Here is a 55,583-nt window from a genome sequence, read left to right as displayed (position 1 = left end):
GAAGTCACGCAGGGAGGTCGGGGTGATCTCCACCCCCAGGTTGCGCGCGACCTCCTCGGCAAGCTGTGGGTATGCCCGGCCCGAGAAGAACATCAGGTTCTTCTGGCCCATGGTCTGGATCCCGCTCATGCGACTTGCTCCTCCTGGCCCCGGGGAAACCGAGTGATACGCGGAACTGCCCGCGCCTTGAACCGTTATGACCCTGCTTCGAGGGCCCGCTGGGCCGCCTCGGCCGACTTGGTGCCGGACCTGCGGCGGATCACCCAGCCCTCGACGTTCCGCTGGCGACCGCGTGCCACGGCCATCGCGCCGGGGGGGACGTCGTTGACGATCACCGAACCGGCGGCCGTGTAGGCGCCGTCGCCGATCGTCAGCGGTGCGACGAGCATGGTGTCGCTGCCGACTCGGGCGTGGTCGCCCACGGTCGTGTGGTGCTTGTCGACGCCGTCGTAGTTGACGAAGACGGTCGCGGCGCCGATGTTGGCGCCCTCGCCGATCGTCGCGTCGCCGACGTAGCTCAGGTGGGGCACCTTGGATCCGGTGCCGATGACGGCGTTCTTGGTCTCGACGTACGTGCCGATCTTGCCCTTCGCCCCGAGCCTGGTGCCGGGGCGCAGGTAGGCGAACGGGCCCACCGACGCGCCCGCGCCGATCTCGGCCGAGTCGCAGACCGCGTTGCGGACCACGGCGTCCGCGCCGACGACGGTGTCGGTCAAGGTGCTGGCCGGACCCACTTCCGCGCCCGTGCCCACGGACGTCGCACCGTGAAGCTGGGTGCCCGGATGGACGACGGCGTCCGCTTCCAGAGTGACATCGGCGTCGATCCAGGTCGAGGCCGGGTCGACGATCGTCACACCGTTGATCATGTGCTGGTGGACGATCCGGTCGTTCAGGACCCGGCGCGCGAACGCGAGCTGGGCCTTGTTGTTGACGCCCTCGACCTCGACGTGGTCGGCGGCGACGTGGGCGCCGACGCGGTGGCCCTCCTCGCGGAGGATCGACAGCACGTCGGTCAGGTATTCCTCGCCCTGGGCGTTGGCGGTCGAGACGCGCTTGACGGCATCTGCCAGGAGGGCACCGTCAAAGGCGTAGACGCCGGAGTTCATCTCGTCGATCGCCAGCTGCTCGGGCGTGGCGTCCTTGTGTTCCACGATCGCCAGCACGGCGCCGTCGTCGCCGCGGACGATGCGGCCGTAACCGGTCGGGTCGGGCACGTGGGCGGTCAGCACGGTGACCGCGTTGCCGTCGGCCGAGTGCCTCTCCAGCAGCCCGGCCAGAGTCGATCCGCGCAGGAGGGGCGTGTCGCCGTACACGACAAGGACCGTTCCCTCGATCACGCCGACGTTCTCGAGCACGATCCGGACGGCGTGGCCGGTGCCGTTCTGCTGTTCCTGGACGACCGCCGTCACATCCTCGAAAGAGGACAGATGCCCCTCGACCTGCTCACGGGCGTGCCCCACCACCACGATCAGGCGGGCGGGTTCGAGCTCCTGTGCCGCGTGGACCATGTGGCCGACGAGCGTGCGGCCGCAGACCTCGTGGAGGACCTTCGGGGTGGCGGATCTCATCCGGGTGCCCTCGCCTGCGGCGAGGACGATGACGGCTGCGGGGCGCGGCGCACTCACTGTGGGAGCTCCCTGGATCCGCGAACGAAACGGTCAGCTGACGGACGCCGCACGGTCACCCGCGAGACAACGTGAGCTTACCTGAGACGCTAATTGGTTCCGGCGCCTGGACTCGAACCAGGACAAACCAACTCCAAAGGTTGGCGGGCTGCCAATTACCCAACGCCGGATCGCCACCCAGCTTACCGGGCACACCCCGGGAAAGGATGCCGGTTGGGACTCACATCCGGAACGCGCCACGCCATAGCAGACCAGCCGCTTCTCCTGCAAGACAGTTTCGCGCCATGAGATGGCCGTCCCGCATACACCTTCTCCCCATTCTCGACTTAGGACTTCCTAACTTACGATGGCGTAGGTTACGGTGGCGTAACCGGACCACTTACCACGGATCGTGAGGTAGTCGATGACCGTTGTCTCAGAGCGCCCCGGCAGCCCCCAGCAGCCCAAACCCGACATGGACCCAGAGCGGAAGACCGGCCCCGAGATCATCAGCTTCGGCATCGTGGTCGGCGCGCCTCTGGTCGCGCTCGCCATCGCGGTGCCGGCCGCGTGGGCCTGGGGTTGGCTCGGCTGGGTGGACGTCGCCATCGCGTTCGTCTTCTACATGTTCACCGGCCTGGGGGTGACGGTCGGTCTGCACCGCTATTTCACCCACGGCTCGTTCAAGGCCAAGCGGCCGTTGAAGATCGCGTTGGGCATCGCGGGCAGCATGTCGCTGGAGATGTCGGTCCTCGACTGGACGGCCACCCACCGCAAGCACCACAAGTTCTCCGACAAGGAGGGCGACCCGCACTCGCCGTGGCGCTTCGGCACCTCTTTCTGGGCGGTCACCAAGGGTCTCCTGTACGCCCACATGGGCTGGCTCTTCGAGGCCGAGCGGGCCAACCGCGAGAAGTACGCGCCCGACCTGGTCAAGGACCCGGACATCGTGAAGTTCCACAAGATGTTCCCGGTGCTGGCGATCACCTCGATGGTGCTGCCGGCGATCCTGGGCGGACTGATCACCTGGTCGTGGCAGGGCGCCGCCACCGCGTTCTTCTGGGGCACGCTCGTGCGCATCGGCCTGCTGCACCACGTCACCTGGGCGATCAACTCGATCTGCCACGTGTTCGGTGACGAGGCCTTCGAGTCGCGCGACAAGTCGCGCAACGTCTGGTGGCTGGCGCTGCCCTCGTTCGGCGAGTCGTGGCACAACCTGCACCACTCCGACCCCACCTGCGCGCGGCACGGCGTGTTGAAGGGTCAGATCGACCTGAGCGCCGGTCTCATCAAGATCTTCGAGCGCTTCGGCTGGGCCTATGACGTGCGCTGGCCCAACCCCGAACGGCTGGCGGCGAAGCGCATTGCTTGAACCAACCGCCATTATGGTCCCGTGACCGAATCCAGAACCCGCAGGCGAATGACGGGCGCGGAACGGCGCGAGCAGCTGATCCAGATCGGTCGCGCCCTCTTCGCCGAGAAGGGCTTCGACGGCACTTCGGTGGAGGAGATAGCCGCCCACGCCAGCGTGTCGAAGCCCGTGGTGTACGAACACTTCGGCGGCAAAGAAGGCATCTACGCCGTGGTCATCGACCGCGAGATGCAGCGCCTGCTGACCCTCGTCACCCAGGCGCTGTCGGCGACCCACGCGAGGGTGAAACTGGAGCGGGCCGCGCTGGCACTGCTCCAGTACATCGAGGAGAGCAGTGAGGGCTTCCGGATCCTGGTCCGCGACTCCCACGCCGCCTCCGGCACCGGCACCTTCGCCAGCCTGATCAGCGACATCGCCAGCCAGGTCGAAGACGTCCTGGCCGACGAGTTCGCCGGCCGGGGCTACGACCCCAAGCTCGCCCCCATGTACGCCCAGATGCTCGTCGGCATGGTCGCCCTGACCGGCCAGTGGTGGCTCGACGTCCGGCGGCCCAGCCGCGAGGCGGTCGCCGCCCACCTGGTGAACCTGTGCTGGAACGGTCTGAGCGACCTCGACCCGGTGCCCGGCCTGACCAACTCGTCGAGGGGGCTGGTGCTGGCACCACCGATGCCTCCCGAGCCTCGTACCGACCCCAGAGAGCTCAGCCGTCAGCGCAAGGAGCAGGAGAAACTCCGGCGCGAGGCCGAGAAGCAGCGCGAGCGCGACGCCAAGGAGGCGGAGAAGCTCCGGCGCGAGCAGGAGAAGGTCCGAGCGCGTGAGGCGAGAGAGAACGAGAAGCTCGCGCGAGAATCTGGAGCCTAACGATTTCGTTGCGGGACAGTTAACACGTCGTTCAACAAACTCGGGCATATTCAGGACATGTCCGCCGAAATTACCGCGTCCGTCCCCCCGGAGGAGCTCCCCCTCCCTCTCGACAGATACCTCAACCGAGAGGAGAGCTGGCTCCAGTTCAACGAACGTGTGCTCGAACTCGCCGAAGACCCCAAGCTCCCGCTGCTCGAACGCGTGAGGTTCCTGGCGATCTTCGCGAGTAACCTGGACGAGTTCTTCATGGTGCGGGTCGCGGGCCTGAAACGGCGGATGGCCACCGGACTCCTGCTGCGGGCGCAGAGCGGCCTGAAGCCCAGCGAGGAGCTGGAGCGGATCAACGGGATCGCCAACGTCCTCGTGCAGCGCCACTCCGCGCTGTTCCACAAGACGATCGTTCCCGAACTGGTGGCCGAGGGCATCGAGATCGTCCGCTGGGCCGACCTCGGGCGCGACGAACGCACTGTGATGCGGAAGCTGTTCCGCGAGCGGATCCGGCCGGTGCTGACCCCCCTCGCGGTGGACCCCTCCCACCCGTTTCCCAATATTTCAGGGCTGTCGCTGAACCTGGCGGTCACGGTCCGCAACCCGGTCAACGGCAACACGGTCTTCGCCCGGGTGAAGGTGCCCCCGCAGCTCCCCCGGTTCGTGAAACTGGCCCACGACCGGTTCGTCCCTCTTGAGGACGTCATCGCGGCCCACCTCGGCACGCTCTTCAAAGGCATGGAGATCGTCCAGAACCACGTCTTCCGGGTCACCCGCAACGAGGACCTCGACGTCGACGAGGACGTCACCGAGAACCTCATGCAGGCGCTGGAGCGCGAACTGCGCCGCCGCCGCTTCGGCTCGCCGGTGCGCATCGAGGTCGAGGACACGATCTCGCCCGAGGTGCTGGAACTGCTGGTCGAAGAGCTGGGCGTGGCCGACCACGAGATCTACCGGGTGCCGGGACCGCTCGACCTGACGGGCCTGCACGCCATCGCCGACCTCGGCCCGACCCACAACCGGGGCGAGCTCAGCTACCGGCCCTTCGTGCCGTCCGAGGTGATCCACGCCGACGACGACATCTTCGCGATGCTCCGCGAGAAGGACATCCTGCTGCACCACCCCTACGACAGCTTCTCCACCAGCGTCGGCCGGTTCATCGAGCAGGCGGCGGCCGACCCGGCGGTGCTGGCGATCAAGCAGACGCTCTACCGGACCTCCGGCAACTCCCCGATCGTCGACTCGCTGATCGACGCCGCCGAGGCGGGCAAGCAGGTCGTGGTCGTGGTCGAGATCAAGGCCAGGTTCGACGAGCACGCCAACATCTCGTGGGCCAGGAAACTGGAGAAGGCCGGCTGCCACGTCGTCTACGGCGTGCTCGGCCTGAAGACCCACTGCAAGCTGGCCCTGGTCGTGCGCCAGGAGTCCAACGGCGAACTGCGCCGCTACTGCCACATCGGCACCGGCAACTACAACCCCAAGACCGCCCGCATGTACGAGGACTTCGGCCTGCTCACCGCCGACCCCCTCGTCGGCGAGGACGTCACCGACCTGTTCATGCACCTCACCGGCTACTCCAACCACTCGGCCTACCGGCGGCTGCTGGTGGCCCCCCACTCCCTGCGGCACGGCCTGCTGGCCCGCATCGACCGGGAGATCGCCCACCACAAGGCGGGCCGCGCGGCCAGGATCCGGATCAAGACCAACTCGCTGGTCGACGAGCCGGTGATCGACGCCCTCTACCGAGCGTCACAGGCGGGCGTGCCCATCGACCTGTGGGTTCGCGGCATCTGCACACTCATGCCAGGAGTCCCGGGTTTGTCCGAGACCATCAGGGTCAGAAGTCTTCTGGGACGGTTTCTGGAGCACTCCCGCATCTACGAGTTCGGCGGCGGACGACGACCGGAGATGTGGATCGGCAGCGCCGACCTCATGCGACGCAACCTCGACCGAAGGGTGGAGGCCCTGGTGAAGGTGACCAGTGCGCAGCACCGGTCCTACATCGCCGACCTGCTCGACCGCGCGTTCTCCGACGGGACGGACACATGGTGGCTCACCTCAGATGGCCGTTGGCTTCGCCAAAGTGGCGGCGCCGACCTTCAGCAGCACCTCATCGGCACCCGGCGCTGGCGAACCGTGGACGACGGAAAATGACCGATGTGATCCACGCCGCCGGCGCCGTGATCTGGCGCGGCGACGAGGCCTCCCCCGAGGTCGCGCTCGTGCACCGGCCCAAGTACGACGACTGGTCGTTCCCCAAGGGCAAGCTCAAGTCGGGTGAACACGTCATCGCCGGGGCGCTGCGCGAGGTCGAGGAGGAGACCGGCCTGTCGGTCGTCCTGGGGCGCTCGCTGCCGCCCGTCCACTATCTGAAGGACGGCCGGCTCAAGCGGGTCGACTACTGGGCCGCGCGGGTCGTCTCGGAGAACGAGCTCACCGCCGTCGACGAGGTCGACCAGGTGGTCTGGATGCCGCTGGCGGAGGCCCGCGCGCGGCTGACCTACGAGTGGGACGCGGGCCTGCTCCGCGCCCTGACGGCGGCCCCGCTGGTCACGGTGCCGCTGATCCTGGTGCGCCACGGCCTGGCGGGCAGCCGCTCCGACTGGAAGGGCCACGACGACCGGCGTCCCCTCGACTCCGAGGGGACGGCCCAGGCCGAGGCGGTCGCGCGGGCGCTCGCGGCGTACGCGCCGCAGACCCTGGTCAGCTCACCCAGCAGAAGGTGCACCCAGACGCTCAAGCCCTACGCCACCGCCGCGGGCCTGTCGATCCGCAAGGAGAAACTGCTCTCCGAACCCGGCTACGACGCGAAGGACACCCTCCGGCTGGTCCGCAAACTGACCGAGCCGACGGCGGTGTGCAGCCACGGCAAGGTCCTGCCCGACCTGCTCACCGCCCTGTGCGACGGGCGCGTCGGCGACACCCACCTGAGGAAGGGCGGGTTCGCCGTGCTCCACCACGCCGGCGGCGAACTGGTCAGCGTCGACCGTTACGCCACCTAGTTCAGCTTGGCCCACAACTTCGGGAACTTGGCGCGGGCCCGGTCGGCGGCGGCCCGCTCCAGCCCGGCCAGCACGCCGTAGGTGAAGGTGTCCTCGCCGGCCTCGCGGGCCTTGGCGGCCTCCTTCTCCAGCGTCTCCTGGGCGACCACGCCGTCCTGGTAGAGGCCCAGCGCCTCCTGCACCGCCTCCGCGCGGGCGGCCTCGTCGCCGAAACCGGCGGCCTCCGCCGTGTAGCGGGCCCGCTTGGCGGCCTTGCGCACGTCGTGCATGGCGATCTCGCGCTCGTGCGGATCCTCCATGTTCTGCGCCGCCTCGTGCCTCTTCCCGACGCGGAGCCAGTCCTTGTTCACGATCTTGGCCAGCTCGGGCCCGGCCTCGCGGGTGGCCTTGCCGGTGAAGGAGAAGGGCGTGTCGAGGGCGTCGAGCAGCGCGAAGTAGCGTTCGCCGTTCATCGCCTCGCGGACGCGCTCGTACCCCGCCTCCTCCTGGTGCTTGAGGTCGTCGAGCAGCCGGGCGCGGACCGGGCCGACGATCAGGTGGGCGTCGAGGCCGTCGAGTTCCTTGCCGAAGCGGGCCTGGATGACCTCCAGGTCACGCACCTCGCCGAGCACCTCGCCGAGCCAGCGCAGCTCCTCCTGGAGCGTTTCAGTCTCGGTGACGATCGAGGAGAACGACTTGAAGGCGCTGCGCATCCGCCGGCACGCCACCCGCGCCTTGTGCACGGCGTCCTCTTCCGCCCGCCGCACCCGGCCGTCCTGGGCGATCAGTGCGTCGACCTGCTGCCGCAGGTAGGCGAAAACCGCGGCGCCGACCGTCCCCTCGGCAGGCGACTTCGGAAGTTTCGGTACGGCTTCGCCCAAGAGGCGGCCGAGTTTGTTCGCGGAGCCGCCCGTGGCCGCCCCCGCCTTGATGACGCGCTTGCCCACGCGCTTCAGCAGCGCCTCGTCGCCCTTGACGAGCTCGACCTCGACCTCCCGCCACCGCTCGACGCGGTTGGTCTCGCCGAAGACCGTGCCCTTGACGCGGTCGTCGGCGACCTCGGCGAGCACCTGCTCCTCGGCGTCGAGCAGCCGGGTGACCGACCGCTTCGTGTCGAGTTCGGCGACGGGGACCAGCGCGTGGCCCCGGGTGTAGACGAGCACCTGCTCGGCCAGCGCGGGCGGGACGATCTTGGCGCTGCGGGTGAGCGGGAGGGCGATCTCCTGGCGGACGCCCGCGGACTTGGGCAGTTTCAGGTGCCAGCCGGAGTCGTCGCCGCCGCGGCGCCGCCGCAGAGTGATGCCCCGCGCGGCGAGCCGCAGATCGGGAGTGTCAAAGTAGATGGCCACGAGCTGGTGGGACTTGGGCCCACTGGTCGCCGCGATGCCTTTGACGCCGAGAAGATCGGGCACCACGAACTCGTCTTGGACATCGAACTTGTCCTCGATCTCGATCGCCACTAGCACCTCCAGGTAAACGTGACACTGCCGAATTGCGGCCATGATGCCACCTGAAGGTGAACAAATCGCCTATCGAGACACGGGCTGGAGAAGTTCTAGGCGATTCCCCACCGGATCATGTAGATAGCACCGCAGGTATCCGGGCAGCAGCCGGTCGATCTCGGCCTCGGGAAAACGGGCGAGAATCTCGTCGAGATCGCGCACCAGCAGCCCGGGATGCGCCTTCTTCGCGGGCCGGAAGTCCTCCTCGACCCCGAGGTGAAGCTCGGCCTCCCCGCTACGGAACCACGCCCCGCCACGCCTGGCCAATTCCGGCGGCTTGGCCACTTCGATCATGCCGAGGCGCCCGCAATAGAAGGCGCGCAATTCGTCTTCACGTCCGGGCGGGGTCGCGAGCTGCACGTGATGAATGCCACTGATCATTTGTGCGCCACCGTGAATATGCGGCGGAAGGGGAATGGGGTGCCGAAGTCACGCCTGGGATAGGCCTCGCCGAGCACCCTCCCGGCGTCGGCCAGGAACCGCTCGCGCCGCTCCGGGCCGAGCCGCGTGAGCATGGGCCGCAGCGCGGTTCCGCTCACCCAGCGGAGCACCGCGTCGTCGCCGGGCAGGACGTGTACATAGGTGGTCTCCCAGGCGTCGACGGTCAGGCCCGCGCCCGACAGCAGCTCCAGATACTCCTCGGCGGAGTCGACCGGGTCACGCCAGGCGAGATCGGCCAGCTCGGGAGCCCATTCGGCGCTCTGGCAGAGCTCGCGGATGACCTGGTGGCTGGGTGCGGTGAAGTTCCCCGGCACCTGGAAGGCCAGCCAGCCGCCCGGGTTCAGCTCCCCCGCCCAGCGGGTCAGCAGCTCGCGGTGCTCGGGCACCCACTGGAGCAGCGCGTTCGACACGATCACGTCGACCGGCGCGGCGGGCCGCCAGTCACGCACGTCGGCCACCTCGAACGTGGCCCCTTCGGGCGCCTTCGCGATCATCTCCGGCGAGGAGTCAACCCCGTGCACCTCGGCCCCGGGCCACCGCCCGGCCAGCGACACGGTCAGCTCCCCGGTCCCACACCCCAGATCGACGACATGGCCGGGATTCTCGGCCCCGATCCGGCCGGTGAGCTCGTAAAACGGCCGCGACCGCTCATCGGCGTAACGGCCGTAGATCGCGGGATCCCACACGCTTTTCATGGCCGCGCCTCCGGCACGGCGGTCCTCGCGCTCATATCCGACGCCTTCCCTCCTACGCTCTGGTCGCTGCGCTCCCGGCGCTCCGTCAGTCCAGGCATCGGCGCGCTGCGGCATTCTCTCGATATAGAGATACTTGATATCAAGAGAGATGTCTTGACGTCAAGAAAAGCTAGACTCGTCATCCATGAGCCCAGCCGAGGATGAAGTCGACCGGCTTGTCGCGGCCTGGCGGCAGGAGCGCCCCGACCTCGATGTGACGCCTCTTCAGGTGCTGAGCCGCGTGTCGCGGCTGAGCCGGCATCTGGAGCGGGCCAGGCGGGCGGCCTTCGCCGAACACGGGCTCGAGCCCTGGGAGTTCGACGTCCTCACCGCGCTGCGTCGCGCGGGCGCCCCTTATGTGATGAGTCCGGGCGCGCTGCTGCGGGCCACTCTGGTGACGTCGGGCACGATGACCAACCGCATCGACCGGCTGACCGCCGCCGGGCTCGTCACCCGCAACCCCGACCCGGACGACCGGCGCGGCGTGCTGGTCAGGCTGACCACCAAGGGTCTCGACCGGGTCGACGCCGCTTTCGCCGACCTGCTCAGGCGGGAACAGGAGCTGCTCGCGGCCCTCGGAAGGCAGCAGCAGCAAGACCTGTCAGGGCTCCTACGGACGCTTCTGGTGCCGTTCGACACGTCCGACTCCGCGTAGGCGTGACGGACTAAGACGGAGTTGACCCTTCATCTGGTTCCCCTGAGGCGGGTGTGATTTAGGTCACACCCCTCAGCTGGATCGATCCATGGGGTGACTGATCGACATACCCCTCGATCAGCGGAAATAACGGAATCTTCACAGGAATCCCACAGGTTGACAGCAACTATCGACATCCCAGCCGCCTCAGGCAGTTGGTCTTTTTGCTTTCACACCCCCAATCCGTCTTATAGCTTTCTGATCGTTCCTTTACTGACGCATGGGGCGCAAGTGACGTCCCACGACAGACCTGGGGAGATCCACCATGAAGCGCACGCTCATTCTGGGCGGTCTGAGCGCGGGGCTGCTTGCCTCCGCGGTCGTGGCCGCTCCGGCTCAGGCTGCTGGCGACGTCGCCTCCGACAGCCTGGCCAACACCAACATCGCCGCCCAGCAGGTCGCGCAGTTCTGGCTGGGCGAGGACAAGGCCAACCTGATCGGCGCCACCCCCTACGACGTCGAGACGCAGGTCGTCGGCAAGCACGTGTCGACCGGTGGGCCCACCGCCGACACGAAGCCCGGCATCGTGCCCGCGATCGGTGACGAGAAGAAGGTCGCCAGCACCTCGAAGAACGTCAACCTGCCCAAGACCTCGGGCAAGGTGTTCTTCCTCGGCGCTGACGGTCAGCCGCACTGGTGCACCGGCACCTCGCTCCAGAGCAGCTACAAGAACCTTGTCGCCACCGCTGGACACTGTGTCTACGACACGGCGTCCAACAAGGCCACCCTCGACAAGTGGGTCTTCATCCCCGGTTACTACCAGGGCAAGACCCCGTGGGGCATCTACGTCGGCAAGCAGGCCTTCACGCACTACGACTTCGACGTCTACGAGGACGGCGACCGTAACTACGCGTTCGTGAACGTGTACAACGGTGTCCTCCCCGTCGCGGGCGAGAACCGCGACAAGGACTGGGTGTACGGCAAGTACGAGACCAAGGCTCTTGCCGAGGCGGCCAAGAAGGCGCTGGAGGACAAGAAGGAGACCGGGTCCTCGAACCTGTTCATCATCGAGGACGAGGACTGGGACCACGTCACCGCTGGCCCTGAGGGCAAGAAGGTCGACAACGTCTCCTGGAACGAGTTCAAGAAGTTCCAGTCCTATAACGTCAAGGCCGACGCGCCTGCGCACACCTTCAAGCCCGGCACCGGTGTGACCGACAAGTTCATCAGCCGGGACGAGTTCCGTGAGGCTCCCGGCACCCAGAACGACGGCGACCAGTACTGGCTGCCCGGCGGGAAGACCTTCGTCTTCTCGTACAAGCCTTTCGGCAGCCGCGAGTTCAAGTACGTCAAGCGCACCTTCTGGCTGAACTACGACGTCGACTTCAAGCTCGTCGGCAAGGTTCTGAGCATCAGCCTCAAGGACGTCGGTCGCCTCGGTGACAACGTCGGTGGCCAGGGTCTGGCGTACAACCAGAAGGTCGGCCAGAACGTCTACGTGTTCGGCTACCCGAGCGGCAAGCACCCGGACGGCAACCACGCCTACACCGGCCACACCCTGAAGTGGACCTACGGCAAGACGTTCGCGGCGAAGGCCGCCGACATCAAGGCCGAAGAGATCATCGGGGTCAAGTCGTCCTTCACGGGCGAGGGCTCGCTGGGCTCGTCGTGGCTGTCGCAGTACAAGAGCGCCCGTCGCCTCGGCTACCTCAACGGCGTGACCATCGGTGTCGCTGACACCGACGGCAACAAGCGCTACGACACCTCGGTTTCCCCGTACTTCGACGGTGAGACCTTCGGCGTCTACAAGGTGGCGGCGGCCCTCTGGTCCGGGAAGATCGTCTAATCTTCCGCCTCGCAATGCCGAGATGACTCGGTTGGTGCCCCAAGTCATCTGAAGCAAAAAGGAAAGAGCCCGGTCGGCCAACCGGGCTCTTCTCCTTTTCAGGGACTTTTCAGCCGCGCTATTCGGCGACGCGCTCCGCCAGCTCCATCCACTCCATCTCGGTGGCCTCCTTCTGCGCCCCGAGGTCGCGGAGTTCGGCGTCGAGCTTGCCCAGCTTCTCGAAGTCGCTGGCCGCCTCGGCCATCTGGGCATGGACCTTCGCCTCACGCTCGGACAGCTTGTCGAGCTGACGCTCCAGCCGGCTCAGCTCCTTCTGGAGCTCCCGGAGCTCCTTCTGGGAGACCTTCTTCTCGGCCGCGGGGGTCTCGGCCACCACCGGTTCTGCACTGGCGGCACGGGCCGACAGGGCGTTCCCGGAGGCGCGGCGCTCCAGGTATTCGTCGACCCCGCCGGGCAGCATCGACAACCGGCCGTCGCCCAGCAGGGCGACCGTGCGGTCGGAGACGCGCTCCAGGAAGTAACGGTCGTGGCTGACCACGACGAGAGTGCCGGGCCAGCCGTCGAGCAGGTCTTCGAGCTCGGTCAGCGTCTCGATGTCGAGGTCGTTGGTGGGCTCGTCGAGCAGCAGGACGTTGGGTTCGTCCATGATCAGGCGCAGGAGCTGGAGCCGCCGCCGCTCGCCACCGGACAGGTCGCCGACGACCTTCCACTGCGCGTCGCCCTTGAAGCCGAGGCGTTCGAGCAGCTGGGAGGCGGTCCATTCCTTCTTGCCGACGGTGATGTACTTGCGCACCTCTTCGACCGTCTCCAGCACGCGCCGGGTCGGGTCGAGCTCGGCGAGCTCCTGCGACAGGTGGGCCAGCTTGACCGTGCGGCCCTGGACGAGCCTGCCCTCGTCGGGCACGACCGAGCCCGAGAGCAGGCGCAGCACGGTCGACTTGCCCGAGCCGTTGACGCCGATCAGGCCGATGCGGTCGCCGGGGCCGAACTGCCAGGTGCAGTGGTCGAGCACGAGCGGGCCCGCCCCGGGGCCACCGGCGTGGAGGGTGACGTTCTCCAGGTCGTACACCGTCTTGCCGAGGCGCGCGGTCGCGAACCTGAGCAGTTCGACGGTCTCCCGGGCCGGGGGCACGTCGGCGATCAGCGCCTCGGCGGCGTTGATGCGGAACTTGGGCTTGGAGGTCCGGGCGGGCGGGCCGCGCCGCAGCCAGGCGATCTCCTTGCGCATCAGGTTCTGCCGCCGCTCCTCGGAGACCTGGGCGATGCGCGCCCGCTCGGCCTTGGCGAGGACGAAGGCGGCGTAACCGCCCTCGTAGCGTTCGACGGACTCGTCGACGACCTCCCAGGTGCGGGTGGAGACGGCGTCGAGGAACCAGCGGTCGTGGGTGACGACGAGGAGCGCCGACTTGCGCCCGGACAGATGCCCGGCGAGCCAGGCGATCGCCTCGATGTCGAGGTGGTTGGTGGGCTCGTCGAGCACGATCAGATCGTGTTCGCCGATGAGCAGCTTCGCCAGGGCGGTGCGGCGGCGCTCGCCGCCGGACAGGGTGCCCGCGAGGGCCGACAGGTCGAGGTCGCCGAGCAGGTTGGCGAGGATCTCGCGCACCTGCGCGTCGCCCGCCCACTCGTGTTCGGCGCGGTGGCCGAGCACGATGTCGCGGATCGACGTGTCGGGATCGAAGAGGTCGCGCTGGGCGAGCACCCCGACGCGCAGGCCGCGCGTGTGGGTGACCCGGCCGGTGTCGGGCGTCAGCTCACCGGCGATGATCGAGACGAGGGTGGTCTTACCGCCACCGTTGCGCCCGACGACACCGATGCGCTCGCCCGCTTCGACCCCGAGCGACACCCCTTTGAGCAGCGGCTTGGGGCCGAAGGCATGGGAGACGGATTCAAGATTGACCAGATTCATCGCCTCCCAAGCCTATCTAGACGATCGCGGCCCCCGGGACCGGTCCGTGGGCGATGACGGCCTCGCGGCAGCCGGTGAGCGCGACCGCGATCTCCCGCGCGTGGCCGGCGTCTTCCGCCAGGAACGCGCAGGTCGGCCCCGAGCCCGACACGAGCGCGCCGAGCGCGCCGAGTTCGCGGCCTTCGTCGAGGGTGCGGTGGAGGGAGCGGCGCAGCATGATGGCGGCGGGCTGGAGGTCGTTGACGAGCGCGGGGCCGAGCGCCCCGGCGTCGCCGTGGGCCAGCGCCTTGGCGAGGGGCTCGCTCAGCGTCGGCCAGGCGACCTGTTCGCCCGTGGCCTCCCTGATGCGGTCGCACTCGCCGTAGACCTGCGGCGTCGACAGGCCGCCGTCGGCTAGCGCGAACACCCAGTGGAAGGTGCCCGACGTCTCGACCGGGGCTAGGACCTCACCCTTGCCGGTGCCGACGGCGGTGCCGCCGAGCAGCGCGAACGGCACGTCGCTGCCGAGCGTGCCGCCGATCTCCATCAGCTCTTCGAGCGTCTTGCCGAGGTTCCACAGGGCGTTGCAGGCCACCAGCGCGGCGGCGGCGTCGGCGCTGCCCCCGGCCATGCCCCCGGCGACCGGGATGTTCTTGGCGATCTCCAGCCGGACGCCCCGGCCCGGCGCGAGCGCGCGGGCGGCCCTGGCGGCCAGGTTGTCGTCGCCGAGCGGCACGTCGGCGTGGTCGCAGACCACCTCGACCCGGTCGGACTCCGACGCGGTGACCTCGTCGAACAACGAGACGGCGTGGAAGACGTTGACGAGGTCGTGGAACCCGTCGTCGCGGATCGGGCCGACGGAGAGCTGAAGGTTGACCTTGGCGGGCACCCGGACGGTAATCACGTGACGGGAGCCTAGTGGCGGTGTTCGGCGATCCGCGCGAAGTCGGCCACGTCGAGCTGCTCGCCGCGCGCCTTCGGGTCGACCCCCGCCTTGACGAGCGCCTCTTCGGCCGCCGCGGGCGACCCGGCCCAGCCCGCCAGGGCGGCCCGCAGCGTCTTGCGCCGCTGGGCGAACGCGGCGTCGATGGCCGCGAACACGTCTTCCCTGGACGCGGTGGTGGCCGGAGGATCACGGCGTACGAGAGAGACGAGGCCCGAGTCGACGTTGGGCGCGGGCCAGAACACGTTGCGCCCGACCGGGCCCGCGCGGCGCACATCGGCGTACCACGCCGCCTTGACCGAGGGGATGCCGTAGACGCGCGACCCGGGCCGGGCGGCCAGCCGGTCGGCGACCTCCGACTGGACCATGACCAGGCCCCGGCGCAGCTCGGGCAGGATCTGCAGCAGGTGCAGCACGACCGGGACCGACACGTTGTAGGGCAGGTTGGCCACCAGCGCGGTCGGCTTCGACGGCAGGTCGCCGGGGGTGATGCGCAGGGCGTCTCCCAGGATCACCCGCAGCCGGTCGGAGAACTCGGGCAGCATGATCGTGACCGTCTCGGGGAGCTGCCTGGCCAGCACCGGGTCGATCTCGACCGCGACGACCTCGGCGACCTCCGACAGCAGCGCCAGCGTCAGCGACCCCAGCCCGGGGCCGACCTCGATGACGACGTCGTCTTCCCGGAGCTCGGCGACCCGCACGATCTTGCGGACGGTGCCGCCGTCGATCACGAAGTTCTGCCCGAGCTTCTTGGTGGGCCGGATGTTCAGTTTCTCCGCAAGCGTGCGCACCTCGACGGGCCCGAGCAGACTCATGCAACCAGTGTCGGGCATCCGAACGCGTCGATTTACCTGTTCGCGGCCGAGGTGGGCAATCCATGCTGGCGATAGCCCCGAAGAGTTCACGAACCCTCACAGATACGCGCAGGCCGTAGGAGAGCCCTCAGATGCAACCGACCGGCGCCACGCCGCTCCGCCCCGACGATCCCCCCAAGATCGGCACATACCGGCTTCTGGGCCGCCTGGGCGAGGGCGGCATGGGCACGGTCTACCTGGCGACCACGGGCGAACGGCTGGTGGCCCTGAAGGTGGTCCGCTCGGCTTTGGCCGACGACGCCTTCGCGGCCCGCTTCCACGGCGAGGTCGAGAACGCGCGCAAGGTCGCGTCGTTCTGCACCGCGCAGGTCCTCGACAACGGCAACACCGCCGACGGGCGGCCGTACATGGTGACCGAATACATCGCCGGTACGCCCCTGAACAGGCAGATCGCCGACTCCGGCCCGCTGGAGCCGGGACCGCTCCACGGTGTGGCGCTGGGCGTGGCGGCGGCGCTGGCGGCGATCCACGTGGCCGGTCTGGTGCACCGCGACCTGAAGCCGGCGAACGTGATCCTGTCGCTGTCGGGCCCCCGGGTGATCGACTTCGGCATCGCCCGCGCTCTGGACGCCTCCCACGACTTCACCCAGGCCGGGGAGCTCCTGGGGAGTCCCGGCTGGTGGGCGCCGGAGCAGGTGCGCGGCGAGCCGGTCACCCCGTGGACCGACATCTTCGCCTGGGGCTGCCTGGTCGCCTACGCCGGCACCGCCCGCCACCCTTATGGCCAGGGCAACATGATGACCCTGGCGGCCCGCGTCCTGAACGGCCGCCCCGACCTGGGCTCCCTGCCCTCGCCCCTGAACGAGCTGGTCAAGCAGGCCACCGACCCCGACCCGACCCGCCGCCCCACGGCCCAGGACCTCCTCATCGCCCTGGTCGGCGGCGCCCTCCCCGTAGTCTCGGCCCGCGCCCCGGAAACGCCTCGCGAAGAGGCCCTGATGCCGGTCGACGAACTCAACCGCACCCTCCAGGAGACCTTCCCCACCGACCCCCCACCACCAGAGCAGCCACCGACCCCGGAACGCTCCGCGACCCCCGAGGACGAGCCCGCCGAGGCGGCCCCCACCGACCAAGCCCCGGAGGTCGACGAGAGCGCCGACGCCACCACCACGTTCCCCACCGTCGACGAACCCGTCAGTCGCAACGCCGGGAGCGACAGCGAGCAGTCCGCCACCACCACCACCTTCGCCATCACCAACCCGGGAACGACATCCAGCGACCCCGCCACCTCGAACGAAAGCGCCGATCGCACTACCGCTGACCAGGGCATCGACTCCCCCGAACCGGCGAACGACACCGCTGTCCTCGCCGCCGTCGACCAGGACCCGGACTCCGGCGAGCCGGTCGGCCGCACCGCTTCGGGCAAGGGAGCCGACACCGGCAATCCAGTCGATCGCACCATCAGCTTCGCCGCATCAGACAAGCAGGCCGACACGGGCGAACCCGCCAACCGCACCGCTGGCTTCACCCCCTCGGGCAAGCAGGCCCACACCGGCGAGCCCGCTGACCGCACCGCCGCCTTCGCCGCCGTCGGGAAAGAGGCCGATTCCGGTGAGAAGACCTTCTCCGCTGACTCGGATGCGGCACCCGACGACGTGCCGGGCGCCGGTGACGACGCGCTGGTCAGGCAGCCGCGGTCGCGGTCCGACCGCTGGCTGATCGCGGCCGTGGTCGTGTTCGCCGCGTTCGTGGTCAGTGTCGGTGTGCTCATCGTGTCCGGGGACAACGCGCCGCGTACCGCGGTGCAGATCGCGGCTCAGCAGGCCGCCGAGGGCGACGTCGCCAAGCGGGTCACGGTCGGCGCCGGGTTCGGGGTCGACCTGGTCGTCACGCGGGACCCGCAGTGCGGGCTCCAGGACTTCGAGGGCGTCACCGCACCTCAGGGCGCCTTCTGCGTCATCCCGTGGAGCATGGTCAACACCGGCGGCGAGCTCGCCGCGATCGCCGCCGCGCCCGTGCTGCTCGACGACTCGGGCGCCTCCTACCAGCCCCACCGGCTGTCCACCCCGCTGCCGAGCGGCCTGCGGCCCGGTGGGCGCTCCGACGGCCTGCTCGTGTTCGATCTCCCCGACGACCGCAGCCCCGCCCGGCTCCAGTTCGGCGGCGGCCTGGAGGTAGCTCTGTGACCCGGCTGCTCGCCGTTCTCCTGCTCGGCGCCGCACTTCCCCTTTCCGGTACGGCCTCCGCCACCCCCTGCCCCGCCACGACCCACGCCGTGGGCGACCCCTTCGCCGAGACCGTCACCTTCGGCGGCCGGACCCTCAGAGCCCCGGGCGACGACACGAACACCGGCTTCGGCTGGGCCGTGACCACCGCCCACGTCGACGGCGACTCCTGCCTCGACGTGATCGTCGGCGCCCCCTACGCGGGCGACGACGACCACGGTGAGGTGTACGTGTTCGGCACCGGCGGCGTCCAGACCGTGACCGCAGTGGACCCGCAGAAGGACGCCCATTTCGGCTGGTCACTGGCGGCGGCGGAGGTCCCGGGCGGGGTCGCCCTGGCCGTCGGCGAACCCCACGCCGACGGCGCGCTGACCGACACCGGCGCCGTCCACCTCTTCACGCCACGAGGACGGGCGAGGCTCGACCAGGAGTCCGAGGGCATGATCGGCAACGGCGAGATCGGCGACATGTGGGGCTGGTCGCTGGCCTTCCACGGCGACCCGGCCCGCCCGGACCTCGCGGTCGGCGTCCCCTACGAGGACAATGACGGCACCGGCCTCCAGGTGGCCAGCGGCATCGTCGACGCCGGCACGGTGGTCGTGATCGAGGACGTGCTGTCAGGGGCGCCGTACACGACCAGGAAGTGGGACCTCGGCCAGGCCACGACCGCGGTGGCGGAGGAATCGGGCAACCGCTTCGGCTGGTCCCTCGCGACGACCCGGATCGGCGGCGTCTCCTACCTCGCCGCGGGCGCCCCTCTGGCCGGGCCGCAGGACGCCGGCATGGTCCAGCTCTGGGCCGACCTCACCCCGACGAAGACGATCACCGTCCCCGGCACGACCGGGCTGGGCTGGTCGGTGGCCTTCACCGGCGACGGCAGACTCGCCATGGGCCACCCTTACACGAAGGGGGCGACGGGCGGCGTACACACGACAACGGTCGATGGAACCGTCGCCGCGCTCCCGGTCCCACCCCAACCGGGCCAGCGCTACGGCTGGTCACTGGCCGCCGACGGCCCCGCGGGCCTCCTCATCGGCGCCCCCGACCGCGACGGGGTGGGCGCGGTCTTCACCGCGGCGGCCACAAAAGCTCCGGCCCAGTCGATCGACTACGGCCATGCCATCAAATAGGCGGAACTATCGGGTGAGGTTGAGCAATCCCGGCTGCTCTCGGCACCAACGACCACGATCGACAGACCGCACATCGAGTCCGCCCGGCAGAGCCCAGTCAGGCGCGTTCCCAGGGCGGTCGCGCCCGGGCCAAGCACCGGCCAGGCAAGATGCCTAGAGCAGGTCGCCGCACTTCGGCCAGGCGCGTTTCCAGTCGCCCGCCAGGCGCTGGAAGAGCAGTTGCGCGCGGTAGGTCTGCTCGGCCTTCGGCCAGTCGGTCGGGCGTTTCTCGCCGCCGACGGCGCGCCACATGGTCAGGCCGAAGCGGTAGAGGCCGCCCGGTGCCTTGTCGACGTCGCCGCCCGACTCGCAGCGGGCCAGCGCGTCCCAGTTCAGTGCCGCCACGTCGGCCGAGATCGGGATCGTGTGGGGCGGCAGGCCGGGCTTCACCCGAATGACCGTGTCTTCGGGCGGGAAGGTCGACAGGCCGGGCGAGACCCGGTCGCCCTCGCCCAGTTCGATGTTCGCTTCTTCCAGCACCTCGGCGACGGTCCGGCCGACGGTCGTCGTGGCGATGCGCATGCTGCCGGCCACGATCGTCACGTTGCGCTGGGTGCGGACGCTGAGTTCGAAGCCCTCGACCGGGATCTGCTTGAGCCGGTTGGTCGACAGCTGCAGCTTGCTCGGGTTCATCTTGAGCTCTTCGAGAGCGTCCTGGACGTTCAGAGCCACCGTCATATGGGTGCTCTCGGTACCGTCGAGGTTCAACGTCAGCGGGCGGGCGTGGCGGACCACGATCGTCATGCCGTCGTCGATGTCGGTCGGCGGCGGCGGGGACACCATGTCGCGCCCGTCGTAGGGCACCCCGGCGCTTTCCAGCGCTCCGCGCACGTCGGTCGCGAACGACCGGTGGGTGGTCAGCTTCCCGTCGACGTCGAGGGTGATCCCGCGCGCGAGCCCCAGGCCCGTCACCACTCCGACCGACACCCCCAGCGCGGCGGCGCAGAGCACCGCCAGCCACGGACCGACGAAAGCCATCAAACGGGACGGCGCCTCAGCGGGTTTCTCGACCGGGTGTTCCCAGCCCGACAATTGGCCGCCCGTCTGCGCGGGACTCTCCAATGTCGGGGAATACACGGATGCGTCCTTCCGGAAGCGCCATGGTCAACTCACACCGTACCGTGACATTGCATTACCAATCACCGAAAACGCGCGGACCGTTCGCGTTAATGATCTCGGCCAGCGCCTCGGGCGCCATGTCCTTCACTTCGGCCAGGCAGCGCAGCGTCAGCGGGATCAGATAGGGCGCGTTGGGCTTGCCCCGGTGGGGGGTCGGCGGCAGATAGGGCGCGTCGGTCTCGACCAGGATCAGCGACGGCGGCGCGACCTTCGCGGCTTCGCGCAGGTAGGCGGCGTTCTTGTAGGTGACGGGGCCGGAGAACGACATGTAGTAACCGGCCTCGACGCAGCGCTTGGCCATGTCGGCGTCGCCCGAGTAGCTGTGGAAGACGACCACGTCGGGGGCGCCCTCGGAGGCGAGGACGTCGAGAACCGCGTCGTGGGCGTCGCGGTCGTGGATGACCAGCGCCTTGCCGGTGCGCTTGGCGATCTCGATGTGCGCCCGGAACGAAGCCTGTTGATCTTCGACAGAGGCCCAGTCGCGGAAGAAGTCGAGCCCGGTCTCTCCGACGGCCCGTACATGATCCAAACGGGCCAGGGCCTCGATCTGGCCGAGCACCTCGGGCGTCGCCGCGTGGGCCTCGTTGGGGTGGATCGCCACGCCCGCGAAGACACTCTCGTGGTCGCGGGCGATCTCGGCGCCCCACTCGGAACTGCGCAGGTCGTAGCCGATCGTGACCAGGCGGGTCACCCCGACCGACCGGGCCTCGTCGACGATGCGATCCACGCTCGCCCCGGCCGCCTCGGCGGCCAGGGCGACGGGGTCACCCGACGACGCCTTGCGCTCCCCGACCATGATGTCGAGGTGGCAGTGGCTGTCGAACACCTCGGCGCCGAGCGCCTCGGGCAGCAGAACGGACATCACTTGTCTTCCAGCCGAGCCAGTTCCTCATCGACGATCTTCGGGTCGAGCTTGGCGAACAGCGGCTTCGGCGGCGCCAGCGGGGTGCCCGCCTGGATGGGCTTGTGCTCCCAGCGCGCGGAGTCGTTGTAGTCGCCGGTGATCACCGGGTAGGACCGGCCGCCCTGCTCGTCGACCTCGCGGATCTCCGGCATGCCCGTCCAGACCCCCTGGCCGCCGAGCATCTCGTGGATCTTGTTGGACGACGTGGGCAGGAACGGCGTGAGCAGCGTCTTGGCGTCGTCGACCACCTGGAGCGCGACGTGCAGGATCGTGCCCTGGCGCACGTCGTCGTCCTTGATCTTCCAGGGCTCCTGCTCGGCGAGGTAGCGGTTGGCGTCGCGGACGACGTCGAACGCCTCGGTCACCGCGTTCTTGAACCGCGACCGCCCCAGCTCGGCGCCGACCGCCGGGAAGGCCGACTTCGACCGCTCAAGAAGGGCCCGGTCGGCGTCGGTCAGGTCGACCGCGTCGGGGACCCGGCCGAAGTTCTTCGAGGCCATCGAGATCGACCGGTTGACCAGGTTGCCCCAGGCCGCGACCAGCTCGCCGTTGTTCCGGTTGAGGAACTCCGACCAGGTGAAGTCGGTGTCCTGGTTCTCCGGCCCGGCGACCGAGATGTAGTAGCGCAGCGCGTCGGCGGAGTAGCGCTCAAGGAAGTCGCGTACGTAGATCACGACCGACCGCGAGGAGGAGAACTTGCGCCCCTCCATGGTCAGGAACTCACTCGACACCACCTCGGACGGCAGGTCGAGCCGCCCCAGCGACCCGGCGGAGCCGTCGCGGGCACCCTCTCCGTTGTAGCCGAGCAGCATCGCCGGCCAGATCTCGGAGTGGAAGACGATGTTGTCCTTGCCCATGAAGTAGTAACCACGGGCGTCGGGGTTCTGCCACCAGGCGCGCCACGCGTCGGGGTCGCCCGACCGGCGGGCCCACTCGATCGAGGCGCTCAGATAGCCGATGACCGCGTCGAACCAGACGTAGAGGCGCTTGTCGTTGCGGTCGCTCCACCCGTCGAGCGGGATCGGCACACCCCAGTCGAGGTCACGGCTGATCGCCCGGGGCTGCAGGTCGCCCAGCAGGTTGAGCGAGAACTTCAGCACGTTGGGCCGCCACTCGCCCTGCTTGCCCTGCAGCCAGGTGCCGAGCGCGTCGGCGAAGGCCGGGAGGTCGAGCATGAAGTGCTCGGTCTCGATGAACTTCGGCGTCTCGCCGTTGATCTTCGACTTGGGGTTGATCAGCTCGATCGGGTCGAGCTGGTTGCCGCAGTTGTCGCACTGGTCGCCCCGCGCGCCGTCGTAACCGCAGATGGGGCAGGTGCCCTCGATGTAGCGGTCGGGAAGAGTGCGCCCCGTCGACGGGGAGACCGCGCCCATCGTGGTCTTCGGGAAGATGTAGCCGTTCTTGTGCAGCCCGAGGAAGATCTCCTGGGCGACGGCGTAGTGGTTGAGCGTGGTCGTGCGGGTGAACAGGTCGTAGGAGAGACCGAGGGCCGTCAGGTCTTCGGCGATGACCCGGTTGTAACGGTCGGCGAGCTCCCGGGCGGTGACGCCCTCCTTGTCGGCCTGGACCTGGATCGGCGTGCCGTGCTCGTCGGTGCCGGAGACCATCAGCACCTTGTTGCCCGCCATCCGCTGGTAGCGGCTGAAGACGTCGGACGGCACGCCGAACCCGGAGACGTGCCCGATGTGGCGTGGCCCGTTGGCGTAGGGCCACGCGACGGCGGTCAAGATGTGCTGAGACATGCCTCAAGCCTAGAGGCATCCGACTACAACGTCGGCTGCTTATTGACCGCCTCGGCCGCTTCCTCGGCGGCGGAGGCCGCGATGTCGGCAGGGGTCTCGCGGGAGCGGCGGATGCCCAGGATCGAGATGAACAGCGAGGCGAAGATCGTCTGGAAGCTCATGATGAAGGCGGTCGCCGACGGGACGACCAGGCGCAGTGACTCGGCCGGGATCAGCGGGCCGAAGCCCCGGTCGCCCCAGTGGGCCAGTGAGGCCACCAGGCCGACCAGACCGGCGACGGCCAGCAGGCCGCCGATGATCAGGCCGCGCTCCAGGGTCACGATGTCGATCAGCTTCTTGATGCGCGGCGACTCTGGCAGGAAGCCCTCTTCTGCCGCGTACACCTTCGTGAACAGGGCGAACAGCACCGCTTGGAAGCCGATCACCACCATCGCCGACGCTCCCACGAGGGTGTCGACGTCGAAGGCGAGCTGGCCGATGTGGACGGCGCCGAACGTCAGAGCCGTACCGGCGACCAGACCGAAGATCATCAGGGCCAGGCCGGGGATGAAGAACAGCCAGCGAGGGCTGTAGAGGAGCAGGAAGCGCAGGTGGCGCCAGCCGTCGCGCCAAGAGCGCAGGTGCGGCGGGCGGGAGCGGCCGTCGGGGGCCAGGGTCGTCGGGACCTCGCGCACGTCGAGGCCCTGGAGGGTGGCCTTGACGACCATCTCGGAGGCGAACTCCATGCCGCCGGTCTGGAGGCCCAGCCGCAGGATCGAGTCGCGACGGAACCCGCGCAGGCCGCAGTGGAAGTCCTGGATCGCGCTCGGGAAGAACAGGCGGCCCACGAACGACAGCACCGGGTTGCCCAGGTAGCGGTGGAGCGGGGGCATCGCGCCGGGGGCGATGCCGCCCCGGAAGCGGTTGCCCATCACCAGTTCGCCGCCCTTGCGGAGCTCCTCGACGAAGGGCATGAGGTTGGTGAAGTCGTAGGAGTCGTCGGCGTCGCCCATGATCACGTATTTGCCGCGCGCGGCGCGGATGCCGCCGATCAGGGCGTTGCCGTAGCCCTTCTGGTCGATGTGGACCACTCGGGCGCCCGCGTCACGGGCCAATTGCTGCGAGCCGTCGGTGCTGCCGTTGTCGGCGATCACCACTTCGCCGTCGATCCCGTTTTCGTGCATGCAGGCCAGGGCCTTGCGGACGCACACCTCCACGGTCTCCGCCTCGTTGAGGCACGGCATGACCACTGTCAGTTCCACGTTCGTTACCCCTGCCGTTTACACCTGTGATCGCCGGTCATGAATCAGACCATGATGCCGTCTGCCCCATGGGGGGCGGGTCAAGTCCCGAAAACCCCTGGCATTCTGTAACCATGGTCGCGGTCGCGGAACCCGCCGTCACAGGCGCCCCCCAGGTCACCTGGAAGGAGCGTCTCGTCGTCACGCTGCGCAATCATCGCTGGTTCGCCGCCGCGCTCGCGGCCGGCGCGCTCCTGCGGCTCGTCACGATGCTCGGCTTCGGCCCGGCGATGTGGTTCAACGACTCCTACGACTACGTGTCGGTCGCGCTCCACCCGAGGCCCCATCCGATCAGACCGGATGGCTATGCCTTCTGGCTGCTGCTGCTCCGACCTTTTCACAGCTTCACCTTGGTTGTCTTCACGCAACACCTGATGGGCCTGGCAACGGCCGGGTTGATCTATGCGCTGCTGGTCAAAAGGTTCGCCATGGCGGGGTGGGCGGCGGCTCTGGCCACCGTCCCGGTGCTGTTCGACGCCTACCAGATCCAGCTCGAAACGCTGATCATGAGCGACGCCATGTTCATCCTGCTGGTCACCGGGGTGATCACGCTGGTGCTCTGGCACCGGTCGATGACGTGGAAGGTGGGCGCGGCGGTCGGCGGCCTGCTCGCGCTGACCGCGCTGACCCGCAGCATCGGGCTGCCGATCCTGGCGCTCGTGGTGGCGTTCATGCTGATCAAGCGGGTCGGCTGGAAGCCGATCGCGGCGATGCTCACGACGTGCGCGATCCCGGTCGTCGGCTACATGGGCTGGTTCGCGGCGGTCAACGGCCCGTTCGCGATGACCCAGAGCGACGGCGTGATCCTCTACATGCGCACGGCGCTGTTCGCCGACTGCGGCAAGATGGGCCTCGACCCGCGCGAAGACCTCGACCTGGCGCTGCTGTGCATCAACACGCCGGTCGGCAAGCGCGAGAAGTCGGCGCAGGCCTACCTGTGGTGGGACAACGAGAACCAGCTCCACGTCTTCGGCGCGGGCCGCAAGTTCGACGCCGAGACCAACCGCATCGCGAGCGAGTTCGCCAAGCGCGCGATCATGACCCAGCCGGTCGACTACCTGGGCGCCGTCGCGAAGGACTTCTTCCGCGCCTTCCAGTGGGGCCGCCCCGTCTTCCCCGACGCCAAAACCTTCGGCCTGTACGAATTCAGCAACAACACCACCACCAAGCTCCCCCAATGGAGCTCCTACCGGGGCACCACCAACGGCGACGCCACGCGTTTCGAAAACGGCGAGGCCGCCACGGTGAAGGCGGCGCCGTTCTCGACCTTCATGGTGAGCTACCAGTCGGTGGTCCGGCTGCCCGGCACGATCCTCGGGTTGCTGCTGCTGGTGGGCCTGGTGGGTGTCGTCCAGCGCTGGCGGACTCTGGGCGGTCCGGTGCTGCTGCCGTGGCTCGGCGCGGTCGGGCTGGTGCTGGCCCCGGCGGCCACCGCCGAGTTCGACTACCGCTACCTGCTCCCGGCGGTCCCGCTGGCCTGCCTGGCGGCGGCGATCACCCTGCGGAACGCGCGGCTCCCGAAGAGGCGCGCAGAAGACCCGGTCGCGGCCGAACCCGTCGCCTCATAAGAGCGGCTTCTCACCCGCCGGAGTGGACCGCGTTGTAGAGGTCTCGCTTGGACACACCGGCATCCTTCGCCACGTCGGCGATGGCCTGCTTGCGGGTCACCCCGGTCGCCTCCAACCTGGCGACCTCGCCGAGAAGATCGTCCACAGAGATCTCGCGCGGAACCGCCCCGGTGATCACGATCGTGATCTCGCCCTTGGCGCCGGGAGCCCACGCGGCGAGTTCGGCCAGGCCGCCGCGCCGCACCTCTTCATAGGTCTTGGTGAGCTCGCGGCACACCGCGGCCTCGCGGTCGCCGCCGAACGCCTCGGCCATCGCCAGCAGCGCGGCCTCCAGCCGGTGGGGCGCCTCGAAGAACACCATCGTGCGCTCCTCGTCGGCCAGCTTCTCCAGCCGCCGCGACCGGTCACCGGCCTTGCGGGGCAGGAACCCCTCGAAGCAGAACCGGTCGCTGGGCAGCCCCGAGATGGCGAGCGCGGTCGTGACGGCGGACGGACCGGCGAGCGCGGTCACCCGCACCCCGGCGTCGACCGCGAGTCTGGTCAGGCGGTAGCCGGGGTCGGACACGCCCGGCATGCCCGCATCGGTGATGACCAGCACCTTCTGGCCGTCGAGCAGGTGACCGAGCAGTTCCTTGGCCCGCGCGATCTCGTTCTGCTCGTAGTAGGAGACGACACGCCCGGTGATCTCGGCCTCGATGTCGTGGGCGAGCCGCCGCAGCCGCCGGGTGTCCTCGGCGGCGATCACGTCGGCGCTCTCCAGAGCGGCCCGCAGCCGCGGCGAGGCGTCACCCGCCTGCCCGATGGGAGCACCGGCCAGCACGAGGGTTCCGAATTCCGTCACCCCCTCAGTATGAAAGGTTCACACGCCCTGTTTTTCTGCCGCGCCTCCGGCACGGCGGTCCTCGCGCTCAAATCCGGCTTCTTCCCTCCTCCGCTCTGGTCGCTGCGCTCCCGGCGCTCCGTCAGTCCAGAAACCGGCGCGCTGCGGCGCGGGGAATCGGGGTGTTCGTCGTGTTCGTGACGGCGTGTCGCCAGTAATGTGTCGGCGTGGCCGTGACCGATTTCGCTGACAAGGCGCCCGAACAGCCCGATCCCAAGGAGCGTGAGCTCTCGGTGCGCGAGCGGCTGGTGCCGCCGATGCCGGCCGATGGGCTGTGGGCCTGGCTCGGCCCCCTCATCATCGCCATCTTCGGCGGGTTCCTGCGGTTCGACCGCCTCGAGGTGCCGAAGGCGGTGGTCTTCGACGAGACCTACTACGCCAAAGACGCCTGGTCGACCCTGAAATACGGCGTCGAGACCCAGTTCCTCGACGGCGACGCGGCCAACCAGGCGATGTTGAGCGGGAACGACAACATCTTCAAGACCTGTCAGAACATCTCCGACTGCGCCTCCTATGTCGTCCACCCGCCGCTGGGCAAGTGGATGATCGGCCTGGGCGAGTGGATGTTCGGGCTGAACCCGTTCGGCTGGCGGTTCGCCGCGGCGCTGCTCGGCACGATCTCGATCTTCCTGCTGGCCCGGCTGGCCCGCCGGATGACCCGCTCGACCCTGCTGGGCTGCCTGGCCGGGTTCCTGCTGGCGGTCGACGGCCTCCACTTCGTGCTGTCGCGCACCGCCCTGCTCGACATCTTCCTGATGTTCTGGCTGCTGGCCGGGTTCGCCTGCCTGGTCGTCGACCGCGACAAGTCCCGCGAACGGCTGGCCGACTGGTACGAGAACTCGCCGATCGGCGACCTGGGCCCCCGGCTCGGGCTGCGCCCGTGGCGGCTGGCGGCGGGCCTGTGCCTGGGCGCCGCACTGGCCACCAAGTGGACCGGCATCCTGTTCATCGCCGCGTTCGGCATCATGACGGCCCTGTGGGACCTCGGCGCCCGCCGCGCGGTCGGCCTGCGCCGCCCGGTGCTGGCGACGCTCCGGCTCGACGTCCCGCTCGCGTTCGCCTGGGTCGCGATCATGTCCCTGGTCGTGTACGTCGCCTCGTTCGCCGGCTGGTTCGCGAGTGACCGGGGCTACGGCCGCAACTGGGCCGAGGCGACGTCGAGCGGCTGGCCGAACTGGGTGTTCAGTTCGATCCGGTCGTGGGTCGACTACCAGACCCAGATCCTGTCGTTCCACACCGGCCTGGAGACCACCCACCCCTACCAGTCGCAACCGTGGCAGTGGCCGCTGCTCACCCGCCCTGTCGCGTTCTTCTACGAGTCGCCGTCGGGCTGCGACGCCGACAGTTGCTCGCAGGCGGTGCTCGGCACCGGCACCCCGATCATCTGGTACGCCGGTCTGGCCGCTCTGATCGCGATGATCGCCTGGTACGTCGCCACCCGCGACTGGCGGGCCGGGGCCGTGCTGCTGGGCTACGCGGCGGGCTGGCTGCCCTGGTTCTACTTCGCCTGGGCCGACAACCGCACGATGTTCCTCTTCTACGCCATCCCGATGGTCCCGTTCATGATCTTGGCCATCGCACTGGCGGCGGGCCTGCTCATCGGCCCGGCCACCGCGCCGTTGCAGCGCCGCCGGACCGGCGCGATCGCGGTGGGCGTGTTCGCTCTGCTGGCGCTGGTGAACTTCTGGTGGCTCTATCCGGTGCTGTCGGCGGAACTTCTTCCGTACCAAGACTGGTATGACCGGATGTTGTACAAGAAGGGCTGGATCTGACCTCTGGCGGGCGGGTCCGTATCGTGAGTCACTAGGGGGGTGGTCCCGAGTGTCTCTCGGTCGTCGTCAACGGTGGGTGCCATACGGCAGACTGCGGGTCATGCCCGCACCTGACGTGGCGGCCCTCCTGGCCGAGCTGGAGCGAGCCGAGCCGGATGTCGCCGACTCGGCTCGAGTCGCCGTTGAGTGGCTCACCGGCGGCGAGGCGCTGGAGACGATCAGCCAGCTCGACGTCTGCGAGTTCCTCTGGTACGCCCTCCCGATCAAGGTGACGGGCGACCGGCAGGGCATCGCCCACGCGCTCGGCCGGCTGTTCGAGCTGGGCGGCATGGAGCGCTACGCCGCCCTGTGCGACTCACCGACCACGACCAGGATCCTGCGCGTCTACGCCCGCGACGGCGAGGAGGCCGGCACCGCCGCCTACCAGGACGCCGTGGAGACGACCGGAGTCCTGCCTCCCGACGTCCCGGAGCTCAGCTGGAGCTCCATCATGGGTCCGGAGGAACTGGGCGCCCACGTGGCCTGCGCGGCCGCGCTGGAGCTCGCCCTCGTGTCCGGCGAGCTCCCCCAACCGGCCGACAAGGCCTTCGCCAAGGGCCGCCTCGACCTCACCCGCCGCTGGCTGACCAGCCCCCGCCCCGAACTCGGCGGCGACTGCTGGCTCCACCGCGTCCACGGCGAACGCCTCAACCGCTGGGTCCTCGGCCGGGGCCGCCCCCGCCGGGAGCTCGCGCAGCCGTTCGAGGTGCGCCTGCACGCGCCCGTCGCCCCGCCCGACGAGCCTCACCTGGCGTCGCTGTGGTGGCTGCTCGACTGGGCCGAGACGGGCGGCGTGCCGCTGACCCAGAAGTTCAACGTGTCCCGCGCGCTGGTGATCGAGTCGGTCGAACTCTTCGGCTGGGACACGCTGAGCTCGGGCACCGTCCGGGGCGAGGCCGACGTGCCGACCCTGACGATGCTCCGCGAGATCGTCATGACCGACCTGAAGGCGGTGCGGCGCACCGGCCGCAAACTCGTGCTGACCCCTGCGGGCCGCAGGCTCGCCGACAACCCCGAGATCCTCTGGACCGCCGCCACCTCGGCCCTGCTCACCCCCGCCAAGGGCGAACACGACTTCGAGATCTCCATCCGCGAGTCGGCCCTGATGCTGCTGGCCGACGGCGCCGAATACACCTATCCCGACCTGTGCGAACGCGTCGCCGAAGTGGTCAACGGCGAGGGCTGGCGCTCGGCCGCCGGAGCCCAGGTGAGCGCCCGCGACCTGGGCGGCCCGATGGGCGAGTTCCAGCGGCGTCTCGACGCCCTCGACCTGCGGGTCTCCTGCGACTGGCGCTCGACCTGGCAGCTCACCCCGGTCGGCCAGGCCGCGGCCCTGTCGGCGCTGCGCACCCAGGCCCTCCGCCCGAGGCAGTACGCCGGATTGGGCTGACCCGAGCAGCGGATCGCGGGGGTCGCGCGTTCTATAGACATGACGGGTGACATGCTTCGGGACTTCGTGCCGCCGCCCGAAGTTCTGGTCACCCTCTATCGCGAGAACCGGCTCGACCTGATCCGGCTGGCGCTGCTGCTGGTCGGCGACCGGGAGACCGCGGAGGACGTCGTCCAAGACGTCTTCGCCCGGCTGCACGGGAGCAGGCCGGGCGTGCTGACCTTGGCCTATGTCCGAACCAGCGTGCTCAACGGGGCGCGCTCCGCGCTGCGGCGCCGCAGGGTGGCGTTCCAGAAACCACCCGCGGCGCTCATCCCGGAGGAGTCGGCGGAAGCCGCCGTGCTGCTGGGCGAGACCCGGCAGGAGGTGCTGACCGCCCTCAACCGGCTGCCCGCCCGGCAGCGGGAGACGCTGGTGCTGCGCTACTACCTCGACCTGTCCGACGGCGAGATCGCCGAGGTGACCGGCCTCCAGCCGAGCACGGTCCGGTCCACGGTCATGCGGGCGCTGATCCGCCTGGAACGCGAACTGAAGGCGTCGCCATGAGCCCCATCGAAGACCTCCTCCGAGACGCCCTCACGACGCGGGCCGCCACCGTCGCCGACGACGGCCTCCTCCACCCGCTGCCCGAACCGCGCCGGTCGTGGCTGGTCCGCTGGCGCGCGCCCCTCGCCGTCGCGGCCTGCCTCGCCGTCGTGGCGACCGGCCTCCTGCTCGGTGTACGCGGCCTCGCGCCCCAGCCCCTCCCCGCCGTCTCACCTCCACTCGCCCCCATCGATCAGGTGTGGCCGGAGGCCGTCCACGAGATCCCGGCCGAGGGGCCCGCCGGTCTCACGTTCACCCCCGCCGACGTCGCCGACGGCTCGGTCGTCGGCAAGGGCGAGCAGGAGACGATCCTCCGGTACGACCTGGCCACGCGCGCCTTCAATGTGGTGGCGACCGTGAACACGTACACGACGAATCTGGTCGCGGGCGGCGGATACGCCGCCTGGTGGTCGGGCGGCGCGCTCTGGTCGGCGCCGCTGACCGGCGGCGAGCCCCGGCGCCTGGCCGACGCCGGGGTCTCGCCGGTCTCGACGACCGGTCTCGTGATCGCCGGGGGCGCGGTGTTCTGGTCGACGCTGGACGAGGGCGTCCAGAGCGTCGCGCTGACCGGTGGGCCGATCGACAGGGTGCCCGATTCGGCCGGCTACGTGCTGATGGAGTGGCCGTGGGCTCTCCGGGCACCCGACCGGCTGCTCGACCTCCGCGACGGCACCCGCTCGACCGCGCCCCTCCCGCGCGGCCGGACCGTCTGGTTCGGCTGCGGCCCGGAATGGTGCGCCGACCTGCGGGAGGTGTGGCGCCGCGACGGCACGCTCACCCGGCCTCTCCCCGGGCGCCCGACGAGCCGGTTGTGGGGCTCCCACGTCGTCCACCTGATCGAGGACGACGCCTCGGCCCTCTACGACGTGCCGAGCGGCCGGTCGGGGCGGATCATGAACGACGCCGAGGGCATCCTGCTCGGCGACGAGGTCACGTGGTACCGCGCGGGCGACACGGTGACCGTCATCGACATGGACGCCCTGCGCTGACCCCTCACGGCACCGCCGCCAGGAACAGGTAGCTTCCGCACAGCGCGAGATGCACCCCGGCCTGCAGCAACGTCGCCCGTCCCGGCATGACGGTGAGCGTCCCGACGATCGCCGTGAGCACCAGCAGCACGATGTGCACCGAGCCGAGCCCCAGCGTCAGCGGCCCGGTCAGCCAGATCGACGCCACCGCGATCGTCGGAATGGTCAGCCCAATGCTGGCCATCGCCGACCCGAGGGCCAGGTTGAGGCTGATCTGCACCCGGTTGCGGCGCGCGTTCCTCGCGGCGGCCAGCGTCTCGGGCAGCAGCACCAGCAGCGCGATCACCACACCGACCACCGAGGCGGGCAGCCCGGCACCGGAGACGGCGTCCTCGATGGTCTTCGACTCGACCTTCGCCAGCCCCACGACCGCGACCAGCGCCACGACCAGCAGCCCGAGGCTGGTCAGCGCGGTCTTCGCCGAGGGCCCGTCCGCGTGGACGTCGTCGTCGCCCTCCGGCAGGAAGTAGTCCCGGTGCCGGATGTTCTGGACGAACACGAACAAGACGTACAGGCCGATGGACACCACGGCGGCGAAGGCGAGCTGCGGCCCCGAGAACTCCGGACCGGAGTTGCTGGTCGTGAACGTCGGCAGCACCAGCGACAGCGTCGCCAGCGTGATGACGGTGGCCAGCGCGGCGCCGGTCCCCTCGGGATTGAACGGCGCGGTCCCCCTGCGCAGGGCCGTGATCAGCAACGACAGCCCGACGATGCCGTTACAGGTGATCATCACCGCGGCGAAGACGGTGTCCCGCGCGAGCGTGGCGGCCCCCGGACCGCCCGAGACCATCAGCGTGACGATCAGCCCGACCTCGATGACGGTGACCGCGACGGCCAGGATCAGCGACCCGAACGGCTCCCCCACCCGATGCGCCACCACCTCGGCGTGGTGCACGGCCGCCAGCACGCACCCGGCCAGCAGCAACACGACCACCACCTCGACGAGCACCGGCAGGCTCCGCCCCCACACCGCGACGAGCGCGAGAAGGGACACGACGGGCACGATCGAGGCGGCCAGCCTGATCCGGGCGTTCATCAGACCTCCATCATCAGAGTGAGCGTCGTCTGAGCGTGCCGTTCGACGATCGCGGCGACATCGGCAGGGATGTCGGCGTCCCAGGTGTTCCAGGTGTCGCGGATCTGGCGCACCAGGCAGACGGCGGTGTAGTCGTGGTCATACCGGAGATGGGCCTCCAGGAACGCCCTCTCATCGGGCAAGAGATCGAACTCCGTGCTGAGAGCGAGCCCGAAGTCGGCGAAATAGAGCGACTCGCCATCGGTAAGGACATTGCGGAAATGGGCATCGAAATGGACGAGCCCACGCGCGCTCATGGCGTCACACCCCCGCCCGAGTTCCCGCTCCGCCCAGAGGTGCCGCGGCCGCTCGGCGAGCCAATCTCCCAGCGTGTACGGAACATGCTGCAGAAACAGCACCAGGCTGAACGACGCCCCGCCGATGGCTTCGAGCCGCCCCCGCACGGCCGGTGACCCCTTCCAGTGCGCGACCGCCCCGTCGATGCCGCCGAACTCGTCGGCGAACCCCTCGGGAGGCGAGTCGGGCAGCACCCGCCAGTGATAGAGCAGCGGAAACCCCTGGTAGCCGCCGTCGAGCACCCACCCGGTCGTCATCTCGTGAACGGCCAGCTCCCGCCACGCCGAGAACCCCGCCGAACCGAGCCCGTAGTGGTAGAAGGCGGGCAACCCGAACAGATTCGCCGTCGACCTGACGTTCTCGGGCCGCATCTCGAGATCGGTCAACGGGACCCGTTTGACGAAAACGGGCGTCCCTTCGATGTCGAGCGTGGCCGACCGCCCGCCGATCCCCGCGTCGTGCGCGGGCGCCCCCATCACACGATCGGCGAGGTCGTGGTCACTCATTTCCGACAAACGCGCCCGCACTGAACTCCCTGGCTTATCCACAGGTCGATTCTTCACTCCGCCGGGTCAAGCGCGGTGTTGGGTATTGTCGGCGGCCGAGTCGATGATCCAACGGGGCGGGGGGCCACTTGAGAGACGCACGCGGTGACCGGCGTGGACGCAGACCCCACCGCCCCGACCCCGACGCGGGCCCGGCCGAGGCCTTCGCCCACCAGCTGTGGCAGCTCAAACTGGCCGCGGGCGACCCGTCGTATGCCGAGATGTGCGACCACCTGGGTGCCGCGGCGTCGAAGTCGTCGTTGGCGGCGGCCGCCCAAGGGAAGTCGCTACCGAGCTGGGCGGTGACGTGGGAGTTCGTCCGGGTGCTCGCGGTGGGCCGGCTGGGCGGGGATCCGGCCGAGACGGAACGCGAGTGGCAGGCCCGCTGGCGCAAGGCTTTCGCCGCCATCACCCTGTCCTTCCCCGAGACCCAAACGCCCGGCGGCGCAGCGAGATCGGCAGCGTCTTCTCCAGAAGGCGGCACCCCCGGCACCTGGCCGTCGGCACCCACGCAGCCACCTCTCAACGCGGAGGCATCCACCGGCTCCGCATCACCCTCCCCGGAGACCGCCACCCTCGGTGGCGCGGCGATGGTTCCCGACTCCACGTCGCTGGTCCCAGAAGCCGTAGTCGCCGGCAGCACGGTGGCAGATCCCGATCCCGCCGGGCGTATGACGCCGCCATCCCCTGGTGCGGGGGCGTCCGCCAGATCCGCGTTGCCTCTCACTAGCGGCGCTCCATCGGCTCCCAGAGTTTCTGATGGCATCGCGCCGTCGTTCTCAAGCTTCGCGCCATCCCCCGAAGTCGCGGCGTCCTCGCCGCCGGTCTCCGAGGTTCCTGGCGGCGCTGGTCATCCGGCTCGGGACGCGAAGGTACCTGCGGAGACCGGGCTCGGTCGGCTGACGGTGGGCGGTGCCGGAGCGGTTCCGGATGTGTTCGCAGCGCCCTTGCCGGAGGGGAATGTTCCCGTTCGTGGCACGCCGGATGCGGGCGTTCTCACCGGGGTCGCGGTGCCCTCTTTGGAGGCGGAGGTCCGTGTTGTGCCGGCGGCTCGGCGGGTGCGGCGGCGGGTGCTCGCGGTGGCCGTTGTCGCGGTCGCGGTGGCCGTCGCGGGGGTGTTCCTGTTCAGCGGCCGCCCGCCGGAGAGGTCGGTGCCGACGCCCATTCCGTTGGACGAGTCGGTCTTCGAAGGAGACATCACCGTGCCCGACGGGACCCTGGTCGCGAAGGGGGAGACGTTCGAGAAGGTGTGGCGGATCAAGAACGTCGGCAAGGTCGAGTGGGACGGGCGTTTCCTCATGCGGGTGAACGACACCGTCTGCACCGCGCCCAGGAAGGTCGGGATCCCGTACACGCCGCCGGGGCAGTCGGTGGACATCCGGGTGCCGGTGCAGGCGCCGGAGACCGTCGGCGAATGCAAGATCTTCTGGAAGATGGTGGACGCGGAAGGCCGCCTCCTGTTCCCCGACAAGCGTCCGATCTTCCTGGACGTCCGGGTGGGCTGACCTGCGGTTTATTTGTCCAATGTCCAGTGGACAAATATCGGACGAAGATCGCTGGAAGTGGCGGGAGGCGGCGTGCCAGCGTGAAGGGCAAGGACCTCTCAACGGAAAGGGATCTTTGTCGTGCTCATCCTGAGGAAGGTCGCCTCACTCGGACTCACGACCGCCGCGGTCGTCGCCGCCGCCGTCGTGGGCATGGCGACGCCCGCGTCCGCCGCGCTCTACGGCGGGCAGTGCGGCTCCGGCTACAACCTCGTCAACGTCCGCGACTTCCCCGACATGCGCGGGACGGTCTATCTGACCTACAACGCCTCCACCGGCAAGAACTGCGTCGTCACCATCCGCGAGAAGCCGGGCGCCGCGACGCTGATGGAGGCCTACATCCGCCGCACCGGCACGACCACGTGGGTGAAGGAGAGCGACAACTTCACCACCTACGCCGGCCCGGTCTACCTGTCGGCGGCGGGCTCGTGCGTCGACTGGGGCGGCACGATCGGCACCGCCAGCGTCGGCCGCACGGGCACCAACTGCGGCTGACCCTCCACCCGGTCAACTCGCGCGGCGCGGTGTCCGCACGCGCATCAGTGTCGAACCGCGTTCGGAGCCGGAGGTCTGGCTCGCATCGCCGGGCGTCCATCGCAAGGCATCTGTATCGAAGCATTGGAAGGGGACCAATGAAACTCGTCAAGAAGGCCACCATCACCGCCGCCTGCGCCACCGCCGTGCTGGCCGCGACCCTCACCTCGGCCCAGCCGGCCATGGCCGCCTCGTACGGCGGGGAGTGCGGCGCCGGTTACGGGGTCGTCAACTCGGCGCCGATCGGGACCAAGGGGACGGTGTTCCTGACGTACAGCTCCACGACGGGGAAGAACTGCGTCGTCGCCAAGCGGAACAGCGTCGGCTCCGCGGTCCTCATCGAGGCCGGCCTGGGGCTCAACCCGGTCGGCAGCCACTGGCCCCAGTACGAAGGCGACTACTTCACCTCCTACGCGGGCCCGATCTACATCTCGGCGGCGGGCAGGTGTGTCGACTGGATGGGCCGCATCACCGGCACCGAGGGCGGCAAGCGCCGCACGAACTGCGGCTGACCTGACGAACAGCCCACGGGGGCCGGTGGCCTGAGGAGACCGATCTCAGGCCACCGCAACGACGAACGATCGAGGTCCGGGACCCACCCGGGCCCTCGATCGGGAGTCGCACGACGGGTCACGGCGTCCATACCGCCTTGGTGCCCGCTCAAGCCTGGCCACCACGCCGTTCCCCAATCTCTTCATCGCCCGCAATCAGCAGCCCCGACCAGGTTCAACACGCCACCTGACTCTCGCCACGCCAACGCCCTCGAGTCTCGCCACGAGAGCCCCCTCAATTCGCCTCCGGCCCATCCCGTGGCCATGGACCCGGCGTTCTCAGGTCCGCGCTCCCAGACCTGCGCTCTCGGCTAGCGCCTTCGCACCGGCCTAGCGAGGTGGGCTGATGAGCGTCAAAGCGGGTCTATGCGACGCTTCAGCAGGCAGAACTCGTTGCCTTCCGGGTCGGCCAGGACGTGCCACGGTTCCTCGCCCGTCTGGCCGATGTCCGCAGGGCGTGCGCCCAGCCGCAGGAGGCGTTCGAGTTCGGCGTCCTGGTCGCGGTCGGTGGGGTTGACGTCGATGTGGAGCCGGGATTTTCCCTTCTCCGGCTCATCTCTGCGGCTGAGGATGATCGTCGGTTGGGGGCCGCCGAACCCCTCGCGTGGGCCGATCTCCAGTGACCCGTCGTCCTCTCGATCGAGGACGACGAAGTCGAGGACCTCACACCAGAACCGCGCCATCACCTCGGGGTCACGGCAACTGAGCACGAGTTCACTGATACGACATGCCATAACGAAACCTGCTCCCAGCAGCGAAAACGATTCCGCGACCGTATCGAATGATTCCGCTCAGCACCGGCCTTCGCCCTCGGTGACGAAGTCGCGTTCGGTCATGAGGTCGCGTCCGCCGAGGTCGACCTGAATGCGTCCCGGAGCCGCGCCCAGGCGTTCGGTGTCGGCCGGCCGGAAGTGGACCGAGGCGGTGGCGGGGGTGTCGTCGGCGGAGCGGCCGAAGATCATGTAGATCACTTCGGGGTGGAGTTCGCCCAGTGGGCGGGTCGCCTGCCAGCCGTTGTCCGGCCGGTCGAGCCGGAACGACGACGTGGAGCCGTCCAGGCGCGGCGCCGTGTACACGGCGTCCCGGACCGATCTCTCGTTCTCGTTGTGGTAGACGACGACGGTGCCGGGCGGATCTCCGCACCACGCCAGCACCACGCGGAGATTCCCCTCGCCGTCGACCGTCAGCCCGGTCATCCCGTCCGCCGGTCCGGTGCAGCCGGAAAGCAGACCGGGCCACAGCAGAAACGCCAGGTATCTCCGCACGCGTGCAGCGTAGAAAGCATCGGTATCGGACGGAACCCCGATAACGCCTTATCCGACGAAAAAAACCAATGGCTGTAGTCCGGGTCATTCCGGAAAGCTGGTCTATATGCAGGCCACCGTCACCGTCACGCCGGCCGCGCTTCCCGAGGTGTTGCTGAATGTCGCCCTGGTGCGTCCCGTCTTCCTCTGGGGTGCTCCGGGTATTGGGAAGAGTTCGCTGGTCAAGGCGTTCGCCGAGTCGCTGGGGCTCGAATGTGTGACGCTGCTCGGCACCCAGCTGGCCCCCGAGGATCTCATCGGCGTGCCACAGATCGTGGGCGATCGGAGCCGGTTCGCGCCGCCTGAGTCGATCGCCCGCGATGAGCCTTACTGTCTGTTCCTCGACGAACTCAACGCCTCTTCTCCCGAAGTGCAGAAGGCGTTTTATTCGCTGATTCTCGATCGGCGCATCGGGACCTACGAGCTGCCCCCGGGGTCGGTCGTCATCGGCGCGGGGAACCGCGCGACCGACAACGCGCTCGCGCGGCCGATGCCGTCGGCGCTGGTCAACCGGATGATCCATGTTCACCTGCGGGCCTCGGTCGACGACTGGCTGGTCTGGGCCTCGGCCAATGGTGTGCACCGGTGGGTGGTCGACCATCTCGTACAGCGGCCTGATCATCTGTGGAGTGCTCCGCCGAAGACGGAGGAGCCGTTCTCCACGCCGCGTGGGTGGCACATGCTGTCGGACGCGCTGCACGCCTACGGCGAGGAGGTCGACGGCGACACGCTGGCGGTGCTGGCCCACGGCACGCTGTCGCCGGTGCACGCGTCGGCTTTCCGGGCCTATGTGAAGACGGTCCGGCACGCCTTCGACCTCGACGCCGTGCTCAAGGGCGACGCGGGCTGGCCGCGCGATCCTCTCGACCGCGATCTACTGTTCTTCCTGTCGGAGGCGTTCCGGGCGCGGCTGGCAAAGGACCTGCCGGCGTCCAAGAAGCACGCTTCGCCCACATTGCAGAAGCTGGCGTTCCGGGCGAAGGCACTGCTGATCGAGCTGGCCGAGATCAGCCTCGAATGCGCCCAGTTGGTCATCGCCACCGACGACAACGGGGTTCCGGTGCTGCCGTCGTGGTTCCTCATCGAGGTCGGCCGCGATCTGCCCCGGCTGGCGGCGGCGCGGGCCTGATGAAGAAGCAGCGCAAACCCGATCCGTGGCGCCTGGCGGTCTTCCACGGCTGGCACGACGCGTCGGCGCATCCGCTGTTCCGCACGCTGAAGGCCGACCTGACCGACCACGAAGATCTGCCGAACGGATTGTGGGCCGACATCCTCCCCGAGGGGACGGTCCGTTTCAATCCGCGGGTACGCGCCGAATCCGACCAGTGGGCCTGGGTGTTCGCCCACCTGCTGCTGCACGCGGGCTTCGGCCACCTCGACCCGCGCAACGCCGAGCCCGGCGACCTCGAACGACCCATGGGGAGGGAGAAGCGGCGGACCCCCCGGCTCCACTACCAGGCGGCCTGCTGTGTCACGGTCGACCGGTTCCTCGCGTCCGTCGGCATCGGCAGCCCGCCCCGGCCGCCGAAGGACCTTCCCCCCGACGACGAGGCGACCCTCGCCCGGCGATGGGCGGCCGGGGTCCCGGCCGAATACGCGCCCGAGCACCCCGACTTCACCATCGGCACCGAGAAGCAGGCCGACTGGCACAAATACCCCAACGAACTCGCCATCGGCGTCTCCTCGGCGGCGACGTCTGCCGTCACGGTGGCGTCGGGCGGTGACCCCTACCGGCCCAAGCCGCCGTGGGAGCTGGCGCTGGGGTGGTTCGTGTCTTCGTATCCGCTGCTGGGCGCGCTGGCGGCCGGGATGAAGATCGTCGCCGATGCCGACGTGGCCCGGGGCTGGGACATCTCGATCGCGGCGGTCAACGCCGAGGTCGGGGAGCTCTACGTCAATCCGCTGATCGAGCTGTCGACGGAAGAGTGGCGGTTCGTCCTGGCGCACGAGATGCTCCACGCCGCGCTGCGGCATGGTGATCGGGTGGGCGGGCGTGATCCGTACACCTGGAATGTGGCCTGTGACTTCGTCGTCAACGGCTGGCTCGTCGAGATGAACGTCGGCGAGATGCCCGAAGGGCTCCTCTACGACGCCGACCTGCGCGGCATGTCCAGTGAGGAGGTGTACGACCGCATCAGCACCGACCTGCGCCGCATGCGCCGTCTGGCCACCCTCCGGGGCAGGGGCCTCGGCGACCTCCTCCACGAACCCGGACATCCCGGCCGGTACGCCGACCTCGACGCCTACTACCGCAGCGCCCTGTCCAACGGCCTGGAATACCACCTGTCGTCCGGACGGGGGTACCTCCCGAGCGGCCTCGAACAGGAGATCCGCGCCCTCGACCAGCCCCCGCTCCCCTGGGACGCCCAGCTGGCCCGGTGGTTCGACGAACACGTCCGCAGCCCCGAGCGCAAGCGCACCTACGCCCGCGCCTCCCGCCGCCAGTCGTCGACGCCGGGCATTCCACGGCCGGGCTGGATCCTGCCCGAAGAGGTGGTGCGGCAGGCGACGTTCGGCGTGGTCCTCGACACGTCGGGCTCGATGGACATCCGGCTCCTGGGCAAGGCCCTGGGCGCGATCGCGTCATACGCCCTGGCCAGAGACGTGCCGCAGGCCCGGGTGGTGTTCTGCGACGCCGCCGCCTACGACGCGGGCTACCTGCCGGTCGAGACGATCGCCGGGCAGGTGCGGGTGCGCGGGCGGGGCGGCACCGAGCTGCAGCCGGGGGTCAACCTGCTCGAACGCGCCGACGACTTCCCCCGAGACGGGCCCGTCCTGATCATCACCGACGGGTGGTGCGACGTGATCCGGGTGCGGCGCGAGCACGCGTACCTGCTCCCGGAAGGGGCCTCGCTGCCGTTCCGGCCGCGCGGCCCGGTGTTCCGCATGCGCTGAGACCGGCCTCTGTTGTCCAGTGGCCAATAAGCTGCCGCCCATGACACCCAGAAGGCGGCGCAGTCCCGAGGAATCACGCGCGGAACTTCTGACCGCGGCGGCCCTGCTGATCAGGGAACACGGCCCCGACGCCGTCACCCTGCGCCAGATCGCCGAGGCCGCCGGTGTCGCCCACGGGCTCGTGACCCACTATTTCGGCACCTACGCCGCGCTGGTCCGCGAGGTGCTGACCGCCGAGAACGACCGCATCGAGGTGGCGGTCCGCGAGCGGATCAGGGCCGAGCAGGGCGTGCCGACCGCGGCGGGGATCACAGGCGTGCTGTTCGACACCCTGGCCGACGAACGCTACCTGCGCCTGTTCGTCTGGGCCGAGATGAACGCCGGATACCGGGGGTCGGTCCGGCCGGAACTGGTCGAGCTGATCGACGCGATCGAGGCCGGGATCCGGGAGGCGCTGGCGGGCGGGCCGGTTCCGACCCGCGCCCGCATCGAGGCGGTGGCGCTGATCGGGCTGTCGGCGGCGTACGGGTTCGCCATCGGCGGGCGGTCGTGGCTGGCGGGCCTGGGACACGATCCCGACGACCCGGCGCACGAGACGGAGTTCCGGGCCGAGCTGGCCACCGCGCTCGGCAACCACATGACTTATTGGCCAAATGGATAATAAAATGCCCACATGACGGACCAAGGAGTACGCGCCTCCGACGGAGACCGCGATCGCGCGGCCGAGCGCTTACAGAAGGCCGCGGCCGAGGGACGGATCACGCTCACCGAACTCGACCGGCGGCTCACCGACGTCTACGAGGCCAAGACACAGGCCGAACTGGACCGGGTGGGGCACGACCTCCCCCGGCCCGAGCGCGCCGACACCCTGGTGGTCGGCGCCGAGCCCGGCTCCCGCTTCGCGATGAGCGTGTTCGGCTGGTTCAGCCGCCGGGGCCGGTGGGTCGTCCCGCGCGGGTTCACGTCGCTGGCGATGTTCGGCGGAGGTGAGATCGACCTGCGGGACGCGCGGTTCGCCGGGCGGGAGGTCCGGGTGCGGGTGTTCGCGCTGTGGGGCTACACGGAGGTGGCCGTCCCCGACGACCTCGACGTCGAGGTCAAGGGGTTCGGACTGTTCGGGGTGTTCGACAGAGGCGCCGCCCGCAGAAGACCGGGCGGGCCCAAGGTCGTGATCAGCGGCCTCGCCCTGTTCGGCGGAGTCCGCACGAAGACCTACTCGGCGACGGCGACGTAGCCCCCGCGCACATCCCCCCGGGCTTCGCTGAGATCGATCTCGACCCCGGGCAGCGCCCGCTGAAGGCGTTCACCCATGGACGTGGTCAGGAAGTGATGGTGCAGGTCGAGTCGGCGTAGGTGGGTGAGCGGCTGACCACTCAGCAGGGCCTCGGCTCCGGCGTCACTCAGCATCCCCATGGCCAGGCTGAGCTCCTCCAGCCGCGCGGTGACCGGCGCCACGGCCACGGCGGCGGCCACCTCGTCCTGGATCTCGCTGTCACGGAGCCCCAATCGACGCAACGAGGGCAGCCCCGTCCCCCGCAGGATCCCGTCGAGATCGCCCTCGGTCGCGCCGCCGCCGTATTCGGTCACGCCGAGCCACAGCTCCAGGTGCTCCAGCGCGGGCAGCTCGCTCTGCCCGATCGCCCGGACGACCTCCTCGGGCAGCCCACCCGTCTCGAACCGCAGCACCTTGAGAGACTCGTGCCGCACGGGACGGAGCTCCAGCCCCTCACTGCCGCGCACGTCGAGCCGCTCCAGCAGCGGGAACGCCTCCAGGATCGGGGTGATGTCACCCTGCTCGATCCAGGAGATCTGGTAGTCGATGTCGATCAGGCACAGGAACAGCGCCCGCAACCCGGGCAGCCGATGGGCGTTGGCGGCGAGCACGGCCGGGGCGTGGACGGCGCTGATCCCGGGAACCACGATGGCCCGGATCTGAGCGCCGTCGACGGTGGCGAGCAGCTTCTCCAACCCCTCTGTGAACCCGGCGTGACTGGCCGGCTCGTAGAGTTCGGCACCCCACAAGGGCCACGCGAAGCCCCCGGGATCACCTCCGGGCGGGCGGTGCCCAACGACGGGCAGCCCGGCGAAGGTGTCGCGGTGGGCGCCCATCCGGTCGAAGCGGTAGCACTCGTCGTCGTGGAGGAAGGTCTCGCCGCAGTCGCGCGGGTCGGCCGGGCGGCCGGGATGGAGCGCGTCGAGATGTCTGTCGTGTTCGGCGTCGTCGAAATACATCTCGTTGCCTTCGGGGAACATGCGGCGTCCTCGGTCAGGGGGGCGGGGTTCCGTCCTACCAAAGGCGAACGACAATTCCATGCAACCTCCGCCCCTCGAGGCGCATTAGAGCAGTGACGAGGAGGGGAGGCGCATGCACGACGCCGAGTTCACCGACTACGTGTCGGCGAAGTCGTTGTGGTTACGTCAGGTCGCGTTCCTCCTGTGCGGCGACTGGCACGCCGCCGACGAACTGGTGCAGGTCGCCGTCACCCGGCTCTACCTGAACTGGCTGCGGGTACGCGCGGTCGAGAACCCCGACGGCTACGCGCGTACCGTCCTGGTCAACGCCTACCTGGCCGAACGCCGTTCCTCGTGGGCCCGCCGCTCCCCCTGCGCATCCACGGACTCCCCGAAGACCTGGACGTCACCGAAGTCCACTTCTGGCGCCCCCGACCCAACGACGACACGGGCTGGGACCTCGTGATGTTCTATGCAAAAACAGACAAGACAAGCGTCACCATCCGGGTCGGCCTGAAGCCGATGTCGGACGGCTCCTGCGATTCGGCCAATGGCCTCCATGTCTGCGTACAGGCGCAGAATCGGGGTGACGCCGACGACCTGCTCGGCCGAATCACCCTGCTCGGCCCCGACGAGAGCCGGTGGACGACGAACGTCGTCACCTGACGGCGTCGAGCCAGGCGAGCAGGCGAGCGCCCTCGCGGTCCATGACCGCGGGGTCGCGCAGGGCGTTGGCCAGCAGCGACATCCCCTGGTAGGCGCCCACCAGGGTCAGCGCGAGCCCGTCGGGATCGGCCAGGCCCAGCTCACGGAACTGACTTTCCACCCACGTGAGCAGCAGCCGGATGACCCGCCCCGCCTCGGCGTCGAGCCCGCCGCCGTCGCGTTTGTCCAGCTCGGCGGCGAGGGTGCCGGTCGGGCAGCCGTAGCGGGCGGCGAGGTCGCGCTGGCTCACCCACGCCTCGACCAGCCCTTTGAGCCGCTCGCGAGGATCGGGAAGCCGGTCGAGACCACTGGTCAGCAGCTCCAGCTGACGCGCGTGCTCCGACAGGGCGGCCGCGACCAGATCGTCTTTGGTCTTGAAGTAGTAGTAGACGTTGCCCACGGGCACCTCGGCCGCGCGCGCGATGTCGGCGATGGTGGTGCGCTCGGCCCCCTGCCGATGCACGACTTCGGCCGCCGCCCGCGTGAGCCGCTGCCGCTTCGATTTCAAGTCAGTCACCTGACTAATTCTATGCTACGTTCTTATCAGTCAGTCGACTAACTAAGGAGTTCGTCATGATCGTCGTCACAGGTGCCACCGGCAACGTCGGCCGCACGCTGGTCCGCCTGCTCGCCGGGCAGGGCCACGAGGTGACCGCCGTGTCCCGCCGCATCACCCCCGCCGACGTGCCATCCGGCGTCCGCGCCGTCGCCGCCGACCTCTCCCGACCGACCACCGACCTGCCCTCCGAGGCCGACGCGGTGTTCCTGCTGGTCGGCGGCGACCTGATGATGGCCGGCGACCCCGCCCGCGCCGTCGCCCCCTTCGCGGGCTCCGGCCGGATCGTCCTGCTCTCCTCGCAGGGGGTGGCCACCCGCCCCGATTCGCTCTCCCACGGGCGCGCCTTCGCCGCCTTCGAACAGGCCGTCATTCGCTCGGGCGCGGAATGGACCTTTCTGCGCCCCGGTGGCTTCGCCTCCAACGCCTATGCCTGGACGTCCTCCGTCACCACCACCCGCACCGTCGCCGCCCCGTTCGGCGACATCGGCCTCCCGGTCGTCGACCCCGACGACATCGCCGCCGTGGCCGCCGTCACCCTCACCGAATCAGGCCACGCAAAGGAGATCTACGAACTGACCGGCCCCGAAGCGATCACCCCGCGGCGGCGTGCGGCCGCCATCGCCGCCGCCATCGGCGAGCCGATCACCTTCACCGACCAGACCAGAGAGGAGGCCCGCACCCAGATGCTGGCCTTTATGCCCGCCCCGGTCGCCGACACGACCCTCGACATCCTCGGCACCCCGACCATCCAGGAGCAGAGCGTCAGCCCCGACGTCGAGAGGGTCCTCGGCCGCGCCCCCGCCACCTTCGCGGCGTGGGCGGAACGCAACGCCGCGGCCTTCCGCTGACGCGGGCTGCAGTGACCCGCAAGGCCATTCCAAGATCACCACACCACGCTGACCGGCATGACGATCGCACTGATCACCGGCGCCAACAAGGGAATCGGCCACGAGACGGCCCGCCTCCTCGGCGAAGCGGGCGCCACCGTCCTCGTCGGCGCCCGCTCCGAAGAACGCGGCACCGCCGCCGTGACCCGCCTCAGGGAGGGCGGCGCCGACGCGGTCTTCATCCCCCTGGACGTCACCGACCAGGCCACGATCGACGCCGCCGCCAAGTGGATCGAGGCGGAGTACGACCACCTCGACATCCTGGTCAACAACGCCGGCACCCTCCACCCCGCCGACGGCGCGGGCCCGAGCTCGACCCCGGTCTCCGCCGTGCGGGAGACACTGGAGACCAACGTCATCGGCGTGATCGCCGTGACCAACGCCATGCTCCCGCTGCTGCGCCGGTCGGCGGCGGGCCGGATCGTCAACGTGGGCAGCGAACTCGGCTCGCTGGCCGTCGTCACCGACCCGGAGAACGCCTTCTACCCGTTCAACATGCTGGCGTACAACACGGGAAAGACGGCGGTGAGCGCGATCACCGTGGCGTACGCGAAGGAGCTTTCGGCGACGAACATCAAGGTCAACGCCGGAAACCCCGGCTACTGCGCCACCGACATGAACGGCCACCAGGGCCACCGATCGGCGGCCGAGGGCGCCGCCGAGCTGGTCCGCCTGGCCACCCTGCCGGTCGACGGCCCGACGGGCGGCTTCTTCCGTGAGGGCTCCCCTATGCCGTGGTGAACGCCGTCCTGGCCTGCTCGATCTGCCCCACGATGACCTGGGCGCCGTGGGCGAGCGCGATGGCGTGGGCGTCGTCGAGGATCGCGAGCGCGTCCGCCCGGCGATCCTGGGCGGACGCGACATAGGCCAGCCCGATCATGTTGGCCGCCACGACGGGCAGGGATCCGGCCTCCCGGAACAGCCGCGACGACTCCTCCAGCCGCTCGCGCGCCTCGTCGAGCCGACCGCCCATGTGCGCCGCGATCCCCAGATGGCGCAGCGCCTCCCCCTGGGTCGCCTGGTCCCCCATCTGGCGAGCCCGTTCGAACAGGGGAACCGCCGTCTCGTTGTCCCGGCGGATGACCTGGTGCAGGCAGCCGACCCAGAACAGCGCCTCGGCCTCGCCGCGGGTATCCCCCAACGCCCGGTAGAGCTCGACCGCCCGCTCGAACAACGGCAGCTCGGCGGGGTCCTCGCCACGCGCCCGGTCAGCGAGGAACCGTCCGTGCAGAATCCGCCCACGGGCCAGCGCGAGATCGGCCTCCACCGCGTCGAGCGTCCGGTCGGCCTCGACCGGCGTCTCGGCGTCACCCAGGTTCCAGGGCATCGTCGCCCTCCCATCGCAGCAGATCGCCCGGCTGGCATTCGAGCACCTCGCACAGCGCCGCGAGCGTCGCGAACCGCACCGCCTTCGCCCGCCCGTTCTTGAGCACCGCCAGGTTGGCGGGCGTGATCCCGACACGATCGGCGAGGTCGCCGACGGACATCTTCCGCCGGGCCAGCATCACGTCGATGTCGACGACGATGGGCACTAGATCACCTCGTCCAGCTCGGCCCGCATCTGCGCCGCCTGAGCGAGCAGCATCCGCAGCACGAGCACGATGAGCGCGCCCCCCAGAATCCCCAGCCCGACCCCGCCCATGATGACCGTGACGCCCGGATCTTCCCGCTGCCCCGGCGCGTTGAGCGCCGTGACCGTGAACCACAGCAGAGCGGCCACCACGATCGCGCCGATCACCCGGTCGACGTAACGGAAGGCGGCGTGAGAGAACACCGTCCCGTGCCGCACCATCGTCACCAGCCGCCAGACGCTGACCACCACGACCTGGACCGCCAGCATCCCCACGATCAGAATCAGCCGCATCGGCGTGAGCGGGAGCGTCTCGTCGTCGGGCCCGACGGTCAATGTCACGATCATCGATCCCTGTACGAGCACCGTACCGACGAACACCACCGCGAGCACGACCCGAAGCGCACTCACTGTCAGCTTCCCCATAACGCATCCTTCTATCGAATGACGTTGGGAATCTATCGACTTTCGATAGATCAGACAAGAGCGCTACTCGGCGAGCTCCGCCAGCACGGCCCGCGCGGTGGCCCACCGCCGAGGACCGACCCGCTCCCGCCACTCCCGCTCGATGTCCTCGATCGCGGCCGAACACGCCTTCTGCAACTCGACCCCCCGGGGCGTCGGCGCCACGATCCGCACCCGCCGATCGTTCGGATCGGCCGACACCCGCACGAACCCTTCCTGCTCCAGCGTGGCGACGAACTCCCCCATGGCCTGCTTGGTCATCGACGCACGCCGGGCCAGATCGGTCAGCCGGATGCCGTCGACGGGCATCAGATTCATCACCCGGAGAAACGACCCCCGCAGCCCAGGCGCGTGTTCGGCCATCGCCGCCTCCATGGCGCGCTTGGACGCCCGCAACACCCGCTCGATGAGCGCGAGAACGTGGTCGGGATCGCTGGCCAAAGTCATAAGGTTACCTTACTATCCCATGTAGTCAGGTAACCTTATCTTCGGAGCCCGCCATGTCGACCCATCTGATCGGCTCCACCTCCGTGAGCGACGCCGAACTCACCGACATCGTGACCCGCGCCCTCGGCCGACCCGTCGTCGTCAAGACCTGGTCGGCGGACGAGGTGGACTATCCGGTCTTCGGCTCCCCCAGCACGGGCACGCTGCGGCGAGTCCACGGCGTCACGGACGACGGCGAGCCGTTCCGCGTCTTCCTCAAGGTCGTCCACAGCCCCCGGCACTGGCCCCACCTGCACATGCTGCCCGAGCCCGCCCGTCAGGCGTTCGTCGACAACTTCCCCTGGCGAACCGAACTCGCCGCCTGGCAGCCCGACTTCACCGACCACCTGCCCACCGGCCTGCGCGTCCCCCACCTCTACCGCCTGACCGAACTCGGCGACGACCGCGTGGCGCTGTGGATGGAGGACGTGGCCGAACACCCCGACGCGTGGGAAGTACCGCGCTTCGCCCGAGCCGCCCATCTGCTGGGCGGTTTCGCAGCCGGCCGCTCTGCTCCCGAAGTGATCGCCGCCGCCGAGTGGCCTCCTGGGTATGGCCTGCGCATGTACCGGCACGCCCGGCTGAGCGGGGCGCTGCCCCAGCTCGAGGACGACGCTCTATGGGCGCATCCCTTGGTCGCGGCGTCGGTCGACTCACACCTCCGAGCGGACCTTCGCACCCTCGCCGGCAGACTCGACCAGATCCTCGACCGGCTCGACGAGTTGCCCCAGTCGATGCCGCACGGTGACGCGAGCCCGCAGAACCTGCTCGTGCCCTCCGACGAGCCTGACACCTTCGTCGCCATCGACGCGTCTTTCCAGACACCGCACGCGATCGGCTTCGACCTCGGTCAGCTGCTGGTGGGCCTGGTCCATGCCGGCCAGTTCCCTGCGGGGCGGCTCCCCGAGCTGCACGAAACGCTCGTGTCGTCTTTCCTGGACGGAATGGCCGAGTATGGAAAGCCATCGGCGTCCGACGATGTCGCGTATGGATTCATCGGCAGCCTGGTCATCCGCTCCGCGTTCACAGCCCTGCCCTGGGAACGCCTCAACGAGCCGTCCAGCACAGAGCTCACCGCTGATTTCCACGAACGCGCCCAGCTCACCCGCTTCATCGTGGACCGAGGACTAGCACTAACGTAGGGGCGAAATCGGGAGGCCGAGCGGGCGTCGGTGGTGCGTGAACCCTGCACCGGACCCACACCAATGCCACGCATCGCCCACATACCCGTCTGTTTTGATGGCGCCGTGACAGAGCGGAGACCCCCACAAGCCCGTCCAATTCCCTGGACGATCGGATGTGGGCTCTCCATGATCATCGCCATCACGTGCGGAACGGCCGGAGCCTTTCTCGACATCCACCTGGTGGCCCGCGCGGAGCTCTACTGCCTGGGCGACCTGAGCTCCGGCGAAAACTTCGCCGGAGCCGTCTGGGCTCTGACCCGGATCGTGATCTTCCCGACCGTCTCGGTAGCGTCGGCGCTCGTCGCCCAGTCCTTCCACCTGCTGACCCGACTGCCATGGCTGGCCGGACGTCTATGGCCGAGCCTCATACCGCTCGCCCTCACAGCTTCCGGTTCGATCATCGGCCCCGCAGCCATGACCATGTACGACCTGGCCACCAAGGGCACTCCAGGCGACTGCGTCCTACCCTTGTGGCCTTCATGGCTTCCCTCATAGCCCGACAGGTCAATACGGCACTGCTCGGAGACCTCCACCGCCCTGCACCCATGACACATCGCGATCATGCAGCACCGGAAAGCGCTGGATGTGAGTGCTTACGGCGGAACACGAAGCAGGCCATCGATCTGCGCGACCCGGGTGCCGACGGACGTCGTAGGTACGGCGCGGGCCCGGAATCCTGCGCGCCGCCGAGAGCGGCCCCTGGGCCGCATGCTCGGCGTGCGCGAGCAGGTGCAGGACCGGGTGGGTCACCAGAGCATGGGGATCAAGTCGGGGCCGACGATGTGGCCCTGGTGGGGCTGCGGGTCGTTGTGCTGGTCGTGCAGGAAATGGCCCCCGTACCAGACGACGATGTCGGTGGCGGCGATGTCCTCGTCGTTGAGGAACGCGTCCAGGTGGGCGCGGTCGTCCAGTCGTGAGGTGTCGGTCAGCTCGTCGGGATGGTTGCGAAGGAACCACAGGTCGGAGATGCCGAAGGCGTCGGCGGTGTTGTCATGCTCGCCGGGCACGATCCGGTAGCCGTACCCACTCGATTTGTCCCGGACCCGCCAGTGCCGCGCCGGCGTCCCGCGGCGACGCTTGGTCTCCCGCGTGATCGGGATCCACCCGTCGTCGCCGGTGCCGGCGTCGGCACTGCCCTGCTCGATCACGTCGGTCTTGGACCCGCCGATGTCGAAGTCGAACCGCCAGTAGGCGTGATGGCGGTGCCGCTGGCAGGTCATCGGGTTCTTGATGGCGCCGAATCCGAACCGCGGCTTGATCGTCCCGTCGAGGGCGAGCCGCCAGTCCGACATATACCGGTACCAGCCCGCCTCCAGTTCGCTGACGATCCGCACCTCCCCGGCGTCAGCGTCGTAATAGAAAGCGACACCCTGAAACGCCCCGGCGTCGGTGCCGGACTCCAGAATCGTCTTCGGCGGCCGGTCGCACACCCGCCACCCCCAGCCGACCGGATCCTCGCCGACGGCACGGAAGCGGGTCTCGGCGTTCTGCCAGTCACGGTAGGTGGTTCCGTTCTCGTATTCCACGTTGAGGATCGGCACGTGCGCCCGGCGCAGCACCAGCCGGCCGCGGTAGCGCACCTGACGCAGCTCCACCCCCGATCCGCTTCCCGCGGGGGCCGAATCACGCGGCCGCACCACGATCAGGTTCCACAGCTCCTCACCGCCGGAGATCACCCGCAACCGGACCATCGGGGGTCCACCCCGGTCGCGCAACGGCGCCACCTCGTCCGGCAGCCGCTCCTCGCAGTCGCCGTGGTCGGGGTGGGCGGCCACGTCGACCGGCTCCCAGTCCACCTCGCCGGCGGCGACATCAACGGCCACGATGTGATGGTGTGGAGTGCCAGAGGGTTGATAGATCCCGAGCGTGAGACGGCGAGCCCGGGTCCCGTCCGGCCTCTCGACGTCGGCGAGCGGCGGCATGGACCGGTAGACGATAGCTTCGGAGGAGGGAAAGCGGGCATCGGCCCGCAGGATCCGCGCGGCGGCCCCCACCTCGTCGGGCGTCGGCAGCGGCCGGAGAGCACTGGGCCGCACCTCGGCCGCCTCCGGCCGATCGAGGCGACCGCGCAGCTCGACCCCTCGGTTGGCGACCAGATCGAACACCGTGGCGTGAAACGGGGCGTCTCCGGGCTCGTCCTCGTGGTTGCCGAGCACGTCGCCGGTGACGATCAGGGTGCCCGGATCGGCCCCGTCCAGACGAGCGGCCATCTGATGGTGGGCGGCAAGCGCCGCCTGCACCCGATCGGCCACCCGTAAGGGCTCAGGCAGCGGTTCGATGACGATCTGTACATCCGCACTCACGTGGGTCCCCCAGTCAAAGATGTCTTCGCGGGCGCCGTCCCCCGAGTTCTCGGCGCTGGTTCGTTCCTATCCCGCAATGGGTCGGCAAGGAAGCAGAAAAGCCAAGCCCGTCGCCAGCGACGTGGTCACTAGCTGGTCACCCGGAAGATCAAACGACATGTCAGTCGGTCTTCTGCCGCAGCTTGGAGCGCGAGAGGCGGAGCACTTCGTAAGGAGCGCAGCGACCCGGAGCAAAGCGACGCCAGGTGCGCGCAAGCGCACCAGGGGGCGCGAGGGGCGGCGGCCATCTCGTATCGAGGGGTTCGGGGGGTCCCCCCTTGTAAACGACGAAGGGACCCTAGGAAAGCCGCCTCGGAGGGGAGGCGACCACAAGGCCCTGGTCACGAGTGGAGTTATGGGATTTGAACCCCAGACCCTTCGATGCGAAGCCACTTGCGTAGCCTGCACCGTCCGGCCTGCTAGGCCGCTGACCTGGGGATACAGTCCGTCGATGATCGGCAGCGTCCACCAGGGTACGCCCCCGTTGTCACTCAGTTTGTCACTCACCCCGCGTGCCCTAGCCTCTCCATCGGCCCGGACCGCCAGGAGACGCGATGAACGCCTCGGCCCTCATTGAGCCTGAAAAAGCTGTGGCGAGCAGCAGAAGTGCTGATGCGACCCAGCCCGGTCCCTGCGGCCCCGGCGTCTACGAATGGCGCTTCGCCCAGACGCCTGATCCGCAACTACCAGCCGACGCTCTTCTGTACGTCGGTATCGCCCCGCGCCGGATGGCGACGCGCACAAGCAGGCAGAACCTACGCACGAGAATCCGCTACCACTACCGGGGCTACGCCGAAGGCTCCACCTTAAGGCTCACCCTGGGCTGTTTACTTGGGTTGGAACTACGTCGCGCAGGGAGCGGCCGGCGGCCGACATTCGGCCCGGACGGGGAACGGGAACTCTCCGCTTGGATGGCTGAAAATGCTCATGTGTCGTGGCTGCAGCATCCAGAACCATGGCTCGCCGAATCTGAACTGATCGCCCAGTTAGACCTTCCGCTCAATCTCGACCAGAACCGGGGCCACCCATTCCATCACTACTTGAGTGGGCTGCGAGCATCAGCGAGAGTTCGCGCTCGGCAACTTCCTATCACCTAATCGCATTATTCATTATCCACAATCAGAAGCGGGAACTGGCCGCTCTCGTTGCGACACTGCGCGGAACCCTTTGACAAAGACCAGAGTAACGGAAGGGATCAAAACCTCGACAACCGCACGGCCCATTGTCCTGCAAAATCACGCTAGACTTGCATGTCAGGGATCACATGCTTCATAGCGGCCCGCGTAGCCCGGCCGTATTCCACTTCATCTGCTAATAGCCCCTGCGCTAGAAGTCTTTGACGTGTCGCCATCACATCGGCAAGCAGGCGAGGGCCGAAGCTCTCGGCGGTGATACCAGGACCGTAGAGCTCACTTTCCGGGATGCTCAACATGGAACCGTCGAACGCTTGCATGTAGAAGTCGCAAGAGATGACCGTCTTGAAGTCTTGACGCATTACGGCCCGGTGAGCCACGCCGCGCAGCACTTCTATATGTTCTCGCGCGTTCGTGGGAGACCCATCGGCGTAAGTCATTAGAGCTTTTTGCGAGCACTCCATGGCGCGCTGCTCAATTTTCTGGTGCCCCTTAGACACCGCCAGCTCCAGCTGGGAAACTACAGCGTTCCGCTTCCAGACCTTCACGGCAAAGAATATGGCGGCACCAAGGGATACGACGCCGGTGATCTCACGCCACCCAATCTTACTCTCAACGTAATAGTCGCCCGTGGCCGCAATCATTAATGCAGCCAGCACACCCATGCCAACTACGGAAACGATGTACACACCAACAAATACAGCGACCGTCTTCAATAATCGCACAGCGACTCCCAGCAAATTTGGAACGAAATATACCCGAAAACCACCCAATTCGAGAACGTAACCTTTACAACGTTTCGGAAACACCTTGGCGGCAATATTGACCCGAGAGGCGACGGCCAGCCCCCTCAGAGCCATCAGGCCACCATCGACAAGCTTTTAGTCATCATCCCAACAAGCAATGCCGCTTAAAACCAGATTAGATAGACAAAAATATGATTGGACATGTAACAGACAACAACTTCCTCAAGCAAACGATTTGTCCATATTGACCGAACTGTAGACTTTGCGCATAACATGACCGTGGGTCTTGGGTCTCTGTAAAGATCGCCGCCGTACCGCCGACACCATGATCCGAGATCGCCTCGTACGCCGTCGTCCCGGAGGGGCAGCGGGCCGGCGTCGGAGGGGCAAGCCCGGATTCGCGTGTACATGCTCCCGGTGACCTTCCTCGCCCGCTGGTTGCCCTACGTGCACAGCCGGGCTTGAGCCGGAGCCTCCGGTCTGCTGGGCTTGCCTGGGACGACGGTGTGCGAGGTGATCCCCCGCCACCAACTACAGACCCGCTACGTCTTGCACCCGCGATCACCTCGGGGCCGGAATCCCCCGCCGGAGGCGAAAAGACTCCTGGTCGCTTGTGGCCGGGACCGCCGTAACTCCACCCGGAGGTGGTGCACACCCGCTACGCGATCAAAGCCGCTGCCCTAAATCGGGCGTGGGAAGGTGGCGCGGACGGTCGGCCCAAAGAGGCCGCATGCCCGGCCGCGTCTGGCCGCCCCGCGCCGCCGACGCCCGCAGGGCGGCGGCTTGAACCCGTAAAGAAGGTTGTAACCAGCCCTGGAGCATCCTGCGGACGACCAGCCGTCCTACCGGGCCTGCCCCCATGAGACTCATCCATGTTCATCGCGGCCACGTCGCTGAACGCTCATGACATGGGGCAATCCACCAGCCGCAGTCACTCAGTTTGTCACTCAGAAGATCAAATCAGCACGCCAGCCGTCTGGCACCGCCTGTAATCGATCATCCGAGCGAAGCGAGCTCCCCCCGAGCGATAGCGAGGCCCTTCCAGGGAGGGCGAGGGGCGGAGCCCTTCGCAAGGAGCGCAGCGACCCGGAGCGAAAGCGACGTCAGGGCCGCGTGAGCGGACCAGGGGGAGCGCGAGGGGGCGGAGCCCTCTCGTATCGGGGGTCCGGGGGTCGCCCCCCGGTGTAAACGAGGAACGGCCCGTGGCAGCCACCCCGAAGGGGTGTCAACCACGAGCCGTTCCGAGAGTGGAGCTATGGGGATTTGAACCCCAGACCCCTTCGATGCGAAGGAAGACCAGACTGTCTGAGGAAATCGGCAGTAGTCGATCGGAGCGCTTTTACCTGGGCGGCAACTCTCAGGAGGTCGAGGTGAGGCTTAGAGGGCCGTAGGGCGTTGGCTCCCGAGCCTGGCTCCCGAAAGGCCGGGGCTAACGGCGAAACAGGAGTTTGAGCAGGCGCCAGGCCCTGGTACGGCGTCCTGCATCTCGGGAGAACAGGAACACCGCTGCGGGAGTGAGCACCAATCCGGCGGTGGCAGAGATGGTCCATGCCAGGTGGGGCATGATGCAAGAGGCCCTTCTGTGCGGAGGACGCCTCGGCGTCCGCGCCGGTAACCCGTGACAAGGTGGCGCGGACGCCGCTAGACGGCGCAGCCGCCCCCTGGTGGAGCGGCTTGACAACCACTGTGGAGCATCACAACTGCTCGTCGGGGGTCACGGACAATCCCGTACACCGCGCTGACAAAGCCGTCCACCAGGCGTTTGAGATCTGACAGCGGCAGACGATCACTGACAGGCGCTGACAGACGCTGACAGGATTCGGCAAGTTACCACAAACGGCATTTACATGTGCTGACAGTCTGGGATGCTCATGCTCACTATGAGCGAATTGGCTTCCATCCCTCCTAACAACCCCAATTCGTCGCTGGAGGACCTGCGGCGTCAGTTGCGGCTGCTGCACATGAAGGCTGGCGAGCCCAGTACACGAACGATTTCCCGTAGCACAAACCGTATGATCAGTCATACAACGGTGCATCAGGTGCTTCGCGCGCATCGCCCACCCAAATGGGATCAGCTCAAACTCGTCGTCGAAGCGCTTGGCGGTGACGCGCAGGTGGTGGAGGAGTTCCGCGATCTGTGGATTGCAGTGCGCCAGGCTGAACCTGCCTCGCAACTACCTATCCCAGAGGCCGATACCTCCCACGAGCCACGCGACGTGGAGGAAGCAGAAGATGAGCTACAAAGATGGCACGCCCTATGGGCAGTAGTCCGCGATCTTGTAGATATCGGCCAATACCGCCTAGCGCGTGATCTTCAAGCCCAGATCTGCAATGTTCTTGCAGGCCATTATGGCCTTGATGATCACGAGGCGCTGAATGCCCAAGCCATGCTTGGGTTGTTGACCGGTCATGCCGGTGACGTCACAGCCGCCCCAAAGCTGCTCGCCGAGTTGTTGCCCACTTATACGCGAGTGTTGGGTTTTGAGCACCCTGACACCTTGGTTACCCAGCATAATCTCGCGTACTGGGTCGGTGAGGGTGGAGATGCTGTGGCGGCCCGCGACCAGTTCGCCGATTTGCTGCCCGTCTGTGAGGCAGTGCTGGGCTATGAGCATCCAGTTACGTTGACTACTGGGAACAATCTTGCGCTCTGGATAGGCGCAGCGGGTGATGTTGTGGCGGCGCGTGACCGGCTCGCAGAATTGTTGCCAGTCCGTGTGCGAGTGCAAGGCGCTGAACACCCCCATACCTTGGCCAGTAGGAGCAACCTTGCGTATTGGGTCGGTGAGGCTGGAGATGCTCTGGCGGCCCGCGACCGGCTCGCAGAATTGTTGCCTGTCCGTGTGCGGGTGCAAGGCGCTGAACACCCCGACACCTTGACCACCCGGCATAGCCTCGCTTCCTGGGTCGGTCACGCGGGCGACGCCGTAGCGGCGCGTGACCGGCTCGCACAATTGTTGCCTGTCCGTGTGCGAGTGCTGGGCGCTGAACACCCCGACACCTTGGCCGCCCGGCACAGCCTCGCCTATTGGGTCGGTGAGGCTGGGGATGGTGTGGCGGCCCGCGACCGGCTCGCAGAATTGTTGCCTGTCCGAGTGCGTGTGCTGGGCGTTGAGCACCCGGCCACCTTGGCCACCCGGCATTACCTTGCGCACTGGGTCGGTGAGGCTGGAGATGGTGTGGCGGCCCGCGATCAGCTCGCAGAATTGTTGCCAG

At 68.6% G+C, this 55,583-nt stretch carries 53 protein-coding genes and 1 tRNA gene (1 of these 54 running past the window's edge); 28 read left to right on the top strand and 26 right to left on the bottom strand.

Annotation, left to right across the window (positions count from 1 at the left end; all coding sequences use genetic code 11):
* The 3 genes from ACYQ78_RS21580 to ACYQ78_RS21570 form a co-directional block, all read right to left on the bottom strand.
* On the bottom strand, positions 1-129 hold the 5' portion of the coding sequence (locus ACYQ78_RS21580) for a ribose-phosphate diphosphokinase (RefSeq protein WP_459802677.1). 849 nt of this gene lie to the left of the window's left edge; only the first 129 of its 978 coding nucleotides appear in the window; the start codon lies at positions 127-129; its stop codon lies off the left edge, out of view.
* Positions 130-194: 65 nt separating this feature from the next.
* On the bottom strand, positions 195-1,625 hold the full coding sequence (glmU, locus tag ACYQ78_RS21575; protein ID WP_459802676.1) for a bifunctional UDP-N-acetylglucosamine diphosphorylase/glucosamine-1-phosphate N-acetyltransferase GlmU: 1,431 nt from the start codon (positions 1,623-1,625) through the stop codon (positions 195-197).
* A gap of 94 nt (positions 1,626-1,719) precedes the next feature.
* Positions 1,720-1,795: transfer RNA gene (locus ACYQ78_RS21570), tRNA-Gln, on the bottom strand.
* 233 nt (positions 1,796-2,028) lie between these two features.
* Here ACYQ78_RS21570 and ACYQ78_RS21565 point away from each other — a divergent pair.
* From ACYQ78_RS21565 to ACYQ78_RS21550, 4 genes are read left to right on the top strand one after another with little or no spacing between them, the layout of a single operon-like run.
* Complete coding sequence (locus ACYQ78_RS21565) at positions 2,029-2,976, top strand: acyl-CoA desaturase (RefSeq protein ID WP_459802675.1); 948 nt, start codon at positions 2,029-2,031, stop codon at positions 2,974-2,976.
* A 21-nt stretch (positions 2,977-2,997) separates the two neighbouring features.
* The gene (locus ACYQ78_RS21560; RefSeq protein WP_459802674.1) at positions 2,998-3,837 is read left to right on the top strand and encodes a TetR/AcrR family transcriptional regulator; all 840 of its coding nucleotides are present in this window, start codon (positions 2,998-3,000) and stop codon (positions 3,835-3,837) included.
* Positions 3,838-3,894: 57 nt separating this feature from the next.
* On the top strand, positions 3,895-5,982 hold the full coding sequence (locus ACYQ78_RS21555) for an RNA degradosome polyphosphate kinase (protein ID WP_459802673.1): 2,088 nt from the start codon (positions 3,895-3,897) through the stop codon (positions 5,980-5,982).
* Complete coding sequence (locus ACYQ78_RS21550) at positions 5,979-6,830, top strand: NUDIX hydrolase (RefSeq protein WP_459802672.1); 852 nt, start codon at positions 5,979-5,981, stop codon at positions 6,828-6,830. Before ACYQ78_RS21555 ends, ACYQ78_RS21550 begins: the two co-directional genes overlap by 4 nt.
* Here ACYQ78_RS21550 and ACYQ78_RS21545 read toward each other — a convergent pair.
* The 3 genes from ACYQ78_RS21545 to ACYQ78_RS21535 form a co-directional block, all read right to left on the bottom strand.
* Positions 6,827-8,269: a CYTH and CHAD domain-containing protein gene (locus tag ACYQ78_RS21545; protein ID WP_459802671.1), complete on the bottom strand. Its 1,443-nt coding sequence runs from the start codon at positions 8,267-8,269 to the stop codon at positions 6,827-6,829. The two genes, ACYQ78_RS21550 and ACYQ78_RS21545, sit on opposite strands and share 4 nt — an antisense overlap.
* A gap of 69 nt (positions 8,270-8,338) precedes the next feature.
* Positions 8,339-8,692 carry a VOC family protein gene (locus ACYQ78_RS21540; RefSeq protein ID WP_459802670.1) on the bottom strand — a complete coding sequence of 118 codons (354 nt, stop codon included), beginning with the start codon at positions 8,690-8,692 and terminating at the stop codon, positions 8,339-8,341.
* Positions 8,689-9,447 carry a trans-aconitate 2-methyltransferase gene (locus tag ACYQ78_RS21535; RefSeq protein ID WP_459802669.1) on the bottom strand — a complete coding sequence of 253 codons (759 nt, stop codon included), beginning with the start codon at positions 9,445-9,447 and terminating at the stop codon, positions 8,689-8,691. The genes ACYQ78_RS21540 and ACYQ78_RS21535 overlap by 4 nt, the downstream gene beginning before the upstream one ends.
* Before the next feature lie 184 nt (positions 9,448-9,631).
* Between ACYQ78_RS21535 and ACYQ78_RS21530 the strand changes: the two genes are divergently transcribed.
* Together ACYQ78_RS21530 and ACYQ78_RS21525 are read left to right on the top strand one after the other, a co-directional pair.
* A complete protein-coding gene (locus tag ACYQ78_RS21530; protein ID WP_459802668.1) occupies positions 9,632-10,141 on the top strand; it encodes a MarR family winged helix-turn-helix transcriptional regulator in 510 nt (169 codons plus the stop codon).
* Between the two features lie 304 nt (positions 10,142-10,445).
* Positions 10,446-11,966, top strand: coding sequence for a trypsin-like serine peptidase (locus ACYQ78_RS21525; RefSeq protein ID WP_459802667.1), 1,521 nt, complete (start codon positions 10,446-10,448; stop codon positions 11,964-11,966).
* A gap of 118 nt (positions 11,967-12,084) precedes the next feature.
* Here the strand turns inward: ACYQ78_RS21525 and ACYQ78_RS21520 are convergent, their stop codons facing one another.
* The 3 genes from ACYQ78_RS21520 to rsmA are packed head-to-tail and all read right to left on the bottom strand — an operon-like array spanning position 12,085 to position 15,612.
* Positions 12,085-13,875: an ABC-F family ATP-binding cassette domain-containing protein gene (locus ACYQ78_RS21520; RefSeq protein WP_459802666.1), complete on the bottom strand. Its 1,791-nt coding sequence runs from the start codon at positions 13,873-13,875 to the stop codon at positions 12,085-12,087.
* Positions 13,876-13,891: 16 nt separating this feature from the next.
* Positions 13,892-14,755, bottom strand: coding sequence for a 4-(cytidine 5'-diphospho)-2-C-methyl-D-erythritol kinase (locus ACYQ78_RS21515; RefSeq protein WP_459802915.1), 864 nt, complete (start codon positions 14,753-14,755; stop codon positions 13,892-13,894).
* A 14-nt stretch (positions 14,756-14,769) separates the two neighbouring features.
* Positions 14,770-15,612 (bottom strand): 16S rRNA (adenine(1518)-N(6)/adenine(1519)-N(6))-dimethyltransferase RsmA, encoded by an 843-nt coding sequence (rsmA, locus tag ACYQ78_RS21510; RefSeq protein ID WP_459802665.1) that lies wholly within the window; start codon positions 15,610-15,612, stop codon positions 14,770-14,772.
* A gap of 131 nt (positions 15,613-15,743) precedes the next feature.
* Here rsmA and ACYQ78_RS21505 point away from each other — a divergent pair, with 131 nt between their 5' ends.
* Both ACYQ78_RS21505 and ACYQ78_RS21500 read left to right on the top strand, forming a co-directional pair.
* Positions 15,744-17,798, top strand: coding sequence for a serine/threonine-protein kinase (locus ACYQ78_RS21505; RefSeq protein WP_459802664.1), 2,055 nt, complete (start codon positions 15,744-15,746; stop codon positions 17,796-17,798).
* Positions 17,795-18,967, top strand: a complete 1,173-nt coding sequence (locus ACYQ78_RS21500) for an FG-GAP repeat protein (RefSeq protein WP_459802663.1) — start codon at positions 17,795-17,797, stop codon at positions 18,965-18,967. The genes ACYQ78_RS21505 and ACYQ78_RS21500 overlap by 4 nt, the downstream gene beginning before the upstream one ends.
* Before the next feature lie 153 nt (positions 18,968-19,120).
* On the opposite strand, the gene ACYQ78_RS21495 is transcribed toward ACYQ78_RS21500, so the two are convergent.
* The 4 genes from ACYQ78_RS21495 to ACYQ78_RS21480 form a co-directional block, all read right to left on the bottom strand.
* Positions 19,121-19,984 (bottom strand): resuscitation-promoting factor, encoded by an 864-nt coding sequence (locus tag ACYQ78_RS21495; RefSeq protein WP_459802662.1) that lies wholly within the window; start codon positions 19,982-19,984, stop codon positions 19,121-19,123.
* A 154-nt stretch (positions 19,985-20,138) separates the two neighbouring features.
* On the bottom strand, positions 20,139-20,987 hold the full coding sequence (locus ACYQ78_RS21490; RefSeq protein WP_459802661.1) for a TatD family hydrolase: 849 nt from the start codon (positions 20,985-20,987) through the stop codon (positions 20,139-20,141).
* Positions 20,987-22,771, bottom strand: coding sequence for a methionine--tRNA ligase (gene metG, locus ACYQ78_RS21485; protein WP_459802660.1), 1,785 nt, complete (start codon positions 22,769-22,771; stop codon positions 20,987-20,989). Before metG ends, ACYQ78_RS21490 begins: the two co-directional genes overlap by 1 nt.
* A gap of 23 nt (positions 22,772-22,794) precedes the next feature.
* Positions 22,795-24,012, bottom strand: a complete 1,218-nt coding sequence (locus ACYQ78_RS21480; protein WP_459802659.1) for a glycosyltransferase family 2 protein — start codon at positions 24,010-24,012, stop codon at positions 22,795-22,797.
* A 113-nt stretch (positions 24,013-24,125) separates the two neighbouring features.
* Here ACYQ78_RS21480 and ACYQ78_RS21475 point away from each other — a divergent pair, with 113 nt between their 5' ends.
* Positions 24,126-25,619 (top strand): hypothetical protein, encoded by a 1,494-nt coding sequence (locus tag ACYQ78_RS21475; RefSeq protein WP_459802658.1) that lies wholly within the window; start codon positions 24,126-24,128, stop codon positions 25,617-25,619.
* A gap of 10 nt (positions 25,620-25,629) precedes the next feature.
* On the opposite strand, the gene rsmI is transcribed toward ACYQ78_RS21475, so the two are convergent.
* Positions 25,630-26,460, bottom strand: a complete 831-nt coding sequence (gene rsmI, locus ACYQ78_RS21470) for a 16S rRNA (cytidine(1402)-2'-O)-methyltransferase (RefSeq protein ID WP_459802657.1) — start codon at positions 26,458-26,460, stop codon at positions 25,630-25,632.
* Positions 26,461-26,666: 206 nt separating this feature from the next.
* Here rsmI and ACYQ78_RS21465 point away from each other — a divergent pair, with 206 nt between their 5' ends.
* The 4 genes from ACYQ78_RS21465 to ACYQ78_RS21450 all read left to right on the top strand — a co-directional run bounded on the left by ACYQ78_RS21465 (position 26,667) and on the right by ACYQ78_RS21450 (position 31,274).
* On the top strand, positions 26,667-28,271 hold the full coding sequence (locus tag ACYQ78_RS21465; RefSeq protein WP_459802656.1) for a dolichyl-phosphate-mannose--protein mannosyltransferase: 1,605 nt from the start codon (positions 26,667-26,669) through the stop codon (positions 28,269-28,271).
* 100 nt (positions 28,272-28,371) lie between these two features.
* Positions 28,372-29,700 carry a hypothetical protein gene (locus ACYQ78_RS21460; RefSeq protein ID WP_459802655.1) on the top strand — a complete coding sequence of 443 codons (1,329 nt, stop codon included), beginning with the start codon at positions 28,372-28,374 and terminating at the stop codon, positions 29,698-29,700.
* A gap of 51 nt (positions 29,701-29,751) precedes the next feature.
* Positions 29,752-30,246, top strand: coding sequence for a sigma-70 family RNA polymerase sigma factor (locus ACYQ78_RS21455; protein WP_459802654.1), 495 nt, complete (start codon positions 29,752-29,754; stop codon positions 30,244-30,246).
* Positions 30,243-31,274, top strand: coding sequence for a hypothetical protein (locus ACYQ78_RS21450; protein WP_459802653.1), 1,032 nt, complete (start codon positions 30,243-30,245; stop codon positions 31,272-31,274). The genes ACYQ78_RS21455 and ACYQ78_RS21450 overlap by 4 nt, the downstream gene beginning before the upstream one ends.
* Before the next feature lie 4 nt (positions 31,275-31,278).
* Here ACYQ78_RS21450 and ACYQ78_RS21445 read toward each other — a convergent pair whose 3' ends face one another.
* A complete protein-coding gene (locus ACYQ78_RS21445; protein WP_459802652.1) occupies positions 31,279-32,349 on the bottom strand; it encodes a calcium:cation antiporter in 1,071 nt (356 codons plus the stop codon).
* Complete coding sequence (locus ACYQ78_RS21440; RefSeq protein WP_459802651.1) at positions 32,349-33,191, bottom strand: BUD32 family EKC/KEOPS complex subunit; 843 nt, start codon at positions 33,189-33,191, stop codon at positions 32,349-32,351. Before ACYQ78_RS21440 ends, ACYQ78_RS21445 begins: the two co-directional genes overlap by 1 nt.
* A gap of 128 nt (positions 33,192-33,319) precedes the next feature.
* Between ACYQ78_RS21440 and ACYQ78_RS21435 the strand changes: the two genes are divergently transcribed.
* The 3 genes from ACYQ78_RS21435 to ACYQ78_RS21425 all read left to right on the top strand — a co-directional run bounded on the left by ACYQ78_RS21435 (position 33,320) and on the right by ACYQ78_RS21425 (position 35,820).
* Entirely contained in the window at positions 33,320-34,735 is a 1,416-nt protein-coding gene (locus tag ACYQ78_RS21435; RefSeq protein ID WP_459802650.1) for an NBR1-Ig-like domain-containing protein, read from the top strand.
* A 120-nt stretch (positions 34,736-34,855) separates the two neighbouring features.
* Positions 34,856-35,269 carry a spore-associated protein A gene (locus ACYQ78_RS21430; protein ID WP_459802649.1) on the top strand — a complete coding sequence of 138 codons (414 nt, stop codon included), beginning with the start codon at positions 34,856-34,858 and terminating at the stop codon, positions 35,267-35,269.
* A 137-nt stretch (positions 35,270-35,406) separates the two neighbouring features.
* A complete protein-coding gene (locus ACYQ78_RS21425) occupies positions 35,407-35,820 on the top strand; it encodes a spore-associated protein A (RefSeq protein WP_459802648.1) in 414 nt (137 codons plus the stop codon).
* Positions 35,821-36,212: 392 nt separating this feature from the next.
* On the opposite strand, the gene ACYQ78_RS21420 is transcribed toward ACYQ78_RS21425, so the two are convergent.
* On the bottom strand, positions 36,213-36,593 hold the full coding sequence (locus ACYQ78_RS21420) for a VOC family protein (RefSeq protein ID WP_459802647.1): 381 nt from the start codon (positions 36,591-36,593) through the stop codon (positions 36,213-36,215).
* Between the two features lie 57 nt (positions 36,594-36,650).
* Positions 36,651-37,124 (bottom strand): hypothetical protein, encoded by a 474-nt coding sequence (locus ACYQ78_RS21415; RefSeq protein ID WP_459802646.1) that lies wholly within the window; start codon positions 37,122-37,124, stop codon positions 36,651-36,653.
* Between the two features lie 106 nt (positions 37,125-37,230).
* Here ACYQ78_RS21415 and ACYQ78_RS21410 point away from each other — a divergent pair, with 106 nt between their 5' ends.
* Genes ACYQ78_RS21410 through ACYQ78_RS21395 form a run of 4 tightly spaced genes read left to right on the top strand, consistent with a single transcriptional unit; the run spans position 37,231 to position 41,292 of the window.
* Positions 37,231-38,292 (top strand): AAA family ATPase, encoded by a 1,062-nt coding sequence (locus tag ACYQ78_RS21410; RefSeq protein ID WP_459802645.1) that lies wholly within the window; start codon positions 37,231-37,233, stop codon positions 38,290-38,292.
* Positions 38,292-40,058, top strand: a complete 1,767-nt coding sequence (locus tag ACYQ78_RS21405; protein ID WP_459802644.1) for a vWA domain-containing protein — start codon at positions 38,292-38,294, stop codon at positions 40,056-40,058. Before ACYQ78_RS21410 ends, ACYQ78_RS21405 begins: the two co-directional genes overlap by 1 nt.
* A 40-nt stretch (positions 40,059-40,098) precedes the next feature.
* Positions 40,099-40,719 carry a TetR/AcrR family transcriptional regulator gene (locus tag ACYQ78_RS21400; RefSeq protein WP_459802643.1) on the top strand — a complete coding sequence of 207 codons (621 nt, stop codon included), beginning with the start codon at positions 40,099-40,101 and terminating at the stop codon, positions 40,717-40,719.
* Positions 40,720-40,731: 12 nt separating this feature from the next.
* Entirely contained in the window at positions 40,732-41,292 is a 561-nt protein-coding gene (locus tag ACYQ78_RS21395; protein WP_459802642.1) for a DUF1707 SHOCT-like domain-containing protein, read from the top strand.
* Here the strand turns inward: ACYQ78_RS21395 and ACYQ78_RS21390 are convergent.
* Complete coding sequence (locus tag ACYQ78_RS21390) at positions 41,271-42,311, bottom strand: STM4015 family protein (protein WP_459802641.1); 1,041 nt, start codon at positions 42,309-42,311, stop codon at positions 41,271-41,273. The two genes, ACYQ78_RS21395 and ACYQ78_RS21390, sit on opposite strands and share 22 nt — an antisense overlap.
* Before the next feature lie 112 nt (positions 42,312-42,423).
* On the opposite strand from ACYQ78_RS21390, the gene ACYQ78_RS21385 reads away from it, so the two are divergent.
* Positions 42,424-42,756 (top strand): sigma factor, encoded by a 333-nt coding sequence (locus ACYQ78_RS21385; protein ID WP_459802640.1) that lies wholly within the window; start codon positions 42,424-42,426, stop codon positions 42,754-42,756.
* A gap of 56 nt (positions 42,757-42,812) precedes the next feature.
* Positions 42,813-42,956 (top strand): hypothetical protein, encoded by a 144-nt coding sequence (locus tag ACYQ78_RS21380; protein ID WP_459802639.1) that lies wholly within the window; start codon positions 42,813-42,815, stop codon positions 42,954-42,956.
* On the opposite strand, the gene ACYQ78_RS21375 is transcribed toward ACYQ78_RS21380, so the two are convergent.
* Positions 42,949-43,512: a TetR/AcrR family transcriptional regulator gene (locus tag ACYQ78_RS21375; RefSeq protein WP_459802638.1), complete on the bottom strand. Its 564-nt coding sequence runs from the start codon at positions 43,510-43,512 to the stop codon at positions 42,949-42,951. The two genes, ACYQ78_RS21380 and ACYQ78_RS21375, sit on opposite strands and share 8 nt — an antisense overlap.
* Before the next feature lie 56 nt (positions 43,513-43,568).
* Here ACYQ78_RS21375 and ACYQ78_RS21370 point away from each other — a divergent pair, with 56 nt between their 5' ends.
* Positions 43,569-44,402 (top strand): SDR family oxidoreductase, encoded by an 834-nt coding sequence (locus ACYQ78_RS21370; RefSeq protein WP_459802637.1) that lies wholly within the window; start codon positions 43,569-43,571, stop codon positions 44,400-44,402.
* Between the two features lie 57 nt (positions 44,403-44,459).
* Positions 44,460-45,182 carry an SDR family oxidoreductase gene (locus ACYQ78_RS21365; RefSeq protein WP_459802636.1) on the top strand — a complete coding sequence of 241 codons (723 nt, stop codon included), beginning with the start codon at positions 44,460-44,462 and terminating at the stop codon, positions 45,180-45,182.
* Here ACYQ78_RS21365 and ACYQ78_RS21360 read toward each other — a convergent pair.
* From ACYQ78_RS21360 to ACYQ78_RS21345, 4 genes are all read right to left on the bottom strand, one after another.
* Positions 45,169-45,768 (bottom strand): tetratricopeptide repeat protein, encoded by a 600-nt coding sequence (locus ACYQ78_RS21360; RefSeq protein WP_459802635.1) that lies wholly within the window; start codon positions 45,766-45,768, stop codon positions 45,169-45,171. The genes ACYQ78_RS21365 and ACYQ78_RS21360 overlap by 14 nt on opposite strands.
* Positions 45,749-45,973, bottom strand: coding sequence for a helix-turn-helix domain-containing protein (locus ACYQ78_RS21355; protein ID WP_459802634.1), 225 nt, complete (start codon positions 45,971-45,973; stop codon positions 45,749-45,751). The genes ACYQ78_RS21360 and ACYQ78_RS21355 overlap by 20 nt, the downstream gene beginning before the upstream one ends.
* On the bottom strand, positions 45,973-46,437 hold the full coding sequence (locus ACYQ78_RS21350; protein ID WP_459802633.1) for a DUF2975 domain-containing protein: 465 nt from the start codon (positions 46,435-46,437) through the stop codon (positions 45,973-45,975). Before ACYQ78_RS21350 ends, ACYQ78_RS21355 begins: the two co-directional genes overlap by 1 nt.
* A gap of 63 nt (positions 46,438-46,500) precedes the next feature.
* Positions 46,501-46,923, bottom strand: coding sequence for a MarR family winged helix-turn-helix transcriptional regulator (locus ACYQ78_RS21345; RefSeq protein WP_459802632.1), 423 nt, complete (start codon positions 46,921-46,923; stop codon positions 46,501-46,503).
* Positions 46,924-46,976: 53 nt separating this feature from the next.
* Between ACYQ78_RS21345 and ACYQ78_RS21340 the strand changes: the two genes are divergently transcribed.
* The gene (locus ACYQ78_RS21340) at positions 46,977-48,104 is read left to right on the top strand and encodes a hypothetical protein (protein WP_459802631.1); all 1,128 of its coding nucleotides are present in this window, start codon (positions 46,977-46,979) and stop codon (positions 48,102-48,104) included.
* A gap of 168 nt (positions 48,105-48,272) precedes the next feature.
* Positions 48,273-48,641 (top strand): hypothetical protein, encoded by a 369-nt coding sequence (locus ACYQ78_RS21335; protein WP_459802630.1) that lies wholly within the window; start codon positions 48,273-48,275, stop codon positions 48,639-48,641.
* Positions 48,642-48,892: 251 nt separating this feature from the next.
* Here ACYQ78_RS21335 and ACYQ78_RS21330 read toward each other — a convergent pair whose 3' ends face one another.
* The gene (locus tag ACYQ78_RS21330; RefSeq protein ID WP_459802629.1) at positions 48,893-50,449 is read right to left on the bottom strand and encodes a hypothetical protein; all 1,557 of its coding nucleotides are present in this window, start codon (positions 50,447-50,449) and stop codon (positions 48,893-48,895) included.
* Positions 50,450-51,042: 593 nt separating this feature from the next.
* On the opposite strand from ACYQ78_RS21330, the gene ACYQ78_RS21325 reads away from it, so the two are divergent.
* Positions 51,043-51,585 carry a GIY-YIG nuclease family protein gene (locus ACYQ78_RS21325; RefSeq protein ID WP_459802628.1) on the top strand — a complete coding sequence of 181 codons (543 nt, stop codon included), beginning with the start codon at positions 51,043-51,045 and terminating at the stop codon, positions 51,583-51,585.
* 143 nt (positions 51,586-51,728) lie between these two features.
* Here ACYQ78_RS21325 and ACYQ78_RS21320 read toward each other — a convergent pair whose 3' ends face one another.
* A complete protein-coding gene (locus tag ACYQ78_RS21320) occupies positions 51,729-52,481 on the bottom strand; it encodes a hypothetical protein (protein WP_459802627.1) in 753 nt (250 codons plus the stop codon).
* A gap of 1,766 nt (positions 52,482-54,247) precedes the next feature.
* Between ACYQ78_RS21320 and ACYQ78_RS21315 the strand changes: the two genes are divergently transcribed.
* Positions 54,248-55,583, top strand: a 1,336-nt coding sequence (locus ACYQ78_RS21315; protein WP_459802626.1) for a tetratricopeptide repeat protein, incomplete at its 3' end; no start/stop codon positions are given.

Source organism: Herbidospora sp. RD11066 (assembly GCF_054661255.1).
This window is presented reverse-complemented; position numbering and strand designations above follow the sequence as displayed.

Excerpts from the sequence above, each read along its gene's own strand:
- ACYQ78_RS21565 (WP_459802675.1), top strand. The coding sequence starts at position 2,029 with ATGACCGTTGTCTCAGAGCGCCCCGGCAGCCCCCAGCAGCCCAAACCC.
- ACYQ78_RS21555 (WP_459802673.1), top strand. The coding sequence starts at position 3,895 with ATGTCCGCCGAAATTACCGCGTCCGTCCCCCCGGAGGAGCTCCCCCTC.
- ACYQ78_RS21550 (WP_459802672.1), top strand. The coding sequence starts at position 5,979 with ATGACCGATGTGATCCACGCCGCCGGCGCCGTGATCTGGCGCGGCGAC.
- ACYQ78_RS21540 (WP_459802670.1), bottom strand. The coding sequence starts at position 8,692 with ATGATCAGTGGCATTCATCACGTGCAGCTCGCGACCCCGCCCGGACGT.
- ACYQ78_RS21535 (WP_459802669.1), bottom strand. The coding sequence starts at position 9,447 with ATGAAAAGCGTGTGGGATCCCGCGATCTACGGCCGTTACGCCGATGAG.
- ACYQ78_RS21530 (WP_459802668.1), top strand. The coding sequence starts at position 9,632 with ATGAGCCCAGCCGAGGATGAAGTCGACCGGCTTGTCGCGGCCTGGCGG.
- ACYQ78_RS21525 (WP_459802667.1), top strand. The coding sequence starts at position 10,446 with ATGAAGCGCACGCTCATTCTGGGCGGTCTGAGCGCGGGGCTGCTTGCC.
- ACYQ78_RS21520 (WP_459802666.1), bottom strand. The coding sequence starts at position 13,875 with ATGAATCTGGTCAATCTTGAATCCGTCTCCCATGCCTTCGGCCCCAAG.
- rsmA (WP_459802665.1), bottom strand. The coding sequence starts at position 15,612 with ATGAGTCTGCTCGGGCCCGTCGAGGTGCGCACGCTTGCGGAGAAACTG.
- ACYQ78_RS21505 (WP_459802664.1), top strand. The coding sequence starts at position 15,744 with ATGCAACCGACCGGCGCCACGCCGCTCCGCCCCGACGATCCCCCCAAG.
- ACYQ78_RS21495 (WP_459802662.1), bottom strand. The coding sequence starts at position 19,984 with ATGGCTTTCGTCGGTCCGTGGCTGGCGGTGCTCTGCGCCGCCGCGCTG.
- ACYQ78_RS21490 (WP_459802661.1), bottom strand. The coding sequence starts at position 20,987 with ATGTCCGTTCTGCTGCCCGAGGCGCTCGGCGCCGAGGTGTTCGACAGC.
- metG (WP_459802660.1), bottom strand. The coding sequence starts at position 22,771 with ATGTCTCAGCACATCTTGACCGCCGTCGCGTGGCCCTACGCCAACGGG.
- ACYQ78_RS21475 (WP_459802658.1), top strand. The coding sequence starts at position 24,126 with ATGGTCGCGGTCGCGGAACCCGCCGTCACAGGCGCCCCCCAGGTCACC.
- ACYQ78_RS21460 (WP_459802655.1), top strand. The coding sequence starts at position 28,372 with ATGCCCGCACCTGACGTGGCGGCCCTCCTGGCCGAGCTGGAGCGAGCC.
- ACYQ78_RS21455 (WP_459802654.1), top strand. The coding sequence starts at position 29,752 with ATGCTTCGGGACTTCGTGCCGCCGCCCGAAGTTCTGGTCACCCTCTAT.
- ACYQ78_RS21450 (WP_459802653.1), top strand. The coding sequence starts at position 30,243 with ATGAGCCCCATCGAAGACCTCCTCCGAGACGCCCTCACGACGCGGGCC.
- ACYQ78_RS21445 (WP_459802652.1), bottom strand. The coding sequence starts at position 32,349 with ATGAACGCCCGGATCAGGCTGGCCGCCTCGATCGTGCCCGTCGTGTCC.
- ACYQ78_RS21440 (WP_459802651.1), bottom strand. The coding sequence starts at position 33,191 with ATGAGTGACCACGACCTCGCCGATCGTGTGATGGGGGCGCCCGCGCAC.
- ACYQ78_RS21425 (WP_459802648.1), top strand. The coding sequence starts at position 35,407 with ATGAAACTCGTCAAGAAGGCCACCATCACCGCCGCCTGCGCCACCGCC.
- ACYQ78_RS21420 (WP_459802647.1), bottom strand. The coding sequence starts at position 36,593 with ATGGCATGTCGTATCAGTGAACTCGTGCTCAGTTGCCGTGACCCCGAG.
- ACYQ78_RS21410 (WP_459802645.1), top strand. The coding sequence starts at position 37,231 with ATGCAGGCCACCGTCACCGTCACGCCGGCCGCGCTTCCCGAGGTGTTG.
- ACYQ78_RS21405 (WP_459802644.1), top strand. The coding sequence starts at position 38,292 with ATGAAGAAGCAGCGCAAACCCGATCCGTGGCGCCTGGCGGTCTTCCAC.
- ACYQ78_RS21400 (WP_459802643.1), top strand. The coding sequence starts at position 40,099 with ATGACACCCAGAAGGCGGCGCAGTCCCGAGGAATCACGCGCGGAACTT.
- ACYQ78_RS21395 (WP_459802642.1), top strand. The coding sequence starts at position 40,732 with ATGACGGACCAAGGAGTACGCGCCTCCGACGGAGACCGCGATCGCGCG.
- ACYQ78_RS21390 (WP_459802641.1), bottom strand. The coding sequence starts at position 42,311 with ATGTTCCCCGAAGGCAACGAGATGTATTTCGACGACGCCGAACACGAC.
- ACYQ78_RS21385 (WP_459802640.1), top strand. The coding sequence starts at position 42,424 with ATGCACGACGCCGAGTTCACCGACTACGTGTCGGCGAAGTCGTTGTGG.
- ACYQ78_RS21380 (WP_459802639.1), top strand. The coding sequence starts at position 42,813 with ATGTCGGACGGCTCCTGCGATTCGGCCAATGGCCTCCATGTCTGCGTA.
- ACYQ78_RS21370 (WP_459802637.1), top strand. The coding sequence starts at position 43,569 with ATGATCGTCGTCACAGGTGCCACCGGCAACGTCGGCCGCACGCTGGTC.
- ACYQ78_RS21365 (WP_459802636.1), top strand. The coding sequence starts at position 44,460 with ATGACGATCGCACTGATCACCGGCGCCAACAAGGGAATCGGCCACGAG.
- ACYQ78_RS21360 (WP_459802635.1), bottom strand. The coding sequence starts at position 45,768 with ATGCCCTGGAACCTGGGTGACGCCGAGACGCCGGTCGAGGCCGACCGG.
- ACYQ78_RS21350 (WP_459802633.1), bottom strand. The coding sequence starts at position 46,437 with ATGGGGAAGCTGACAGTGAGTGCGCTTCGGGTCGTGCTCGCGGTGGTG.
- ACYQ78_RS21345 (WP_459802632.1), bottom strand. The coding sequence starts at position 46,923 with ATGACTTTGGCCAGCGATCCCGACCACGTTCTCGCGCTCATCGAGCGG.
- ACYQ78_RS21340 (WP_459802631.1), top strand. The coding sequence starts at position 46,977 with ATGTCGACCCATCTGATCGGCTCCACCTCCGTGAGCGACGCCGAACTC.
- ACYQ78_RS21335 (WP_459802630.1), top strand. The coding sequence starts at position 48,273 with ATGATCATCGCCATCACGTGCGGAACGGCCGGAGCCTTTCTCGACATC.
- ACYQ78_RS21325 (WP_459802628.1), top strand. The coding sequence starts at position 51,043 with ATGAACGCCTCGGCCCTCATTGAGCCTGAAAAAGCTGTGGCGAGCAGC.
- ACYQ78_RS21320 (WP_459802627.1), bottom strand. The coding sequence starts at position 52,481 with ATGGCTCTGAGGGGGCTGGCCGTCGCCTCTCGGGTCAATATTGCCGCC.